The organism is Streptomyces sp. TOM-9 (assembly GCF_056858595.1).
In genome coordinates this window covers 9,517,089-9,573,583 of the sequence record NZ_JBXEQB010000001.1, presented here as the reverse complement: position 1 = coordinate 9,573,583, position 56,495 = coordinate 9,517,089, and the positions used below count along the sequence as shown (strand labels likewise).

48 protein-coding genes and 9 pseudogenes (2 of these 57 cut by a window edge) are annotated in these 56,495 nt (G+C 68.9%); 23 read left to right on the top strand and 34 right to left on the bottom strand.

The genetic code is table 11. The annotated features are described in order from the left end of the window. Positions 1-743 (top strand): IS630 family transposase gene (locus tag AC1VWI_RS43695; RefSeq protein ID WP_499516577.1). Its coding sequence is split into 2 segments (ribosomal slippage): positions 1-114 and positions 117-743, totalling 1,074 coding nucleotides (it extends 333 nt beyond the left edge of the window); the frame shifts between segments, so codons are not numbered across the junction. Positions 744-1,500: 757 nt separating this feature from the next. Here AC1VWI_RS43695 and AC1VWI_RS43690 read toward each other — a convergent pair. The 8 genes from AC1VWI_RS43690 to AC1VWI_RS43655 all read right to left on the bottom strand — a co-directional run bounded on the left by AC1VWI_RS43690 (position 1,501) and on the right by AC1VWI_RS43655 (position 8,475). Further along, on the bottom strand, positions 1,501-1,941 hold the full coding sequence (locus tag AC1VWI_RS43690) for a GFA family protein (RefSeq protein WP_499516576.1): 441 nt from the start codon (positions 1,939-1,941) through the stop codon (positions 1,501-1,503). 151 nt (positions 1,942-2,092) lie between these two features. Beyond that, positions 2,093-2,260 carry a hypothetical protein gene (locus AC1VWI_RS43685; RefSeq protein WP_499516575.1) on the bottom strand — a complete coding sequence of 56 codons (168 nt, stop codon included), beginning with the start codon at positions 2,258-2,260 and terminating at the stop codon, positions 2,093-2,095. A 26-nt stretch (positions 2,261-2,286) separates the two neighbouring features. Continuing rightward, positions 2,287-2,679 carry a hypothetical protein gene (locus AC1VWI_RS43680; RefSeq protein ID WP_499516574.1) on the bottom strand — a complete coding sequence of 131 codons (393 nt, stop codon included), beginning with the start codon at positions 2,677-2,679 and terminating at the stop codon, positions 2,287-2,289. A 275-nt stretch (positions 2,680-2,954) separates the two neighbouring features. Next, entirely contained in the window at positions 2,955-3,689 is a 735-nt protein-coding gene (locus tag AC1VWI_RS43675) for a response regulator transcription factor (protein WP_499516573.1), read from the bottom strand. A 53-nt stretch (positions 3,690-3,742) separates the two neighbouring features. Continuing rightward, positions 3,743-6,394, bottom strand: a complete 2,652-nt coding sequence (locus tag AC1VWI_RS43670) for an FtsX-like permease family protein (RefSeq protein WP_499516572.1) — start codon at positions 6,392-6,394, stop codon at positions 3,743-3,745. Further along, positions 6,391-7,074 (bottom strand): ABC transporter ATP-binding protein, encoded by a 684-nt coding sequence (locus AC1VWI_RS43665; protein WP_499516571.1) that lies wholly within the window; start codon positions 7,072-7,074, stop codon positions 6,391-6,393. Before AC1VWI_RS43665 ends, AC1VWI_RS43670 begins: the two co-directional genes overlap by 4 nt. Further along, positions 7,061-7,822 carry an ABC transporter ATP-binding protein gene (locus tag AC1VWI_RS43660; RefSeq protein WP_499516570.1) on the bottom strand — a complete coding sequence of 254 codons (762 nt, stop codon included), beginning with the start codon at positions 7,820-7,822 and terminating at the stop codon, positions 7,061-7,063. The genes AC1VWI_RS43665 and AC1VWI_RS43660 overlap by 14 nt, the downstream gene beginning before the upstream one ends. 5 nt (positions 7,823-7,827) lie before the next feature. Beyond that, the gene (locus tag AC1VWI_RS43655; RefSeq protein WP_499516569.1) at positions 7,828-8,475 is read right to left on the bottom strand and encodes a hypothetical protein; all 648 of its coding nucleotides are present in this window, start codon (positions 8,473-8,475) and stop codon (positions 7,828-7,830) included. Positions 8,476-8,668: 193 nt separating this feature from the next. Between AC1VWI_RS43655 and AC1VWI_RS43650 the strand changes: the two genes are divergently transcribed. Then, entirely contained in the window at positions 8,669-9,988 is a 1,320-nt protein-coding gene (locus tag AC1VWI_RS43650) for a sensor histidine kinase (protein WP_499516568.1), read from the top strand. A gap of 557 nt (positions 9,989-10,545) precedes the next feature. On the opposite strand, the gene AC1VWI_RS43645 is transcribed toward AC1VWI_RS43650, so the two are convergent. The 3 genes from AC1VWI_RS43645 to AC1VWI_RS43635 all read right to left on the bottom strand — a co-directional run bounded on the left by AC1VWI_RS43645 (position 10,546) and on the right by AC1VWI_RS43635 (position 13,344). Next, positions 10,546-10,857, bottom strand: a complete 312-nt coding sequence (locus tag AC1VWI_RS43645; protein WP_499516567.1) for a hypothetical protein — start codon at positions 10,855-10,857, stop codon at positions 10,546-10,548. A 342-nt stretch (positions 10,858-11,199) separates the two neighbouring features. Continuing rightward, positions 11,200-12,648 carry a sensor histidine kinase gene (locus AC1VWI_RS43640; protein WP_499516566.1) on the bottom strand — a complete coding sequence of 483 codons (1,449 nt, stop codon included), beginning with the start codon at positions 12,646-12,648 and terminating at the stop codon, positions 11,200-11,202. A 6-nt stretch (positions 12,649-12,654) separates the two neighbouring features. Continuing rightward, on the bottom strand, positions 12,655-13,344 hold the full coding sequence (locus AC1VWI_RS43635) for a response regulator transcription factor (protein ID WP_499516565.1): 690 nt from the start codon (positions 13,342-13,344) through the stop codon (positions 12,655-12,657). A gap of 462 nt (positions 13,345-13,806) precedes the next feature. Here AC1VWI_RS43635 and AC1VWI_RS43630 point away from each other — a divergent pair, with 462 nt between their 5' ends. Further along, on the top strand, positions 13,807-13,986 hold the full coding sequence (locus AC1VWI_RS43630) for a hypothetical protein (RefSeq protein WP_499516564.1): 180 nt from the start codon (positions 13,807-13,809) through the stop codon (positions 13,984-13,986). A 67-nt stretch (positions 13,987-14,053) separates the two neighbouring features. Here the strand turns inward: AC1VWI_RS43630 and AC1VWI_RS43625 are convergent, their stop codons facing one another. From AC1VWI_RS43625 to AC1VWI_RS43595, 7 genes are all read right to left on the bottom strand, one after another. Continuing rightward, a complete protein-coding gene (locus AC1VWI_RS43625; protein WP_499516563.1) occupies positions 14,054-14,284 on the bottom strand; it encodes a hypothetical protein in 231 nt (76 codons plus the stop codon). Between the two features lie 178 nt (positions 14,285-14,462). Beyond that, positions 14,463-15,746 (bottom strand): COG4705 family protein, encoded by a 1,284-nt coding sequence (locus tag AC1VWI_RS43620; protein ID WP_499516562.1) that lies wholly within the window; start codon positions 15,744-15,746, stop codon positions 14,463-14,465. Between the two features lie 38 nt (positions 15,747-15,784). Beyond that, positions 15,785-17,053: a sensor histidine kinase gene (locus AC1VWI_RS43615; RefSeq protein ID WP_499516561.1), complete on the bottom strand. Its 1,269-nt coding sequence runs from the start codon at positions 17,051-17,053 to the stop codon at positions 15,785-15,787. Further along, positions 17,044-17,697: a response regulator transcription factor gene (locus AC1VWI_RS43610; RefSeq protein WP_499516560.1), complete on the bottom strand. Its 654-nt coding sequence runs from the start codon at positions 17,695-17,697 to the stop codon at positions 17,044-17,046. Before AC1VWI_RS43610 ends, AC1VWI_RS43615 begins: the two co-directional genes overlap by 10 nt. Positions 17,698-18,002: 305 nt before the next feature. Continuing rightward, the gene (locus AC1VWI_RS43605; RefSeq protein WP_499516559.1) at positions 18,003-18,566 is read right to left on the bottom strand and encodes a GNAT family N-acetyltransferase; all 564 of its coding nucleotides are present in this window, start codon (positions 18,564-18,566) and stop codon (positions 18,003-18,005) included. A 4-nt stretch (positions 18,567-18,570) separates the two neighbouring features. Next, positions 18,571-19,179: a superoxide dismutase gene (locus AC1VWI_RS43600; RefSeq protein ID WP_499516558.1), complete on the bottom strand. Its 609-nt coding sequence runs from the start codon at positions 19,177-19,179 to the stop codon at positions 18,571-18,573. A gap of 222 nt (positions 19,180-19,401) precedes the next feature. Then, complete coding sequence (locus tag AC1VWI_RS43595; protein ID WP_499516557.1) at positions 19,402-19,827, bottom strand: Fur family transcriptional regulator; 426 nt, start codon at positions 19,825-19,827, stop codon at positions 19,402-19,404. A 184-nt stretch (positions 19,828-20,011) separates the two neighbouring features. On the opposite strand from AC1VWI_RS43595, the gene nicT reads away from it, so the two are divergent. Next, the gene (nicT, locus tag AC1VWI_RS43590; RefSeq protein ID WP_499516556.1) at positions 20,012-21,085 is read left to right on the top strand and encodes a Nickel transporter NicT; all 1,074 of its coding nucleotides are present in this window, start codon (positions 20,012-20,014) and stop codon (positions 21,083-21,085) included. Positions 21,086-21,731: 646 nt separating this feature from the next. Here the strand turns inward: nicT and AC1VWI_RS43585 are convergent. The 4 genes from AC1VWI_RS43585 to AC1VWI_RS43570 are packed head-to-tail and all read right to left on the bottom strand — an operon-like array spanning position 21,732 to position 27,557. Further along, positions 21,732-22,142, bottom strand: a complete 411-nt coding sequence (locus AC1VWI_RS43585) for a hypothetical protein (protein WP_499516555.1) — start codon at positions 22,140-22,142, stop codon at positions 21,732-21,734. Then, positions 22,139-24,280 carry a site-specific integrase gene (locus tag AC1VWI_RS43580; protein WP_499516554.1) on the bottom strand — a complete coding sequence of 714 codons (2,142 nt, stop codon included), beginning with the start codon at positions 24,278-24,280 and terminating at the stop codon, positions 22,139-22,141. The genes AC1VWI_RS43585 and AC1VWI_RS43580 overlap by 4 nt, the downstream gene beginning before the upstream one ends. After that, positions 24,277-26,010, bottom strand: a complete 1,734-nt coding sequence (locus tag AC1VWI_RS43575) for a hypothetical protein (RefSeq protein ID WP_499516553.1) — start codon at positions 26,008-26,010, stop codon at positions 24,277-24,279. Before AC1VWI_RS43575 ends, AC1VWI_RS43580 begins: the two co-directional genes overlap by 4 nt. After that, a complete protein-coding gene (locus AC1VWI_RS43570) occupies positions 26,007-27,557 on the bottom strand; it encodes a site-specific integrase (protein WP_499516552.1) in 1,551 nt (516 codons plus the stop codon). Before AC1VWI_RS43570 ends, AC1VWI_RS43575 begins: the two co-directional genes overlap by 4 nt. Before the next feature lie 562 nt (positions 27,558-28,119). Between AC1VWI_RS43570 and AC1VWI_RS43565 the strand changes: the two are divergent. Further along, positions 28,120-28,236 (top strand): annotated as a pseudogene (locus AC1VWI_RS43565) (Hsp20/alpha crystallin family protein); the annotation flags it as partial. 46 nt (positions 28,237-28,282) lie between these two features. Here AC1VWI_RS43565 and AC1VWI_RS43560 read toward each other — a convergent pair. Further along, positions 28,283-29,367, bottom strand: a protein-coding gene (locus tag AC1VWI_RS43560; protein ID WP_499516551.1) for an IS630 family transposase whose coding sequence is annotated in 2 segments (ribosomal slippage) — positions 28,283-28,906 and positions 28,909-29,367 — 1,083 coding nt in all. Because the reading frame shifts where the segments join, the coding sequence is not laid out codon by codon here. A 125-nt stretch (positions 29,368-29,492) separates the two neighbouring features. Here AC1VWI_RS43560 and AC1VWI_RS43555 point away from each other — a divergent pair. The 8 genes and pseudogenes from AC1VWI_RS43555 to ku all read left to right on the top strand — a co-directional run bounded on the left by AC1VWI_RS43555 (position 29,493) and on the right by ku (position 36,975). Then, positions 29,493-29,882 carry a DUF2267 domain-containing protein gene (locus tag AC1VWI_RS43555; protein ID WP_499517047.1) on the top strand — a complete coding sequence of 130 codons (390 nt, stop codon included), beginning with the start codon at positions 29,493-29,495 and terminating at the stop codon, positions 29,880-29,882. Between the two features lie 109 nt (positions 29,883-29,991). Next, positions 29,992-30,387 carry a DUF2267 domain-containing protein gene (locus tag AC1VWI_RS43550; protein ID WP_499516340.1) on the top strand — a complete coding sequence of 132 codons (396 nt, stop codon included), beginning with the start codon at positions 29,992-29,994 and terminating at the stop codon, positions 30,385-30,387. 1,086 nt (positions 30,388-31,473) lie between these two features. Further along, positions 31,474-33,204: an aa3-type cytochrome oxidase subunit I gene (gene ctaD, locus AC1VWI_RS43545; RefSeq protein ID WP_499516550.1), complete on the top strand. Its 1,731-nt coding sequence runs from the start codon at positions 31,474-31,476 to the stop codon at positions 33,202-33,204. Further along, the gene (locus AC1VWI_RS43540; protein WP_499516549.1) at positions 33,201-33,578 is read left to right on the top strand and encodes a hypothetical protein; all 378 of its coding nucleotides are present in this window, start codon (positions 33,201-33,203) and stop codon (positions 33,576-33,578) included. The genes ctaD and AC1VWI_RS43540 overlap by 4 nt, the downstream gene beginning before the upstream one ends. 464 nt (positions 33,579-34,042) lie before the next feature. Beyond that, positions 34,043-34,492, top strand: a pseudogene (locus tag AC1VWI_RS43535) (HAD family hydrolase); the annotation flags it as partial. Continuing rightward, positions 34,455-35,055 (top strand): annotated as a pseudogene (locus AC1VWI_RS43530) (transposase family protein); the annotation flags it as partial. The pseudogenes AC1VWI_RS43535 and AC1VWI_RS43530, both read left to right, overlap by 38 nt. A gap of 362 nt (positions 35,056-35,417) precedes the next feature. After that, entirely contained in the window at positions 35,418-36,023 is a 606-nt protein-coding gene (locus AC1VWI_RS43525; RefSeq protein WP_499516548.1) for a flavodoxin family protein, read from the top strand. Between the two features lie 193 nt (positions 36,024-36,216). Further along, complete coding sequence (gene ku / locus AC1VWI_RS43520) at positions 36,217-36,975, top strand: non-homologous end joining protein Ku (protein WP_499516547.1); 759 nt, start codon at positions 36,217-36,219, stop codon at positions 36,973-36,975. Between the two features lie 903 nt (positions 36,976-37,878). Here ku and AC1VWI_RS43515 read toward each other — a convergent pair. Together AC1VWI_RS43515 and AC1VWI_RS43510 are read right to left on the bottom strand one after the other, a co-directional pair. After that, on the bottom strand, positions 37,879-38,082 hold the full coding sequence (locus tag AC1VWI_RS43515) for a hypothetical protein (protein WP_499516546.1): 204 nt from the start codon (positions 38,080-38,082) through the stop codon (positions 37,879-37,881). A gap of 101 nt (positions 38,083-38,183) precedes the next feature. After that, entirely contained in the window at positions 38,184-38,624 is a 441-nt protein-coding gene (locus AC1VWI_RS43510; protein WP_499516545.1) for a CBS domain-containing protein, read from the bottom strand. Between the two features lie 486 nt (positions 38,625-39,110). Between AC1VWI_RS43510 and AC1VWI_RS43505 the strand changes: the two genes are divergently transcribed. Both AC1VWI_RS43505 and AC1VWI_RS43500 read left to right on the top strand, forming a co-directional pair. After that, the gene (locus AC1VWI_RS43505; protein WP_499508795.1) at positions 39,111-39,410 is read left to right on the top strand and encodes a transposase; all 300 of its coding nucleotides are present in this window, start codon (positions 39,111-39,113) and stop codon (positions 39,408-39,410) included. Then, complete coding sequence (locus tag AC1VWI_RS43500) at positions 39,407-40,294, top strand: IS3 family transposase (protein ID WP_499508794.1); 888 nt, start codon at positions 39,407-39,409, stop codon at positions 40,292-40,294. The genes AC1VWI_RS43505 and AC1VWI_RS43500 overlap by 4 nt, the downstream gene beginning before the upstream one ends. Before the next feature lie 30 nt (positions 40,295-40,324). Here the strand turns inward: AC1VWI_RS43500 and AC1VWI_RS43495 are convergent. Further along, positions 40,325-40,516 (bottom strand): annotated as a pseudogene (locus AC1VWI_RS43495) (hypothetical protein); the annotation flags it as partial. A 72-nt stretch (positions 40,517-40,588) separates the two neighbouring features. Here AC1VWI_RS43495 and AC1VWI_RS43490 point away from each other — a divergent pair. Together AC1VWI_RS43490 and AC1VWI_RS43485 are read left to right on the top strand one after the other, a co-directional pair. After that, positions 40,589-40,888, top strand: coding sequence for a transposase (locus tag AC1VWI_RS43490; protein WP_499508795.1), 300 nt, complete (start codon positions 40,589-40,591; stop codon positions 40,886-40,888). Next, positions 40,885-41,772, top strand: a complete 888-nt coding sequence (locus AC1VWI_RS43485; protein WP_499508794.1) for an IS3 family transposase — start codon at positions 40,885-40,887, stop codon at positions 41,770-41,772. The genes AC1VWI_RS43490 and AC1VWI_RS43485 overlap by 4 nt, the downstream gene beginning before the upstream one ends. A gap of 41 nt (positions 41,773-41,813) precedes the next feature. Here the strand turns inward: AC1VWI_RS43485 and AC1VWI_RS43480 are convergent. Both AC1VWI_RS43480 and AC1VWI_RS43475 read right to left on the bottom strand, forming a co-directional pair. Next, positions 41,814-42,173: pseudogene (locus AC1VWI_RS43480) on the bottom strand (hypothetical protein); the annotation flags it as partial. A gap of 188 nt (positions 42,174-42,361) precedes the next feature. Beyond that, a pseudogene (locus tag AC1VWI_RS43475) lies at positions 42,362-42,826 on the bottom strand (IS5 family transposase); the annotation flags it as partial. Positions 42,827-43,241: 415 nt separating this feature from the next. On the opposite strand from AC1VWI_RS43475, the gene AC1VWI_RS43470 reads away from it, so the two are divergent. Beyond that, positions 43,242-44,498: an IS110 family RNA-guided transposase gene (locus AC1VWI_RS43470; protein ID WP_499517060.1), complete on the top strand. Its 1,257-nt coding sequence runs from the start codon at positions 43,242-43,244 to the stop codon at positions 44,496-44,498. Positions 44,499-44,520: 22 nt separating this feature from the next. Here the strand turns inward: AC1VWI_RS43470 and AC1VWI_RS43465 are convergent. Continuing rightward, positions 44,521-44,862, bottom strand: a pseudogene (locus tag AC1VWI_RS43465) (transposase); the annotation flags it as partial. A 147-nt stretch (positions 44,863-45,009) separates the two neighbouring features. On the opposite strand from AC1VWI_RS43465, the gene AC1VWI_RS43460 reads away from it, so the two are divergent. Together AC1VWI_RS43460 and AC1VWI_RS43455 are read left to right on the top strand one after the other, a co-directional pair. Further along, positions 45,010-45,393 carry a Ku protein gene (locus tag AC1VWI_RS43460; protein WP_499516544.1) on the top strand — a complete coding sequence of 128 codons (384 nt, stop codon included), beginning with the start codon at positions 45,010-45,012 and terminating at the stop codon, positions 45,391-45,393. A 273-nt stretch (positions 45,394-45,666) separates the two neighbouring features. After that, the gene (locus AC1VWI_RS43455; protein WP_499516543.1) at positions 45,667-46,638 is read left to right on the top strand and encodes a TIGR03557 family F420-dependent LLM class oxidoreductase; all 972 of its coding nucleotides are present in this window, start codon (positions 45,667-45,669) and stop codon (positions 46,636-46,638) included. Positions 46,639-46,754: 116 nt separating this feature from the next. Here the strand turns inward: AC1VWI_RS43455 and AC1VWI_RS43450 are convergent. Together AC1VWI_RS43450 and AC1VWI_RS43445 are read right to left on the bottom strand one after the other, a co-directional pair. Beyond that, positions 46,755-46,934 (bottom strand): annotated as a pseudogene (locus tag AC1VWI_RS43450) (IS256 family transposase); the annotation flags it as partial. A gap of 63 nt (positions 46,935-46,997) precedes the next feature. Next, on the bottom strand, positions 46,998-47,453 hold the full coding sequence (locus AC1VWI_RS43445) for an HD domain-containing protein (protein ID WP_499516542.1): 456 nt from the start codon (positions 47,451-47,453) through the stop codon (positions 46,998-47,000). Positions 47,454-47,788: 335 nt separating this feature from the next. Between AC1VWI_RS43445 and AC1VWI_RS43440 the strand changes: the two genes are divergently transcribed. Further along, a complete protein-coding gene (locus AC1VWI_RS43440) occupies positions 47,789-48,349 on the top strand; it encodes a hemerythrin domain-containing protein (protein WP_499516541.1) in 561 nt (186 codons plus the stop codon). Positions 48,350-48,615: 266 nt separating this feature from the next. Here the strand turns inward: AC1VWI_RS43440 and AC1VWI_RS43435 are convergent, their stop codons facing one another. After that, the gene (locus AC1VWI_RS43435) at positions 48,616-49,713 is read right to left on the bottom strand and encodes a hypothetical protein (protein ID WP_499517059.1); all 1,098 of its coding nucleotides are present in this window, start codon (positions 49,711-49,713) and stop codon (positions 48,616-48,618) included. Positions 49,714-50,123: 410 nt separating this feature from the next. Between AC1VWI_RS43435 and AC1VWI_RS43430 the strand changes: the two genes are divergently transcribed. Both AC1VWI_RS43430 and AC1VWI_RS43425 read left to right on the top strand, forming a co-directional pair. Beyond that, positions 50,124-52,373, top strand: a complete 2,250-nt coding sequence (locus tag AC1VWI_RS43430) for a catalase (protein WP_499517058.1) — start codon at positions 50,124-50,126, stop codon at positions 52,371-52,373. 1,345 nt (positions 52,374-53,718) lie between these two features. After that, a pseudogene (locus AC1VWI_RS43425) lies at positions 53,719-54,042 on the top strand (hypothetical protein); the annotation flags it as partial. A 38-nt stretch (positions 54,043-54,080) separates the two neighbouring features. Here the strand turns inward: AC1VWI_RS43425 and AC1VWI_RS43420 are convergent. Together AC1VWI_RS43420 and AC1VWI_RS43415 are read right to left on the bottom strand one after the other, a co-directional pair. Continuing rightward, positions 54,081-55,880, bottom strand: a complete 1,800-nt coding sequence (locus AC1VWI_RS43420; RefSeq protein WP_499516540.1) for an SPFH domain-containing protein — start codon at positions 55,878-55,880, stop codon at positions 54,081-54,083. Further along, positions 55,868-56,495, bottom strand: the 3' end of a protein-coding gene (locus AC1VWI_RS43415) for a TIR domain-containing protein (protein ID WP_499517057.1). 797 nt of this gene lie beyond the right edge of the window; only the last 628 of its 1,425 coding nucleotides appear in the window; its start codon lies beyond the right edge, outside the window; it ends in the stop codon at positions 55,868-55,870. Before AC1VWI_RS43415 ends, AC1VWI_RS43420 begins: the two co-directional genes overlap by 13 nt.

Here is a 56,495-nt window from a genome sequence, read left to right as displayed (position 1 = left end):
ATGTTCCACAAGAGCTACACCGTGCCCGGGGTGTGTCTGTTGCTGCACCGGCACGGCTGGTCGCCCCAGGTCCCGGCTCGCAGGGCGGTGCAGCGCGACGATGAGGCGGTTGCGACGTGGGTGAAGGAGACCTGGCCGGCCGTGGAACTACCGCGGCGGCGCTCGGGGCCTGGACCGTCTTCGCCGACGAGGCCGGGTTCTCGATGACGCCGCACATCGCCCGCACATGGTCCCCCACAGGTGTTACCCCGGTGATCCGGGTCAACGGCGGCAGCAGGCGGCACCTGTCAGTGGCCGCTCTGTGCTGCTACAAGCCCGGCGAGCGGCCGCGGTTGGTCTTCCGGCACACCGGTGACCGGCGGGTCGACGGCCGCAAGGGCTTCTCCTGGAAGGACTTACGAGACCTGCTCACCGCCGCCCACACCAAGCTCGGCGGGCCGATCGTGCTGGTCTGGGACAACGTCGGCCTGCACCTCAGTCGCGCGATGCGCGCCTGGGCCACGGCCCGGGAGTGGCTCACGGTGTTCCAGTTGCCGGCCTATGCACCGGACCTCAACCCCGTGGAGGGGATCTGGTCCAGCCTGCGGCGCACCAGCCTGGCCAACATCGCCTTCACCGACTACACGCACCTGGTCAGCGCAGTCCGCCGGGGCCTACGCCAGATCCAGTACCGGCCCACCATCATCACCGGCTGCCTCATCGGCACCGGCCTCGCCACAAACCCCGGCGACATCACGCATTAATCCTCAGTAGCGCGCGCCAGTGCGACCTCGGACCCTCCCGGGGTAGAGCTGCCGCCGGTCTCCGACGGCAAGCACCGCGGGAGGCTGCTGGCCGGGGCCCCACCGCACCCCGGCGGTGGGGTCTCACCCATATTCAGAGCCCGCCCGGCTGGGGCCCGGGCCTCGTGGAGTACTCACACGACCAGTCTTCCCTGTCAAGTCCTTGTGTTCACGTCTTGTGCCTCCTCTGCGTGGGGCGCGCGGTGGTGGTTGTGGAAGGGATGGGACGGGCCACCCAACGGTTCGGACGAGCAGTTCCTGTCAGGTCGACTGTGCCTTGTTCACCGGCATGATGTAGGCCGCTTCGATGAAATTGATGAATCTGTTCGCGCCCCCCCTCGCAGCACGTTCCCGATACAGGGGAACTTGCGGCGGGCGGCTCGCAATTCACCACTGATGGGCCAGTGCTGCACTCACCCGGATTCTTCGTAGCCGCCCGGAATCTTCAAAGCCCTGGGGTGTGGTCTCACGCTTTCGTCTCGGCAGACGTCGACGGCCAGAATTCGTTCGAGGAAGTAGCCCAGCACCTTTCTTGAGTCGCTCCGGTTGAGCACCCCTGGACTGCCGCACGACTCTCGCAGAGTTCTCCGTCGTCCTAGCTGAACTTGTCCCGCTGCGGGCCCCGGCCCGGGAGTTCGAGCACTGCTCGCGGGCGAGGATGGGATGCCGGCCGGGGCCATCGGGGGGCAGGTGACCTTGCCGACCAGTGGACGGGCGGTCAACCGGCCGTGCTGTGCTCGGTCTCCGGCACCGGGGGCAGCCAGTGCACGGTGTTGTCGCGGAAGGACGCATGGATCGGCACGAGGTCTGGGCCGCTGGTGTCGTCGAGGGCGGTGACGTTGATGCCGATCTCGGGAATGTCGCTGTCGATCGCCGCGAGGCGGCTGCCGCAGGTCGGGCAGAAGCCGCGTTTCGCCTCGCCTTCGAAGGTCTCGTACCAGGTTGGCTCGCCGCCCTCACCGGTCCAGGTGACCGTCTCGAATCCCACCCACCACATCACTGGTGTGCCGCCGAGCTTTTGACAGTGGCGGCAGACACAGGTGTGGGGGAAGACGGCCGGACCTCGGGTGGTGAAACGGATGCGGCCGCACAGGCAGCCGCCGGTACGTTCCGGGGCTGTTTCGGCTCCGTGGGCGTCGGCGGCGGGGGTGACGTTCATCAGGTGATCTCCCAGGCGCGATAGGCAAGTTGGGCAGATCAGTGTGCCATCGCTTCCGTGATCGCCATGACGCTGTTGGCGGCTCTGGCGTGACCCCGGCCGCGTGCGCCGATTGCGGAGGCGTCACGGGGCCGGGCGACAAAACCGCCGCTCAGGGGCGCCCGAGGACGCGGACGGTCCATCCGGCGTCGCGCCAGGTGTCGACGTTCAGGGTGCCGCCTCCGTCGATGACGCGCGGGGTGGAGGTGCGGGCGGCGAGGGCGGGTGAGTCCCGGATGTCGTCGGTGTTCGGCTTGGAGGCGGCGCGTGCGGACAACATCTGCGACTGCCGGGATGGGGCTGGCGTCAGGTCGGGGTTCCCGGCATAACACGGGCCAGCGGTTCGAGGTGTCCGTAGAGGGCCGCGTGGAGTGCAGTGGCGAGTTCGCGGGCCCTGTGTTCGGTCTCTACGTCGTACATCACGAAGTAGACCGGCCCGGCGGAGGAGTCGGGGCGGATCTCGCGGGAGCGGATCAGATGGATCACCGCGGTGCGGATGGCGTCGTACACCGTGGCGTCGATGGCGTGCTGCGGGGCGGTGAGCGCGTCGGCCTTGACCGTCCAATGCGAGCCCAGGCGCTCGATGGCGATGAACACGGCACGCTGTTGCTTTGCCGCCTTGTACGCGGCGTTGAATGCCTCCAGCCCTGTGACGTCCGGGATCAGACCAGCGGGGCAGGGGGCTGGCAGGGGTTGCATGAGGCGCATAGTCCCAGCACGGGTGGGCCTTGGTGACCCCGACACGGTTACGTTCGGGGTCGGTGCACCAGCACAGCGGAATCGTTCACCCACTGCCTTCCACGCCTGCCCGTTCAGCCCGCTGCCCGAGCAGGTTCTGACCACCGTCGGCCTCGGCCAAGCTGCCTGAGTGCCGAAGGGGTGCCCGGCAGGGGCCAGCACGAGAACGCCGACAGCGCCGCCGACGTCGACACCCTTGTCCCCGTCTGCCCCGTGCTGGGCCCTCCCTCGGCGTGCTAGGAGCGGCTTTCCAGGCGGTAGCCGTGTCCTCTCAGGGTGGTGATGCGGGGCAGTCGGCAGGGACGGTCGGATGCTTCGGCTGCTGCGGCGAGGCGGTGGCGCAGGCTGGCCATGGTGACGTCGAGGGTTTTGGTGGATCCGAACCAGTTCTCGTCCCAGACCTCAGCCATGAGGGTTTCGCGGGATACGGCCTCGCCGATGTGCCGGCCGAGGAGGACGAGGAGTTCGAACTCCTTGGGGCGCAGTTGGACCTCTGCGCCGTGGAGGCTGCAGTGCCGCGCCGTGGTGTCGACCACGAGGTCGCCGAGCCGGAGTACCTCCTGGGGGGCAGGGGTGATGGTGTGGCGGCGCAGGTGGGCGCGCAGGCGGGCCAGCAGGACGGTGAGGCTGAAGGGCTTGACGAGGTAGTCGTCGGCTCCGGCGTCGAGGCCGGCGATCACGTCGATGTCGTCGGTACGGGCGGTGAGGATGATGATGAGCAGGTCGGGGCAGCGGGTGCGCAGGGTGCGGGCCACGTCGAGGCCGTCCATGTCGGGCAGGCCGAGGTCCAGGAGGAGGGCGTCGTAGGAGCTGCGGGCGGCTTCGGCCAGGGCGGTTGCGCCGGTGCGGCTCCAGGTGGGCGCGTAGCCGTTGCTGTGCAGGCCGGTTTCCAGGTGGCGGCCGATGGTGTCGTCGTCCTCGACGACGAGGACGCGGATGCGGTTGCGGTCCGGGACGGCGGGGGTGCGCATGGTCGACAGCGTAGGAGGGCGCGCGGGGATCGGCTTGGTCGGCGGAGGACTGCTCACAGGTCACGCAGCTCCTGCACGGGCGGGCGCTTCGCGCGCCGGATGCCGTTCAGCGCGGCTGCCATGACGGCGATCAGTGCGGCGAGCGCGGTGAGCACCAGATAGGAGCCGGGCACGGAGAGGCTTGCGGGGGGTGGGTCGAAGACGCCCGTCAGTACCTTGACCAGCATTTCGGACAGGGCCCAGCCGATGAGGGCGCCTCCGGCCAGGCCACCGACGGCCAGGAGGAGGGCTTCAGTGAGGACCATGCCGCGCAGCTGGCGTGTCTTGGCGCCCAGGACGGTGGCGATGGCGAAGGTGCGGCGGCGTTCGGCGAGTCCGAGGGCGAGGACCAGTCCCCCGGCTCCGGCGGCCAGCAGGACAGCGAAGACGAGTTCGATGCGGGTGAGTCCGGCCAGGTCGACGGAGGTAAGGCTGGTGCCGACGGTGCCGCGGGTCTGGGTGAGGTCGGTGACAGTGGCGGCGGTGCCGAGCTGATGGCGCAGGTGTGCGGCGACCTGCTTCTGGTGAGTGCCGCCGGTGTCGAGGAGGAAGGCGCCGACCGCGTCGCTGCCGGTGGCCTTGGCAATGTAGGAGGCGTTGGCGACGAAGAAGCTGTCCTTGGGAGCGGTGGGGAACTCCTTGGCGATGCCGGCGTAGTGGAAGGGGACCGTGCGCAGGGCCTTGGTGCGTGCATCCTGGATGCGCAGATTGACGGTGTCACCGGGTGAGAGCTGGAAGTCGTTGACGGTCTCCACGCTGACCAGCAGATTGTCCGGGCGCTGGGCCAACTTGCGCATGAGCTGCTGGGCGGTGCCTCCGGCGAAGTAGGCGTCCTGGAGCGAGGTGGCCTGGGCGATGGTGTCCGGGCGGACGCCATAGAGGTCCTGCAGATCGGAGCCGACGTAGGCGAAGCGGTGCTCGAGGGGCTCGACGTGCCGGACACCGGAGACCTTCAGCGTGCCTGCGACGCTGGGCGAAACGCGGGCGCCCGGGGGTTCGGTGACGGTGACATCGGCGCCGTTGGTCAGCCGGGCGTCGACCTCGGCCTGCTGCCTGTAGGTGGCGTTGAAGACGGCGGTGGAGAGGGCGAAGGAGACGGCGAGGGCGAGCAGGACCACGGAGCGGGCGAGTGGGCGCCGGCGCCGGGCGAGGACGGCGGCGGTGGTGCCGGCGAGGGTTGCGGTCAGCGGGCGGGCCAGCCGGGTCAGGGCGGGGCGGCCGTGGGTAAGGGCAAGAAGGGTGAGCCGCCACAGCAGCAGGGCGGCGCCGATCCACAGCAGGGCAGGGCCGAGGAACGCCCAGTACGACACGGAGATGCTGGGCACGCCTTCCGGCGCCAGGACGAGGGCGTACTGGTTGCCGGAGGAGGCGCGGAAGATCAACCAGGAGCAGAGCAGCAGGAGGAAGTCCAGGCCGTAGCGCATCCACCAGGGGGTGCGAGTGCTGCGTGCGCCGGCCTCCTTGCGGGTGTCGGCGACAGTGACGGTGCGCAGGTCCCGCAGGGCGGGTATCAGGACGGCGCCCATGGCGACGGCGGCGCCCAGGACAAAGGCGATGCCGTACCAGACGGCCAAGGTGCTCTTGCTCGCCCCGAAGGAGGCGGCGCCGAAGGCGAGGCGGCCGGTCAGAGCCGCGATGGCCAGCCCGGCCAGGCCGCCGGCGAGGCCGATCAGGGCGGCTTCCAGGCCCGCGAGGGCGGTGATCTGGGTGGGGCGCAGGCCGCGCAGGCGCAGTAGCCCCTGTTCCTGACGGCGGCGCTCGCCACCGGCAGAGGCGACCGCGGCGGTGAGCGCGGCGGCCAGGACAGCTCCGGGAACGCCGAGGAAGAGGAAGAGGATCTGCGCGTACAGAGCGTCCTGGCGGGCGGAGTCGAGGGCGGCACCCACGTTGTTGCCGACGAGCGCGGCGCCGGAGGAGCGGGCCTCCAGGTGGTGGGCGGCGCCGGTGACCGCGGTGAAGGCGGCGGCCGGGTCGGAGGGCAGCCCGGCGTTGTCGCGGGCGACGTGGATCTGGGTGGTGACGCCGGTGGCACCGTGGGTGAGGGAGGCGAACTGCGCGGCGGGCAGGAGGACGACGTTGTCCGGAGGCGCCGTCGGCTGGGACTGGGCGGGGGCGCCGACCGTCTGGAAGAGGGAGTCGGCCTGGGGCAGGTCGACGACACCGTCCACCCTCACCTGCCGCACTCCGATGCCGGGGAACTGGACGCCGATGGTGTCGCCGGGCGCGGCGTGCAGGTTGGATGCGGTCTGCTGGGCCAGCAGGACACCGGTGGATGAGCCGGAAAGCGTGCGGATGGCGTCGGGGAACCGGCTGCGGTAGCCGTCGGGCAGGCCGAGCGCCATGCCGGGGCCAGTGGTCTGGGTGCTGCCCTGGACGCGGGCCATGAAGCCGGAGGTGTGGGCGAAGCCGACCGGCAGGGCGGCGCCGGTTCCGGGTGTCGTGCGGACTAGGGAGAGGACCGTGTTCGGGTCGGTTGCGGGCTGGACTTGGACCTGCCAGTCGACAGCGACCGAGCGCACGGCGCGCTGCGTCATGGTCGCCTTCGACGCGGTCAGGAAGGAGCCGAGAGCGGCGATGAGGGCGACCGCGAGGGCGATCCCGGCCAGTGCGGCCAGCAGCCGTCCTGCCCGGTGCCGGGTCAGCCCGCGCGCCCAAGCAGTGATCATGACGTCTCCTCGGGTTCGAGCAGGCGGCCGTCGCGCATGCTGCGCTGGACAGTGAGCCGGGCGGCGACGGCAGGGTCGTGGGTGGTGACCACGAGGGCGGCACCTGTGCGGTAGGCCGCCGTCAGCAGCGCGTCCAGGACGCGTGTGCCGGTGGCGTGGTCGAGGCGCCCGGTGGGCTCGTCGGCGAGAATCAGCCGCGGGCCCTGGGCTAGCACCCGGGCGGCTGCCGCACGCTGGGCCTGTCCGCCGGAGATCTCCTCGGGCAGCCGCTCGGCAAGGTCGGCGGCGCCCACCCGGTCCAGTGCCGCGAGGGCGGCCTCCTGTGCCTCGGTCTCACTCCGGCCGGCGAGGACAAGCGGCAGGGCGGCATTCTCCAGCACGCTCAGGGCGGGAATGAGGCTGTCGCCCTGGAAGACCAGGCCGATGTCGTACGTGCCCAGCGACGCGGGCCGGGTCACTTCCCCGCTGGTGGGCTGTTCCAGCCCGGCCAGCAGATGCAGCAGCGAACTCTTGCCTGATCCCGAGGGGCCGACGACGGCGAGCCGGTCACCGGCCCGGATCTCCAGGTTCGCCCCGTGCACGGCCACCACGGCCTGCGCACCCCGGCCGAAGGTGAGGGCCGCGTCCCGGCAGGCCAGGAGGGTCTCGGAATGCTTCACGAGCGTCTCATCCGGTGACATGCCGCTCCTCCTGCTGCTGCGGATGGACATCCGCCATGCCGGTGCTGCCGGTTCTGCCGTCCGTCAGCGTGATCACCCGGTCGGCGATCCGCACCGCCTCGGCGCTGTGCGTGACGACCAGCACCGCGCAGCCGTCCGCCGCTCTGTCCCGCAGCATCGCGAGAACCAACTGCTCTGTGCCGCTATCCAATTCACCGGTCGGCTCGTCCGCGAGCAGCACCTGTGGCGAGTTGGCGACGGCGACGGCGAGGCCGGCCCGCGCCACCTCACCACCGGACAGTTGCCGGGGCAGGGCGTGCGCCCGCTCGGCGAGCCCGACCTGTCCCAGAAGGTCCCGCCAGGAGACGGCGGAGCGGCGCCCTGCTGCGCGCTGAGCCAGGAGGATGTTGTCGCGCACGCTCAGGTGCGGCAGCAGGTTGCGGGTCTGCAGCAGGACGCCGATGTGCCTAGCGCGCAGCCGGGCCCGCTCGGTCTCCGGTCGGTGGCTGATGCGGACGCCGTTCACGCGGACCTCGCCGCCCGAGGGCTCGTCCAGCCCCGCCAGGCAGGACAGCAGGGTCGACTTGCCCGACCCGGACGGCCCGACGACCGCGACCGTCTCCCCTCTCCGGACGTTCAGGGACACCCCGCGCAGGGCGAGCGTCTCCTCCTCCCCGGCCCGGTAGAAGCGGTACAGCTCGCGCGCGGTCAGGACGTCCTTGGCCGGAAGGTCGGCGGGGATGCCGTCGCGGGAGGAGTCGGAGGACATCCTTCTCACCGCCAGGCGAAGGAGTCGCTGATGATCCGCCAGGGGTCGACGTTGTCGGCGTTGACCGGGCCGGACAGGGTCACGTCCACCTCATGACCGGACCGGTAGTAGGCGTAACGCTCGAAGGCGTCCCGCACGACCTTCCCGGTGACCGGATCCTTCGCGGAGTCGCCCTGGTAGGTCAGCAGGACGATCCGGCCGGCGTGCCGGTTGACCTCGGACACCTTGGGAGAGGCGAACTTCGGCACCTGGCTGCGCAGCTGCGGGACCACCGTGTTGGTGACCGAGCCCACCGTGGGAGCGGCGGACGCGGTGGCGGCCGTGATCCGGACGGTGTTCAGCTTGTCCGTGAACACCGTGGTGTCCTTCTGGACGGTACGGGCCCAGCCCTCGGGCACCTTGACGGTGAAGCCCGTGAAGGTGCCACCGGCGGGGCGGTAGGGGACGTATGCCTGGTTGTCGGGGATGTCTCCGGGCGGATTGGACTCGGTGGGCGCGGGCGCCGGGTTGTTCTGCCCGCTACCTGCAGTAGAACCCGCGGCGCGTGACGTCGAGGCGGAGCCCGCGTGCGACCCCGAACCGGAACAGCCGGCGCTCACCGCCGCGACCAGCGCGAGTCCGACGGCGGCGGTTGCCCGTGCGCGTACTGCCATGGCCACTGCCTTCCCAGGAGCGTGCCTGCCGGTCTTTCAGCGCGTCCTTCAGCCGGACGGCCGCAGACCGGACGGTCATGGCACCCACGCTAGGAACCGGCCGGTTAGCGCCCGGCTCGGCGACGGTTAGACGACGGCAAAAGCGTGTGCCGCATCCGCCCGCCCCAGGCGGGAGGCCCGCATGATGAACGACATGAGACAGCGCGTGGTGAAAGTCGCCCTGACCGCCGCCCTGGTCGCCGTCGTCCTCCTCGCCGTCCCCCTGGCCTGGGCCATCAGGTCGGTGCTTTATGCCGACCAGCGGGACACGCTGGAACGGGCGGCCCTTGCCGGAGCCGTCCACGTCAGCCCCGACTACCGGGCTGGCGACCTGGTGGAACTGCCTGCGCCTCCGGCCGGCGCGCGCCTTGGACTGTACGACCCGCAGCTCAGGCTGCGGGCCGGCAGCGGCCCCCGCCCGGGTGACGCGCCGGTCCGCCGGGCCTTGCTCGGCGAGGCCGCCCGGAGCCGGTCGGGCGGCGACCTGGTCGTCACCGTGCCCGTCTCCCACGCCGAGCAGGTGATCGGGGTCATCCGCGCGTCCTCTCCCGTCAGCGCGGTACGCGAGCGGGTCCTCGCCATATGGGGTGTTCTGCTGGGCGTAGCCGCGCTCGCGCTGGCCGTCGCCGTCCTCGTCGCTCGCCGCCAGGCACGGGCACTGGCGGCACCGCTGGAGGACCTCTCGCGGCACTGCCGCGCGGTCACCGCCGGCGACCTGACCGCCCGCGCGGCCGTCGCAGGCATCGCCGAGATCGATCAGGTCGCCTCCACCCACAACGAGATGCTGCACAGCCTCTCCGAGCTCCTGCGCCGCGAGCGGGACTTCGCCTCCAACGCATCCCACCAGCTGCGTACACCCCTGACCGGCCTGCAGCTCACCCTGGAGGCGGGCCTGGAACAACGCGACGACGTCCGGCTGCGGCCTGTCGTCGAGGAGGCACTGGCGACCACTCGCCGCCTGCACGACACCGTGGAAGAGGTGCTGCGCCTGTCCGGCTCCCATGGCCTGCTCCGGCCGCATCCCGCCGACCGTCCCCTGGAAGACCTGCTGACGGCGTCGGAGGAGCGATGGCACGGTGCTTTCGCCATCGACGGCAGGCGTCTGGAGTACGCCGGCGGTGACGTACCGGGAGACGTCGCAGTCCCCGGCGGTCCCGTGACCGAGATCCTCGACGTCCTGCTGGACAACGCCCGCACCCACGGACGCGGCACGGTACGCGTCACGGTGCGCGACCTCGACTACGCCCTGGCATTCGATGTCACCGACGAGGGTGAAGTGCGCGGTAGCACCGCGCGGTTGTTCGACCGGGGGCACACCGGAAGCGGGGCGGGTACGGGCATCGGCCTTGCCCTCGCCCGTGACATGGCCATCTCGCTCGGAGGACGGCTCTCCCTGACCGGCCAGGCCCCGACCACCTTCACACTGCTCGTGCCGGTGCCCCAGCAGGAGGCCGAAACCGACGGACCTAAGTGAGACCTCAGCCGCCCGTTCCTGCCATAGTGATGCCGAGGACGAACGCCCAACCGACACTGTGACGCCCTCCTGTGACGCTACCGCGCACTTCTCGCACCGGGAGGCCGGGATGACGAAGCTTCGGGAGCAGAGGGGAGCGGCTGCAGAGAGCGCCCCTCTGCTCGCTGCCGTCGGCCGAGACCGGGTGTCAGCCGAAGATGACGACCGCGACCAGGATCGCCAGACCGGCAAGGTTCCGCGGATCTGGTTCACACGACGGTTTCGAGCGGTCGTTGCAACACGGAGTCGTGTTTATCAGACCGTGAGCAGGGCGGTTGCTTGCTCCTGCGGCGCGGGCCTGGTCAGTTGTGACGCTTCGTCAAGGCGGTGCCTGCGGACTGGTTACCGCCAGCCCCTCATGGCTGGATCGTCCGTGCTCGGCGAGTCGGTCACGTATCTGCCGGGTAGCGATGGCAGCGGTCGTCTGTGCACGGCGGCGCCATCAGATGAGGCGCGAAGAAGGAGGCGCCGGCCGCGTGATGAGGTCGCCGCCGACGCCCTGGTTGTCACTTGTTCTCTCACTTCTCGGCGCTGCCCGCTTCGTGCTGGGCACCTGCGGACGCGTCGGCGTGCCCGCCGGGGCCGTCAGCGCCCTCCGGGGTCTCCGCCTGACCGTGTTCGCCCGGCCGCTCGTTGTCGGGGGCGTTCTGGTCGCCGTGCTGGATGTTGTCGGTGTCCGGTCCGGCCGGCTCCGGCGGCGTGTCCTGTCGCACGACGGACGCGGCCGGAGCCGTACTCGCGCTGGACCCGGCGACGGCAGTGCCGATCCCTGCCCCGCCGAGGGTCAGGGCAACGACCGCCGTGGACGCGATCTTCCGGTGGAACTTCATGATGTCCGCCCTCCGAACGGATCGGTGTACTGATGCCCTCAGTGTGCGAAGCGGCTCGTGAAGCGACCGTGTGCGGCTGATGTGAACGTAGACATGCTGGGATTCGGAGTTCGGCACGGGCGCGACCACGGCCGGCACGGCACCGTCGGGGATGTCTGCCGCGGTGAACACCGCCATGGGCAAGGTCTTGCCGCGCTTTCCGCAGGACGGCCTGCCGAACGCCCGGACCAGAGGTCGACTGGATCACCTACGGGATCTTCCGCGCCTGCAAGACAGTCTCCCACCAGCTCCACGCCCGTACGGCAGCGCAGTGCCGTCGGGTCCGGGCGGGCGTATGACGTCTCACCGCCGAGCCGGTCCCTGCTCAGGGGCTGGGGCGAGCGGGAGCTCCAGGCGGATTCGGGCGCCTCCTCCCTCTGGATTGTCCGCCACCACGCTGCCGCCGTGGGCCTCGGCGATGGACCGCACGATCGCCAGGCCCAGCCCGGCGCCGCCGCCTGCCCTGGCCCGTGCGGCATCGGCGCGCCTAAACCGCTCGAAGGCCAGGGGGAGGAATGCGGGCGGGAACCCGGGCCCGTGGTCACGTACCTCGATCACGGCGACGTCGGCTCCGGGCGTGTGACGGGTGCTGAGCGTGACGTCGATGACGGCGCCGTCCGGGCTGTGGCGCAGGGCGTTGTCGAGGAGGTTGTCCACCGCCTGGCGCAGCCGGTCGGGATCGGCCACGATGCGCACCTGCGGTTCGGCGCGCAGGGTCAGGCGGACACCGCGGGTCTCGGCGCGTGCCGAAGCCGCGTGGACCCCTCGGGTGAGGACATCGTCCGGGGCTATCGGTTCGGTTCGCAGGAAGGCGTGGCCTTCGTCCGCGCGGGCGAGTACCAGCAGGTCCTCGGTCAGCCTGATCAGCCGGTCGGTGTCGGCCGCCGCCGCGGTGATCGCGTCCGCCAGTGCCTCGTGGGAGCGGCCCGGCCGGCGCGCCAGTTCCAGCTCGGCCTTCAGCGTGGTCAGCGGGGTGCGCAGTTCGTGGCCGGCGTCGGCGGCGAAGCCGCGTTCCCGGTCCAGGGCCCGGGCCAGGCGGTCCAGTACGGCGTTCATGGTGGTCGCCAGCGTCGCGATCTCATCGCGGGTCCCGGGCACCGGGAGGCGGGCGGCGGTGTCGTGCTCGGAGATGTCTGCCAGGCGTCGTCGCATGCGTTCCACCGGGCGCAGTGCGGCTCCGGTCAGGGCGTAGGCGCCGAGGCCGGCGAGGACGACGGCCGACGGTCCGGCGATCCACAGCGCGGTGCTGGTGCGTGCTGTCGCATCTTCGGCCAGGTGGGAGGCGGTGCCCACCACGACGAGGACGGGCCGGGCGCGATGATGGGCCGGCACGGCCAGCATCCGGTACTTTTCGCCCTCCACTGTGGTGGTGAACCTCACCGGGGCGTGCGCGGCGGCCCGCCGTTGCGTGGCGTTGGCCAGAGGTTGCCGGACGGCCGGGTCGGTGGTCGCCAGCACCGCGCCCTCGCGGGCGAGGACCTGCGTGATGTCGTCCGATACCGGGTTCTGGCCGTGCTGGTCACTCTGCTGGCCGCTGTCCCGGCTCTCGGAAGGCGGGGGCGCAGGGAGCGGCGGCAGCGGCCCGGCGGAGGCGAGGCGCGCGACTTCCGCGTCGGCCCGCACGCGCAGCGTGGAGGCCAGGGAGTTGTTCAGACCTGCCGTCAGCTGCTGAAGGAACAGCAGCCCGGCGGTGGCGATGACGACCGCGGTGCCCACTGCGAACAGCAGCGCCAGCCGCCATCTCAGGGTCATGACGGCTCATCCGCCCTTCGCACAAGCCGGCACCCGCAGCCGGTATCCAGCTCCGCGCACGGTCTCCAGATGGGATTCTCCGCCCGGCTCGTCGATCTTGCGGCGCAGGTAGGCCACGTACTGGTCGACGACGTTGGACACGCCGTCGTAGGCGAAGTCCCACACGTGCTCCAGGATCCGGGTGCGGGTCAGTACGTCGCCGGGATACCGCAGGAACAGCTCCAGCACGGCGAACTCCTTGGGCGACAGCTGAAGCTCCGACTGCCCCCGCCACACCCGCCGACTGGACGGGTCCAACTGCAGATCACCCACGGCAAGGAGCGCGGGCCGCTCCCTGGCCCCCCGCCGTACCAGGGCCCGCAGTCGCGCGAACAGCTCGGCGAAGCTGAAGGGCTTGGTCAGGTAGTCGTCCGCGCCCGCATCCAGCCCCCGCACCCGGTCGGTGACCGCGTCCCGGGCCGTCAGCAAGAGCACCGGCGACCAGCATCCCCCGGCCCGCAGCCTGCGGCACACCTCGAAACCGTCGAAACCCGGCAGCATCACATCCAGCACGATCACGTCGTAGGGGCTCTCCTGCGCCCGCCACACCGCCTCCGGACCGTCCACGGCGACATCGACGGCATACCCCTCCTCACACAGCCCGCGCTGCAGCAGCGCCGCCGTGCGGACCTCGTCCTCGACCACCAGCACCCGCACACCACCAGCGTAGAAGCCCCTGCATGTGAGCAGCATGTGAGGACAGCCCGTGGCCATGCCGCACTCTGGCCATCGCGGTGTGGGCTGGGCAGCGCCTGGAGGCACCCGCCGAGGTTGCGCCAACGCTTCAGAGCTGCTCGGCTGTCGCACGCTTCCAGGCGCTTTGGACAGGGCCGGCGCACGATGACAGAACGGCCGTTCCCCCGGCCATCGCCCGGTCGAAATGCTTGGTGGCCAGGACTCTCGGGTGCGGTCATGATCACGGGTCCGTCCCCGTAAGGGGTCTGCGGGTCGGGAAGCCCGTCACCCGTCCTCGCGACCCGGCATACTCGCCAAACGGTCAAATGACCGATTTTGCCATCGGTCCGCACACAACGCCCGCCTGCATGGCCGGGGCATGGTCCGCGTGACGGTGCGCGACCTTGACGACGCGCTCGCCTCGACGTCACCGACGAGGGCGAGGTGAGCGGTGACACGGCACGGCTGTTCGACCGGCGTCACACGGGCAGCGGGGCGGGGACGGGTATCGGCCTCGCCTTCGCCCGCGACCTGGCAGTCTCCCTCGGCGGCCGCCTCTCCCTGACCCGCGGCACCCCGGCCACTTTCACCCTGCTCCTGCCGGTTCACCGGGACAAACCATAAAAAGCGCCGAGGGCGAAGTCATCGCTTGCACGAGAAGTGCCTTGACCGCATAGGTTGACCGAGTTGGTCAGGCTGCTGCAGGGAGAGGGCGTCCGCCCCAGCGGATGCGCTTCCCGCTGCGGATGCGGACGCGTTCGCGTCGTTGGGCGACGAGGACGTCGAAGTGGCGGCCCTTGGTGGTGCGCCGACACAGGCAGACGTGCAGGACCCGGGTCTGAGTGGTCACCCGCGCCTGCTTCTGGTATCCGGCGCCACTGTGACCGACCAGCCCCGGCGACAGCGGGGCGGTCGAAGCCATTGACGCCAGCTTCGACCGCCCGACGGGAGCCTGAGATATCACCGGGCTGCCACAGGCCGCCCCGGCCGTTTGAGCTGTCCGCGGCTCGCCGGCGGGTGCAGAGGCGGCGCGGTTCTCTGAGCAGCCCGGCACACTGAGCCCATCGGCCGGGCGGGCCGGCCGGGCGCTGTGTGGTCTGTCAGCCCATGTCCGTCAGAAGGGCGTTCAGTTCCTTCTCCTGCTGCGCAGGCGACATCGGCGGGTTCGAGTGATCGATACCGAAGGTCCCCAGCACCTTGTCCATCTGAGCGTCGATGGAGGTCCAGCCGGTCTGGTCCAGCGGCTGCAACGACGCCTGGTCGGCATCCCACAGGTCACGCAGCGACTGGGCGGCCGCGTGCGCGCCCTTCGCGTTCCCCGAGCGTGCGTCCTTGAGCGAGGTGGAAGCGAGGGTCTTCAGCGCGGCGACCTTGGCGGGCGGGAACTTCTTCACCGCGACGCCGGGAGCCATCTGAACGGCGGAGGTGTTGTCGGCCTCCGGCGCCGGGCCGACGTGCGGCTGGCCGTGGGCCCAGAGCAGCAGGCCCGTGGTGGCGACGGCCAGCAGGCCGAAGCCGGCCAGCGCGACGCGCTCCTTGCGCGGGTCGCCGGTGGCGTGTGCGGCGTGGGCAGCGTGGGTGGCCTCGTAGGTCTCGGTCACGTCCGAGCGCGTCACCGTCAGGTAGACCACCGTCGCGAGGATCAGGCCGAGGAAGATCAGGCTGGTGGTGAACGTGCCCAGCGCGAGACCGGTCGGGTCACCCGGGTTCTGGGCGACCTTGGGGGAGGCCAGCCAGTCGCCGATGTTCGCGCCCAGCGGGCGGGTCAGGATGTAGGCGAGCCAGAAGGACAGCACCGGGTTCGCGCCGAACTTCCACAGCGCGGTGATCGCCGCGATGAGGCCGAGCGGCAGCAGCACCGAGGCACCCGGGCTCCAGCCGGTCAGCTCCAGGGTCCAGTCGCCGGTCGCGGTACCGAGTGCGAAGGTGACGAGAACAGCGAGCCAGTAGAACGACTCCCGCGGCAGCGTGGTGACGGAGTGGATCGAGAGGGTGCGCTCGCGCAGCCACCACACGCCGAAGACCACCGCGAGCAACACCGAGAAGACTGCGGAACTGATCCACAGCGGCACGTTCAGCTGGTCGGTCAGGATGTCCGTGTACAGGGTGCCCGTGACGCTGACAACGACGACGGTCAGCCAGTATGGGAACGGGACGTACCGCTTCAGCCGCAGCTGGACGGCCAGGACCAGCACGAACACCGCGGTGAAGATCCAGGCCGTGTCCACCAGGCCGACGCCCAGCTTCATGTTGATCCAGTCGGCGAAGCTCTCACCCACGGTGGTGCACAGGACCTTGATCACCCAGAACCAGATGGTGACCTCGGGGACCTTGTTGAGCATGAGGCGCCCGCTGCGCGTGCGTGCTTCCGTTGTCGTTGTCATGCAGGGAGGTTTACGCGGGGAACCTGCAAGCAACCTGACTACGTGATCGCACGCGCGGCGGGGAGTGTCACCTCGACGTGGCCGCGGCCGTCCGCGATCGCGCGGACCTCCACACCGGCCGAGGCGGCGATGCGCCGGACCACCGGCAGCCCCAGCCCGTACCCGTCGCCGCCGGTCACACCCGCCTCGAAGACCCGGTCGATCTCGGCGGGATCGAATCCGGGGCCGTCGTCCAGGACATCGACGACGATGGCCTCGCCCTGGTGGCGCGCGGTGATCCACACCCGGGACTTCGCGTGCCGCAGGCCGTTGTCCAGCAGGGGGGACAGCAGCGACACGGCGACGTCGGCCGCCACGGCCACCTCGACCTTCGCCGGGAAGGCGACGTCGACCGCCCGGTTGCCAATCGCCTGCCGCGCGGCGGAGCGCAGATCGCAGCGGGTCCCCTTGTCCGTCCGTGCGCGCGCGGCGCGCAGAATCGTCGTGATCGCCGTATCGAGGCGGTCGACCTCGCTCAGTACCGCCTCCGGCGGCACCGGCTCGTCGGACAGCTGCGCCAGCTGCGCCTCGGCCCGCAGGACCGTGAGCGGTGTCCGCAGCTCGTGGGCGATCTCGTCGGTGAGCCGGCGCTCGTCCGCCAGCGCGTTGTCGACGCGCTCCAGGAGGCGGTCCAGGGTCTGTCCCAGTTCGCCGAACTCGTCGCGGGGGACGCCGAGGTTGAAGCGGCGCCCGGGTTCGTGATGGCCCCAGTCGTCGGCGAGGGCGGCCATCTCGTGCACGACCCGCAGCGCGCGGTGCACCACGAGGTGTGCGACACCGGCGGCGAGGAGGATCGTGAGGCCGCCCAGTATCAGGGACAAGGTCAGGCTGCGCTGCTCAGATGTCTCGTAAGGGGTGAGGTCCACCCGGACGATCACCATGACGTGGTGGCCGTCGATCGGGACCTGCCGCGCGTACAGGAGGTACTTGCCGACGGTGGCGGTCTGCGATCGCCCCGAGTCCGCCATCTCCTCGACGTGATCGACCACGTTCGGCGGCACGTTCCCGTCGATCAGGCGGCCGTCGGCATACACCCAGGCGACCTCGTCCAGCGCCTCGCTGCTGTTCTCCGTGAGCACGACACGGCCGCCCTTGACGCTGACGTTGGCCGCGAGGGCGTCGGCGCGGGCATGGGCCAGATCCTGCGCGTCGGCGTCCGTCACCCCGCTCAGCAGCACGTGCGAGACCACGACCAGCACCGCGACCACGGCGGTGGCGATCAGCACGGTCAGCGCGACGACCCTGCTGCGGAATCCCGTCACTGCCATCGGTAGCCCACGCCGCGGACGGTCGCCAGACGCTCGGCCACACCCAGCGCAGTGAGCTTGGTCCGCAGCCGGCGCACATAGGAGTCGAGGGTGTTGTCGCTCACCTGCGCTCCGTGCGGCCAGCCGGCGGCGATGAGGGCGTGGCGGCGTACCGCGTCGCCCTGCGAGGCGATCAGGCGGCCCAGCAGCCGGAACTCGGTCGGGGTCAGACTCATGCTCTCCGAATCGTAGGTCACCACGTGCTTTGCCGGATCGAGGACGACCTCGTGCGGTGCGGCCGTCACGCTGGCCCGGCGCAGCAGCGCCCGGACGCGGACCAGCAGTTCCGGGATGTCGAAGGGTTTGGTCATGTAGTCGTCGGCGCCGGCCTCGAAGCCGCCCACCTTGTGATGCAGGCCGTCCAAGGCGGTGAGCATCAACACCGGCACGTCGACGCCGCGAGCCCGCAGGGCCAGGCAGACGTCGCGGCCGTCGGCGTCCGGGAGCCCGAGATCCAGGACGACCAGCTGGGGCGCCGGTGTGAGCTGCCGCAGCAGGCTGTCGGCGGTGGCGGCGACGGATACAGTGTGGCCGTCGTGCTCCAGGGCGCGCTTGAGGACGCTGCGGACCGCCGCGTCGTCTTCGCACACCATGATGAAAGCCACGTGCTGACCCTAGATACTCGCGTCCCAGTTCTCCATCTGCCCTGATCAGCCGCCTGACGGTAGGGAGCGGGCCGCTGGTGCCGCACGCCCCTGCCCTGCCCTGTGTGCCGTTGACGAGCGGCGAACGAGGAGACAAGTAGCCCGTGACTGGCCTCGGATCCTCCCCAACGTAGTACGAAGCGTGTTTCCGTCGGGCTGGGAAGTGGCAGCGACCCAGACCTGCCATCTTGAAGACCTGGGCGCCTGCGCCTCGCCACTCGTTTCGTCTGGTGGTGCGGTTGATATGGCTGCTGCCGCGGTCCGGTCTATGCGGGGCGGTGCATTAGGACGCGGGTTGTGCCGTTGGGCAGCGTCAGAAGTTTGGTGGTCTGCCAGCCGCGTGCGCGATACAGAGCGAGGGCGGGTGCGGCGTGGGGGTGGGTGATCAGCCAGCGGGGTCCGGGTGGGGCGGTGGCGGTGAGTGTGTCGTGGAGGGCGGCGCCGATGCCGTGGCCGCAGGCGGTGGGGGCGACGGCGAGTTCGCGCACCTCGAAGGGAAGGGTGGTGCTCGGTGGTGGCCGGTCGGCCAGGGCGGCGAGGTGGCAGGCGGGGCGGCCGTAGGCGAAGCCGACCGGGCGGCCAGCGGGGTCGTCGGCCATGACCAGGGTGAAACCGAGATGTTGGGCGTCGTGGGTGAGGCGGTCCAGCAGGCGGGTGATCTCGGCCGGTGTCGCGTGCCAGGGGCGGGGCGTGTAGGCGGCGTGTGCGAGCTGGGCGAGGGTTTCGAGGTGGTGCCCGAGGCAGGTCGGCGCGACCTGGCGGAGGCGTATGGCGCCGGGCGGGCCGGGAATCTGGCTTGCTTCCCGGCCCGCCGGTGGCGGCGTGGTCAATGCGTCAGGCGCCGACGGCCGCGGTGTAGCGGGCGGCGACGTCTTCCCAGTTGACCAGGTCCCACAGCTTGGTGACGTAGTCGGGGCGGACGTTCTTGTACTGCAGGTAGTAGGCGTGCTCCCAGGCGTCGAAGACCAGCAGCGGGGTGGTGCCCTGGCCGACGTTGCCGTGGTGGTCGTAGACCTGCTCGACAACCAGGCGGCGTCCGAGCGGCTCCCAGGCCAGCACGCCCCAGCCGGAGCCCTGGACGGAGGAGGTGGCGACGGTGAGCTGCTTCTTGAACTGCTCGAAACCGCCGAGGTGTTCGTCGATGGCGTCGGCCAGCGCCCCGTCGGGGCGGTCGCCGCCGTCCGGGGAGAGGTTCTGCCAGAAGATCGAGTGCAGGACGTGGCCGGAGAGGTTGAAGGCGTAGGTCTTCTCCAGGCCGACCAGGCTCGTGGGGGTGATCTGGTCCTTGTCGCGGGCCTCGGCGATCTGCTCGAGGGTGTCGTTGGCGCCCTTGACATAGGCGGCGTGGTGCTTGGCGTGGTGCAGCTCGAGGATCTGCCCGGTGATGGCCGGCTCGAGCGCGGCGTAGTCGTAGGGCAGGTCAGGAAGCGTGTAGGTGCCCATCAGGCACGTCCCCTTTCCACGTGGGTGATCGTCGGGGACAGCCTACGCACTTATTGCGAAGAGCTTGCAACAACTAAAGGAATGCATGAGCATGAGTCGTGACGGGGTCGGCCCGTCAACTTTCGGCAGCGTGGCAACCTCAGTGCCGCTTCCTTCCCGAAAGGTGATCGTCTTCTCACCCGGCACCCGCCGGACCCCGGCCGGCCCCGCACATCGCTTCGGTCATGCCTGGCAGGCGGGGCACAGCCCGTTCAGGACCACACTCTGCAGACGGAAGGCGGTCGCCTGCATCGCGGAGTCCAGCGCGTTCGCCACCGGGAGGGCTGGAATCTCGTCGATGGCGCCGCAACTGGTGCACACCGCGTGGTGGTGGGGTTCACCTACCAGCCCGTAGCTGGCCTGCCCCGCGGCCGGCAACTGGTGCACCAGGCCCAGCTCGGTCAGCCGCTCCAGGGTCCGGTACACCGTGGACACATCCAGGCTCCCGCCGGCTGCGCTGATCGACCGGTGGATGTCCGTCGCGCTGAGGTGGCCGCTGCCGGCAGCAAGGGTGCACATCACGGCCAGCCGGGCGGACGTGCACCGCACGCCCCTGGCCCGCAGTTCCTGACGGCAACGGACGCGCACGGCATCGGCGTGCGGATTCACGAGGGGCGCCTCCTTGGGCGGCGGGCTCCGGATGACACCAGGGTCTTACTGCGCACAGCTTGCAGCTGCGATTATGGCGCGTCTAGGTTGTCTGGCGCCCTCAAGCGAAGGAAGAACGCCCATGACCGCCGCATCCGCGACCACCGACCCATCCCGAACCCGCTGGCAGCGTATATCGGGCTCGATGAGCCGCGCCGAGTGGGGCCGCGCCGCCGGCATGGCCGCCTTCATCATCGCCCTGCACGTCATCGGCTGGTTCACGCTGGTCGCGATCGTCGCCCCGGAGCACTACAGCCTGGGCACCAAGACCTTCGGCATCGGCATCGGGGTGACCGCCTACACCCTGGGGATGCGGCACGCCTTCGACGCCGACCACATCGCCGCGATCGACAACACCACCCGCAAGCTGATGCACGAGGGCCAGCGCCCGCTGTCGGTCGGCTTCTGGTTCTCCCTGGGCCATTCCACCATCGTCTTCGGCCTGGCGTTCCTGCTGTCCCTGGGCATCAAGACCCTCGCCGGGCCGGTGGAGAACGACAACTCCCAGCTGCACAACGTCACCGGCCTGATCGGCACGACCGTCTCCGGCACGTTCCTCTACATCATCGCGATCATCAACATCGTCATCCTGGCCGGCATCTGGAAGGTCTTCTGCCAGATGCGCTCCGGCCACTTCGACGAGGCCGCCCTGGAGGAACAGCTCAACAACCGCGGCTTCATGAACCGCCTCCTCGGCCGCGTCATGAAGTCGATCACCAAGCCATGGCAGATGTACCCGCTCGGCGTGCTCTTCGGCCTCGGCTTCGACACCGCCACCGAGATCGCGCTGCTCGTCCTTGCCGGGTCCGGCGCCGCCTCCGGACTGCCCTGGTACGCGATCCTGTGCCTGCCCGTCCTGTTCGCCGCCGGCATGTCCCTGCTGGACACCATCGACGGCTCGTTCATGAACTTCGCCTACGGCTGGGCCTTCTCCAAGCCGGTCCGCAAGGTCTACTACAACCTCACCATCACCGGCCTGTCCGTCGCCGTCGCCCTCATCATCGGCACCGTCGAACTCCTCGGCCTGCTCGCCGAGAAGCTCGACCTGCACGGCCCGTTCTGGGACTGGATCTCCAGCCTGGACCTGAACATCATCGGCTTCGTCATCGTCGGGCTCTTCTTCGCCACCTGGATCATCGCCCTGGCGGTATGGAAGTTCGGCCGCATCGAGGAGAAGTGGACCGCGGGACTGCGCCCGGCCGAGCAGCAGGCCGACTGACAGCAACATCGTCAGCCGTTCTCGACGCAGCCGCTGATCTCCAACAGGACTGGGCCCCCGGCGGCTGGAACCGGTGGCCCACTCCTGCGCCCGTGACACCTGCGTCTGCACCGCCGCCTGTGATGATCAGGCAGTCGGCGCCGTTGGGTTGCCCTCGGCGAGGATGAGTCCGTGGCCTCCCCCGTGCCACCGATGGCTTTCCCGTACGTCAGGGTTCAGGCGGTGTCGTCGGCCGTGTCGGCTTCGTTCGCTGCGGCGGACGATCGGTCAGTGCTCGGCGGTGCAGATCTCGCGAATCTCGCGGATCGTGTAGAGCACGAAGTCCGCTGCGGGATCGGCCCGCCAAGGCCGACGTCGGACTTGAGGGCCAGGCCCGCGAGGACAGCGGCGGCCAGCCGCTGAATCCGCAAGCCGTCCAACACGGGGATGAACAGGGGGCTGTCGCCCCGCTGCCCCGGAGGGCGGCACAGGTACTGCTCAGGAGGCCCGGATTCTGGCATCCTCGCCCCCGCTCAGTCGAGCCGGGCCAAGGACTACATCCGCGACTTCAACCCGCCCTCGCCCCCTGGCGGCGCGAGCCGGCCGTCCGCGAGTTCATCCACCGGCCCCGCAGGGAATTCGGCATTGCCGCGTGACGGCCTGCTCGCTATTGATCGCCGGACGGGCGGAGCGGGATGACGTTGCCGGGGACAGGCTGGTCTTGGCCATCGGGTTGCCGGAGGATGAGAACGGCTGCCGCGAGGGCCATCTGCTCCGCTCGATGCCGGGACTCGGCCTCGGCGGCCCGGGAGTCCTTGAGAGCTCCCTTCAGGCGGGCTACCTCCTTACGAAGCCGCCTTTCGACCTCCGGCGTCTGGTGCGTTTCCGTACGCACCCGCGCGTAGAACTCCTCCTTGAGGTCGGCGTGGCGCTTTTGCAGCGCCATGCGGTGGACCCCGGCCTCGGCGGCGAGCGCGACCACCGTGAGGCTGCCGTTGGAGCAGGTGGGCTGGCCGGCCAGGAGGCGGTCCATGGCCGAGCGGATGCGGGAACGCTCGTCCTCGTCCTGCTGGTTCATGCGATGGCCTCCTCGGCGGACTGGGCGCCGGAGTCGTGGGCGTCTGCGAGAGCGCGGAACCGGGCGGCGGTCAGGCGAAGCCGGTCGCCCAAGGGCTGGGGCATCAGGGCTGCCCTCGCATCGAGACGATCAGCGTGCTCTCGCGCCGCCTGCGCGTGACTGTCGGTGCGGACCGCGTTGCCGCAGCCGAGCTGGCAGGCGAACTGGTTGGGTGCCGTCGCCCCGGGCTCCGGGTCGCACAGGGCGGTGTCGCGCTTGAAGGCGCAGATGAGGAACGCGTCCGGGTTGTCGAAGAGTACGAGGCCATCGCGCGCGAGGAACTTGGCGGCTGCCTTCGGGGTCGTCAGGGCGCCTTCGAAGCCGGGGATCGAGGTTGCTCCGATGAGAGCCCGCCGAGCGGCGGGACCGGAGATCTTCTCCCCGGCCGCCGCGGCATCGCGCAGCCGCGCTGCGGTCTGCGCGGCGGCGAGCGCGGTCTCCACGTCGAGCTCCCCGTGGAACCCCCGGCGACCGCGGTTGCCGTAGCCGGTGGAGGTGCGGGCATCCAGGGCGGTGCGCATGTGTCCGTACTGGATGGCGAGGGCGACCAGACCGCCGGGGCGGCGGGCGATATGCCAAGCCAAAGTTCTGCGCAGACGGCTCAGCCCAAGGTTGCCGTGCGGGTCCTCCGGCACCATCTGGGCGGGCAGGCCCTGGGCGGTGGCCTCCTGGTTGATCCACGACACGAGATTCTCGACGCGGCGGCCCAGGCTGGCGCGCTTCAGCGCACCGTGGTGCTTGCGCTGGGAGACAACATCGTGGTGGGTGGAGCTGAACAGGAGCTCGCCCTTGGGGACGATGCGTTCCAGGACCCGGATGGCGTTGACGACCGGGGTGATCGCGACCCAGGGGACAGCCCGCTCCTCACCAGCGGAGACGTGGTGGCCGTCGGAGTCGCGGACGTTCTTGTAGTGGTGGGCTCGGATCAGATGCCGCGGCATGGAGCCGTCCTCGTTGGGTTCCGGATCGGGGCAGCAGCCGGACCGCAGCGATTGAGCCTCCTGGGGGCGCATCCCGGTCAAATACAGGATCACGATGGCGGCGGCCGTGGCCAGGTGACGCACCAGGATCGGCGTCTCCTCATAGTCCATGAACTCGCGCCAGGGCCGCCCCTCAATCCGGCCCGTCACCGGCACCTGCATCGGGCTGGGGCCGGGCCGCCGGGCGGCGAGCGCACGGAGCCCGCACCGAGTAACGAATGCGTGGACCTGGTTCCAGCTGGCTCCCGTGACCGCCGCGACGTAGTGATGGGCCAGGGTGATGCCGTGCTTTCGGCTCACGGTGGCGGGCAGGAGAGCCCCGGAATCGACCAGCGGCTGCAGATAGTTCTTGAGGGCCGCCAGACCTCCTCGGGTGGTCGGAGTGGCCTTCACACGGGCGTGCATGCGGCGGCGCTCGGCCCAGGCGGCCAGGATGTCGTCGGAAAAGACCTCGACCAGGCGGATCGACCACGTCAGCAAGGGACCGATCACCGTCGGGTCCAGTGGCTCCGTTTTGTTCTCCCCGCCCGCCTCCCCCTTCGCGGCCGGCAGGTAGTCGTCGATGCCCTCGCTCTCCCAGGGCGGCTGCGTAATACCGCAGGGGCTGACGGACAGCTGGTCGAAGGCCCACAGGTCCGAGAGCCAGCGCAGAACCGTCAGTGCATGATCGCGCGTGCAGCCGCTGGTGCGCGCGGCGGCGTACGCCTTCCAGTGCTCCACGGTGCAGTCGCTGAGCTGGGACACGCCGTGCCGGTCGAGCCAGCGCGCGAACTTCATCCACTGCAGGATGTTGTCGCGCATGCTGATCACGCCGTCGCGTCCCCGGTTCTGAAAGCCCCGTTCCTGTACGTAGGTGGGACGCAGCTCGCCGTTGATCAGGACCCAGATGAGGCGCCTGAACTCGCTCCGCAGGGTGGCGGGGCACCTCTTCATATTGATCTTGTGGATGCTGTCCCCGGGGTTGTCGGTCAGCGGTCCCATCGACCAGATGTCGTCGCTGTAGCGGGAGTTGGGGTGGGTGTTGCCGGCGCTGATCCACCGGTCCAGAACCACCAGGCTCTCCGGCCCCGGGAGCGGAAGGATAAAGGGATCGGCCTCGAGGGTCAGAGCTGTCGTCACGGGGCGAGGTCTCCCTTGAGCAGGTGGTCGACGATCATTTGGTCGCGGTCGGTGATCCGAGCCAGAGCGGCGTCCCAGGTGCTCTCGTTGACCTTTATCCGCAGGTCATCGAGTCGCTGGAGATGTTCGTCCCATCGCTTGCGCCAGAGTTTCTCGGGCCAGCTGGAGCGGAGCGAAGTCAACTGGCGGCGTAGGAGCGCGAGGCGCGGGTGGTGGCCGGTGTGGACCCGGGAGTTCTCGCAGGACAGGCAGAGCAGGAAGTCGGCGCCGCAGCCGCCGCTCGGGGCAGGCCAGGGACTGGTCTCCTCGTCCGTGCAGTCCGCGGTCGCGGTCTCCTGGTGGGTCGCGTCGGCCGCGTCCGAGAGACGCCCATTGAAGGTGTAGTCGCGGGCCTGTTCGAGGGCTTCCTCGGCGCCGGCCGCAATCACGTCCACGGCGGCTTGCTGGACGTTCTCGTCGGGCAGGACGTAGACGCTCTCGTGGGTGCCACGTTTGTGCTGCAGCGGCTTGTCCGTCGTGGTGACGGTGGTCCTGCGGGCGCGTTGAAAGGGCGAGCCGATCTTGTGAGAGCTCGCCCATACTCGTGCATCGGCCTTGGACACCCCGAAGCAAAGCGGGCCGACGTTCCGGGGCCGGTCCAGATTGGAGTCCACATCAGTACGACGCCGGTTGCGGGCGACCATCAGCAGGTCGTGTCCCGGTGACAGCGCGGCGGCCAAAGTTCGCCCGGGCCCCGTGGCTTCCAGGGCCTGGGTGATGAGCCGGCCCGGCGAGTCCGCACCGGAGTCGGTGTAGTTCTCCGTGTCGAACCAGCGCCCCTCGCCCGAACGGCGCTTCTCCACCAGGACCTCGTAGGTGACCGTGGCGGTCTCTCCCGCGGACGGGGTCGTGACGGGCACGTGCAGACGGTCGAAGACCGACAGATTCCAGCCGTAGCGGTCCGTCATCATCACGGCCAGAGCCGTCAGTTCCGCCCGGCTCAGGAACAGCCGACCCGTCGTCTTCCCGCGGTTCTTTCCGCGCAGCAGCCCTTCGGCTCGGGTGTAGACCTTCCCGTCTTTGTTCGGGTAACCGGGCAGTTCGCCGGTGGCGGCGATGCACTCAAGGACCGTCCCGACCCTCCAGTCACGGCTGTCCGGGTCCAGTGCGCCCGCCCGGTAGCGGGCCAGCAGCGCGGTGTTCTCCCGGATCCGAAGCAGCGCGGCCCGGAACTGCCGTTCGGCGGCCAAGAGCACCTGGTCGCGCTCCGACGGCCGGTAGGACTGCTTGGACGGCTTGCCCTTCTTCGGAACGGGGCGGGCCAGTTCCTCCGCAGCCAGGCCCTGCGACAGCCGCGGTTCGCGCTTCAGCAGCGTACGTATCTTGCCCAGGGCCTCGCGCCCGCCGGGCGTGTCCTTGTGGTTGTTGCGCCAGAGCCGGAGCGTGGCGGAGGTGAGGTCGCCCAGGTCCTCGGCCGGCTGGCCCTGGTCCTTGAGGAACCGGGCGAAGACCTCGATGGATCGCCAATATGACTCACCGCTCGCGTGGCTGTTCCACCCCATGGACTGCGCGGCGAACGCTCGCGCAAGGGAGCAGCGCATCGGCTGCGGCACGGCGATCGCGGCGAAATCGAAGATGCGCTCGAAGCCTTCCTTGTTCACCACGGTGGCCTGCAGTCCGTCGGCGGCTATCCGCTCGGTTGCCTGGAAGTCCGGCGGCGGCAGGACGGCTTTGCGTCCCCGCCCGCTCACGATGCCGCCGCGATGGGCAGGGCGTCGACCAGCAGCTCGATGTCCTGGATCCCGGAGGTTTCCCGGGCCAGCTGAGCGAACAGGCCGTTTAGATCCTTCGTCCGGTCCGTCTCACCGTGCTCGTCCTCGGTGTCGAAGGCGAGGATCGACTCCAGCTGCATGTGCATGACCGGGTTGAGGTAGTGCTCCTTGGTCGTTTCGACGTCCCGGTGCCCCAACAGGGTCTTCACCAGCCACCACGGGTCGCCGTAGAGCTGAGCGAAGTCGCGTCGGTCCTTCACGGTCAGCCCGTACTTCTTGTCCATGAGCTCGTTCAGCACGATCAGCATGTAGAGCGCCATGGACTGGCGCGCGGCATGCGGGCTCGCGTACGGGGCCTTCCCCCGTACCGCAGCCGACCTCAGCGGGCGCGGGATCTCTCGCTCCTCCGGCGTCAACAGAGCTTCCTCGCACCGCTGATTGGCCTGCCAGAACACCGTGTTCCATCGGTCCGGCAACATCGGCATGCCCTGCTCGGTCAACCACAGCCACGCTGGCTCCGGACCGTGCGCCCCCTCGACGAACAGCCACTGCCGCTCGCGCCAGTCCATCAGGCTCGCCTCTCGCCGGCCTGCCACCCCGGCCCGGTCCACCCAGTGGACGACCAGAGCCCGGCCGTGCGTCACGTGCGTGACCAGCCGCATCAGCGACAGCTTCTCGTAACGGCCCTCCTGCTGGGCACGCTGGATAGCCCACGTCCGCTCGGACTCGCTGTAGGCACCGAGCTGGCGCACCGACTCGACCGAGGTGTAGTACGTGCGGTCACGCTTCGACCGCGACAGCGCGCTGGCCACCTGGCCATGGCAGTAACGTCCAGACCGAAGGCGCCGGGTCGGCACCTCGAACGTCAGCATCGCCCCGGCTTCCTGCCGCCGCAGGCCCGAGCTAAGCGCCAGCCCAACGAACGAGGTGTTCCGCAGTTCGGTTCGGCCGTCCCAACCGGGCAACGGTGCCCCGTCGCGGCCAAGTCCTCGCAGCCCCAGGTCCTGCCACAGACCCCAGGTCCGCGGCGTCAGCCACGACACCCGAGAGCTACGCGCACTTGCCTCACGGTCCGCGCGACGCCCCACGTCCAACGGGAGAGGACTCACCTTCGCCCATTTGTAGAGCTGGGTCAGCGCAGCTGCCTCCCGGTTCCACTTCGCACCGCCGACTCGCTGCGGATTCAACGGCGAATCGACGCGGAATTCCTTGTAAGCCCGCAAATCCACGTCGGTCGCCGCCCGCCAGTGAACTCCCCGCCGCCAAAGCCACGACAGCAGCAGCCGGATATCCGTCGCGTAATTCCGACGCGATTCTCTCTCCAGATCGCGGAAATCGGGCCAGAGAGCAAACTGCAGCAACTCCGCGTCCACGACGAAATCAGGCCGTACAAAGACCGGATCGCCCGGCCGAAGCCCCACCGCGTCCAAGGCGGTTGGCAGGTCGCGGACCCCCAGCACCCCCTCCTCCGGCAGCGGCCCCCACCGCTCCGGATCCGGCACGAACACCAGCCACCACTCGTCCATCTGCCACCCCTGCGAGCCCCTTGAACTTACTCAATCATCAGGGAAGCAGGTGGGCGGACACTTGGGCGGCCCCGCCGCGGACGGGGGGCGACCTGCGACGGGGCCGCATATCCGAGCCCGTCCGGCCAGCCGCGTGGACCACTCGCATGGCCGGGCGGGCACATGAGTGGCCCTGCCCTGGGGGGCAGCTTCTCGCAAGCGGTGGACAGGGCCGCACTCCCAGCATGCTCCTGTGCTCGGAGCATTGCGAGGCCCCCGCCGCGCAGCCCACAGGGGGTAGGGGTCTCTCCCGGGTGGTCAGCACACGGGGCGGGTGGGAGTGCCTCGGGCGGGACCGCCGTCCCCGGATGCGCGCCGCTCTTGGATGACGCACGCTGAAGCGGTGAGCCGGATGGTCGTCCAGGCCGCCTCCGACGAGCGGTCGCACCAAGAAGGGCCTCCGTCGCTTCGCCGCGTCAGGGGCCCTTCTCTTGTTCGGGACGTCGGGGGGCGACCTCAAGCGCGGGCTGCAGCTTTCAACCCGTATGCCGCCAGCGGGGCGGTGCACACGAGTGACAGCGCCATCCAGGCCGAGTACGACGCCGGCGTCCTGACCCTGCGCATCCCGATCGCGGAGCGGGCCAAGCCCCGCAAGATCGCCATCACGTCCACCGGCGACCGCAAGCAGATCAGCGGCTGAGCCCTGAGCCGGGCACCACCCGGCACATGCAGGCGGCGGAGGACGGCTACTGAGGTTGTAGGCGTGGTGTCGTCGGCGTGAGTCCGGTTTCGGTGAGGCATCCATCGATGAGGTCGCTGCGGTACTGGATCTTTCGGATGCCTCGGCGGAGTGCGCGGATGAGGTGCTCGGGGTCGGCGAAAGCGGTGTTGGCCTGGCAGCTGCGTCGCAGCAGTGACCAGATTCCCTCGACCGGGTTCAGGTCGGGTGCGTAGGGCGGCAGGTAGTGGGCGGTGAGCCAGTCCTGGCTGTCGATAAAGGCGCGCATCCGGGCGTCCTTGTGCACGTTGAGGTTGTCCCAGATGAGGACGATCGGGCCGCCGAGCTGCCGGTGTGCTGTGATCAGCAGGTCGCGGTAGTCGGTCCAGGTGAAGCTGCGCCGGCCGCCGCGTTTGTGGTCCTCGTGCCGCTTGGGCCGGTAGATCAGGCGGGAGCGTTCTCCAGGCTTGTAGCAGGCCAGCGCGGCGACGGAGAAGCGGCGCTGGGAGCGTCCGCGGACGCGGATGACGGGCGTGTGCCCTCGCCTGGACCAGGTGCGGCGGGTCGGCGGCGTCATCGAGAATCCGGCCTCGTCTTCGAAGACGAGCCAGGCCCCGAGCGCCGCCGCGGTGCTTCCACCTGCGGCCACGTCTCCTTGATCCACCCGGTCACCCGGTCCTCGTCACGTTCCAGCGCCCGCCGGGCCGGCACCTGATGGCTCCATCCATGGCGCCGCAACATCAAGGCGATGCCCGACAGGGTGAGGCTCTTGTGGAACCGGCGCCCGATCAGCGTCTTGATCCGCGACAGCGTCCACGTCTGGTCCGGCCAGCCATGCGCGACCGGCCCCTTGGCCAGTTCCTCCTCGAGCACCGCGAACAGCCTGTCACTCAGCTTCGGCAGCGACACCGGCCCGGACGACCGCAGCCCATCGCTACCGGTGTCCTGCCAGGCCCGGCGCCAGCGCTGCACCGAGCGCACACTGACCCGTAAGTCCTTGGCGACCTCCGCGTTGGAGGCGCCCGCGGCAAACCGCTCGGCGGCCTCCATCCGGATCCGCTCGCGAAACGCCTGCCGTTCAGGCGTCAGCCCACCACCCTGCGGATACCTCATGCAACCGGCATACCGCGACGATCAAGCTCCGTCAGCCCCCACGACATCACCACTCAAAAGTCAGTAACCGTTTCCCTCCCTCCTCGGTTCCGTCCTCCGCGCAACCCAAGGGGATTACCGTGCCCATGCGACCGGATGCGTTCCTCGCACGCGTGCAGGAACGCGGCGAATACTCCACACCACAGGAGGCGGACCAGGCCGCACGCGTCGTGCTAGCCCTGCTGGGCGCACACGTGGTCGGCGAGGAGCGCGCAGAACTCGCCGCTCGACTCCCGGAGACCTACGCACTCATCCTGCTCAATCCGCTGCAGGCCGCCGAGCCGCTGGACGCCGAGCGGTTTGTGCGGGCCACCGCCGCCTGGATCGAAGGCGCCACCGAACAGACCGCACGCTGGGACGTCGGCGCCGTCCTCAGCGTGGCCGCCGAGGAGGCCGGACCAGACCTCCTGCGCCGGCTCTTGCTTCAGCTGCCCCCGGGCTACGACCTGCTGTTCGGCCACCTCGAGCCGGCCTGACCCTCACGACCGTGGGGCGGGACACGCTGCCCCCGCCCCACACCACAACAAGAAGATGAAAGGCACACCGATGTCCCCGCAGCCCCCAGCGGACCTCCGTACAACGGCGATGACGTTCGACGCGATGGTCGAGCACGTACGCTACGAGGGTGCCTACCCAACCCGCGAACGGGCCGAGCAGGCCGTCCGTGATGTGCTGGCCGGACTCGGTCGGCAGCTGATCGGCGAAGAACGCGTCGCCCTGGCCGCCCGGCTTCCTGTCGAAGCCGCGCTCGAGCTCACCGCCCAACTCCCCCGCACCGAACCGCTCACCGGCTTCGACTTCGTCTGCGACCTGGCCACCCGCACCGGCGGCACGCCCGCCACCGCACGTTGGGACGCCGGGACCGTTTTCGCGATTCTCAGTCGCCTGGCCGGGGACGACCTCATCAACCGCGTTCTCGCACAACTGGCAACCGGGTACGCCCTGCTATTCGGTCGGGCCGAATTGGCGCCGACCGCATAGCGGTGGCCGCGGTCGGCTCTCGCCCAGCAGTTCACCCCTTCGGCACACAACCCACTCGGACTGAGCTCGTTGCCCACTGGTGAAAGACCGCCAGGAACCGCTTGCGGACAAGCGGCATCGCAAAGCAACAGACAGTACCTACGCCGAGTCGAGCATTCCGCGCTGAAGGCCTACGAAACAGCTTGCGGGAGCGAGCCGAGCAAGAACCCGCCCTGCGTCTCAGTACGTCGGTACTGCTTCCAGCACAGATGGATACCTCAGGGCGCGGCGAGCCAGTACCGCCCTGGGAGGTAGGAGGCGCGCACCCGGTCTAACACCAAGGGAGGACGCGCCGCCGCGAGCCCGAGCATGCCCGGCGATCATCCCGAGGGACACCCCCGGGAAGGGTTGGCCCCACCCTGCTCTTCGAAGGGCGGCCCCGCCGGCGAAAGCCTGGAAGAAGCGGCGGAGCCGCACTTCCAGGATGCACCCAGCCCGGGCCGACGGCACATCCGATGCTTCGAAGTGGAGCGGCAGATTCCTTCGAAACCCGCACATCCGGCGGTGCCCGGAGACAGCAATGGGCGAGCGCCGCGAGGGTTTCCCTCCGCGCAACCAGGCGCCCCAGGGCGTCTCGGCGGGCCCGACACGTGCGCAGTATCGGCGGGCGTGCAGCCAGAGAACGATGGCGTCCGGCGAGACCAATGAGGCCGCAATACTGAAGGGATCAGCCGCCCCGCGTCTCCGCCCAGCTAGCTGTGAGGTGGCCACCCAAGTGGGCCTGCCTGCATTGCGAGTAGCCACGGCCGGGCTCAGCTGCACGTAATCACCACCAGTGAAACCGGCTCGATCTTTGACCGACGCTTGGATGCGGCGGCGCACCCGGCTGAGCCGGCTGCGCCGCCAGCCGGCCACCACCGGACAAGGCCGCCCACATGGAATATCAGAAACCAGACCGGCGGATGAGTGACCGCCACACCCACTTACGGCCCATTTCGGGACGCCCAGAGGCCAGGGCCGCTATCAAAGTGAATTGCACAGCCGCAGACTTTCGCGCGAACTCGTATAAGGCTTCGAGCGAGCGCCGACAGCGAGGGTGGAGAATCCATGTCGTTGCAGGTGGCATCGATCGAGGAGCAGGCGGCGCTGGTGCGGCGCCGCCCCGGGTCGGTGATCGTCGACTGGCTCACCACGACGGACCACAAGAAGATCGGGTCGCTCTATCTGGCCAGCGGATTTGGGTTCTTCCTCATCGCCGGGGTGATGGCGTTGCTGATGCGGGCGGAGCTGGCCCGGCCAGGTATCCAGATCATGTCGAACGAGCAGTACAACCAGGCGTTCACCATGCACGGCACGATAATGCTGCTGATGTTCGCCACGCCGCTGTTCGCCGGGTTCGCCAACGCCATCATGCCGCTGCAGATCGGCTCCCCCGATGTGGCCTTCCCCCGACTGAACATGTTGTCGTACTGGCTGTTCCTGTTCGGGTCGTTGATCGCCGTGTCCGGCTTCTTCACCACTCAGGGTGCCGCGGACTTCGGCTGGACGGCCTACACCCCGCTGTCCGGCGGCGAACACACCCCGTATGCGGGGGGCAACATGTGGGTGCTGGGTCTGGCGATGTCCGGCTTCGGCACCATCCTCGGCGCGGTCAACTTCATCACCACGATCATCTGCATGCGCTGCCCTGGCATGACGATGTTCCGGATGCCGATCTTCACCTGGAACATCCTGCTGACCTCAGTGCTGGTGTTGTTCGCGTTCCCAGTACTGGCCGCCGCCCTGCTCGTTCTCTACGCGGACCGCAAGTTCGGCGCGCACGTCTACGACCCGGAAAACGGTGGGCCGCTGCTGTGGCAGCACCTGTTCTGGTTCTTCGGTCACCCGGAGGTGTACATCATCGCGCTGCCGTTCTTCGGCATCGTCACCGAGGTCATCCCGGTCTTCTCCCGCAAGCCCGTCTTCGGCTACGTGAGCCTGATCGCCGCAACCATCTCCATCGCCGGCCTGTCGGCGACCGTCTGGGCGCACCACATGTTCGCCACCGGCGCCGTCCTGCTGCCGTTCTTCGCGTTCATGACCTACTTGATCGCCGTGCCGACCGGAGTGAAGTTCTTCAACTGGATCGGCACCATGTGGAAGGGCAGCCTCAGCTTCGAAACCCCCATGCTGTGGGCGATCGGCTTCTTGGTCACTTTCCTCTTCGGCGGCCTGACCGGCGTCATCCTCGCCTCCCCGCCGCTGGACTTCCACGTCACCGACTCCTACTTCGTGGTCGCTCATTTTCACTACGTGGTCTTCGGCACCGTGGTCTTCGCCATGTTCGCCGGCTTCCACTTCTGGTGGCCCAAGTTCACGGGGAAAATGCTCGACGAACGCCTCGGGAAGATTCACTTCTGGACACTGTTCATCGGCTTCCACACGACCTTCCTCGTCCAGCACTGGCTCGGCGCAGAAGGCATGCCCCGCCGCTACGCCGACTACCTGGCCGCCGACGGCTTCACCACCCTGAACACCATCTCCTCCATCGGCGCCTTCCTGCTGGGCCTGTCGACCCTGCCGTTCCTGTACAACGTGTGGAAGTCCGCCCGCTACGGCCGCCCGGTCGAGGTAGACGACCCGTGGGGCTTCGGCAGGTCCCTGGAATGGGCCACCTCGTGCCCGCCACCACGCCATAACTTCCTCACTCTGCCGAAGATCCGCTCCGAATCCCCCGCCTTCGACCTGCATCACCCCGACGTCGCCGCTCTCGACCAGGAACAGAACGCCGGCCGCCGCGACGTCATCGAACCCGGCATGGGAGTGGCCAGGCCGCTCGGCGACAGCGATCAGACATGAAGTGGCGCGGCCTCTCTAGTGCGGGCAGCGGTCCGGCGGTCGTTGTGGGCATCGCCCAATGTGAGAATTTTCTGTCGTGGCACGCCGCGATCAGCGACGCCAAAGCCGCGGCCGAGACCTTCGCCGACCGCATGCCCTGGCTGACTACCGCGCAACGTAGAGAAGTGCTCCGGTTGTACGTCGCTGACCGCCTCGACCAGACCTGTGCGGCGGTGAAGCTCATCTCGGAGCGCGACCGCGAGCTAAGCAGCGATTACAACCGACGCTACAGTGCGTTGCGGAGGCGGCTCCTACGGAGGGTTGTGGCGGTCGCCTTGGTCGCTGCGGCAGTCTGCGTCCCGGTACCGCTCCTGCTGATCTTCGCCGGCCACTGACCGCTCTCACCGAACCCCGTGGTACTGATCTCGACGCCAACCCCGGGCGCCTGCGCCGCTACGCCCTCGCGCTCGCTCACGATTAACGAGCCCCGCATGCCCCCGGGGCATCAGCGACATCGGCGCGACGGGTGACTCCGTAGCCGGTGAGACGCGCTAGGTGCAGCCTGCGACGGCGAGAGCGCCGGGGCTCCCGCCTCGACGATCCCCGGCGCTTCATGGCCGGCTGATGACGGGGAGGCCGCTGAGTGCTTCGTCAACCGCATGGCCCTGACTGACGACCGCCCAGCGCCACGAGGTAATCCGGCTGGCTGTTGCAGCAGAGTGCTGACGCGCATCTCCATATGCAACTCGGCGGAGAGGGGTTGCGGCCGCAGGCAGACGGCGTGCGTCTATCCGCAGCGGTGACGGGTACCCGCCCTGGCGTGGACCACTCCAGTAGCCGAACGGAAGGAACGGTCATCATGGGGGACGGGGCAGAGCGCGCCGCGCTCTTCGACATGGACGGCACCCTCGTCGACACCAACTATCTCCACGCGGTCTCGTGGTGGGAGGCGTTCCGGCAGGCCGGACACACGGTGTCGATGGCGGACATCCACCGCTGCATCGGCATGGGATCCGACCATCTCCTGGAACGACTGTTGGGCAAGGAGCGCGACCGCAGCGAGGATGACCCGATCAGCGGCGCCCACAAGGCCCTGTACGGCGCCTACGGCCCCGCGCTCGCCCCTCTGGACGGTGCCGCGGACCTGCTGCGCGCGGTGGCGGCCCGGGGCTTCCGTGTCGTCCTGGCCACCTCGGCCGACGGCAAGGAGCTCGCTGTGATGCGGGCCGCCCTCGACGCCGACGACGTCATCGCGGACGCCACCAGCAAAGACGACGTCTCCGCGAGCAAACCGGCTCTCGACCATGTTGCGGAGCAAAGGTGCTGACGCGGTACGCCGGGGGCGGCCGTGGAGCCTGCCCTTGGAGGACCGGGCACTTCTGGTAACGGCCTACTGGCGGACGAATCTGACCATGCGCCAGCTGGCCCCGCTGTTCGGGGTCTCCAAATCCGCCGCGGACCGGATCATCGACCACCTCGGGCCGATGCTCGCCCTCCAGCCCCGCAAGCGGTTCGCGAAGGACGCTGTGCTGATCGTGGACGGCACCCTGGTTCCCACCCGTGATCAACTCCATTGCCGAGCAGTCGAAAAACTACCGGTACTCCACCAATCACCAGGTCGTCATCGACGCCGACACCCGTCTCATCGTGATGGTCGGCAGACCCCTGCCCGGCAACCGCAACGACTGCAAGGCTTGGGAGGAGTCCGGCGCGAAGGACGCTGTCGGCGCGACCATGACGATCGCCGACGGCGGCTATCCGGGCACCGGGCTCGTGACGCCCCACCGCCGCCGCACCGGCGAGGCACTGCCCGACTGGAAGCAAGCGCACAACAAGTCCCACAAACAGGTCCGTGCCCACGTCGAGCATGTCCCCTCCTCGAACACATCCATCCGGCTGAGGAACGCCTTCGATAACTGCCGGGCGTCACCCGGCGCGACTTTCGTCGCGTCTTCCAGCGCACGACTGCGTGCGTGGTCCGCCGTGACTCGCGGAGCTGTTCGGTCCGTCCGGTTTAACGTCGTCATGTGCCCCGCCCTCCCTGGTGTCCTGCCCCACAGACGCCCTTCGGCTACGCCGGGGCGGCTGCCCCAAGCCGACACTCAGCGGCGATGCCGCCGCGGTTCGGGGGCCGGTTCCATGGTGGCCCGTCGACCCGTTGCCGGCTCTGACCGGGAGGGTGACTCCGGCGCTTTTCCGGGACGCAGCATTTAACCGGAGGTAGGTAGAGCCGCATGAAAGCACTCGTGATCAACTGCACTCTCAAACGGTCGCCGCAGCCGTCCAATACCTACGCCCTGGCGAAGGTGGTGGCGGACCAGCTCGCTGCCTACGGCGTCAACATCGACTGCGTTCGCGCCGTGGACCTCGATATCAAGCCGGGCGTGACCAGCGACGAAGGCGCCGGAGACGCGTGGCCCGAGATCCACGAGAAGCTGCTGTCCTCGGAGATCCTCATCGTGGCCTCCCCCACATGGCTGGGCAGGCCCTCGTCGATCGCCCAGCGCGTGCTGGAGCGCATGGACGCCATGCTGTCCGAGACGGACGACCGTGGCCGCCCGGTCGCCTACAACCGGGTGGCCGGCGTGGTGGTGACCGGAAACGAGGACGGCGCACACCACGTCATCAGCGAGATCTCCGGGGCGCTGGCCGACCTGGGGTACACCATCCCGGGCCAGGCCTGGACGTACTGGCACCTCGGCCCCGGAGCCGGCCCCGACTACCTCGACGACGAACGCGGTCACGACTGGTCCCACGCGACGGGTCGCGCCATGGCCGCGAACCTGTACGGCGTGGCCCGGGCCCTGGCAGCCACGCCCCTCGACGCGCCGCCTGGGTGATCGCGGGCGTCACGGGTGCATGAGGACCTTGATGGGGCCGGTGACCCAGGTCCTCTAGTTGAGCGAGCAGATGCCGCGAGATCTCCGACCTGGGGTGATTTGATGCAGGGTTCGCAGTACAGCCAGCACTTGGGGTCACCAGGGCGGAGTAGCAGCCCGCGCGACGAACCGCCCCGGCTTGCATGGTGTCCGTATGAGGGCACTGTGGTCGGGCTATGTCTCGTTCGGCCTGGTCACGATCCCCGTCCAGCTTTTCGCCGCGACCGAGGAGCACGGCACCGGGTTCCACCAGGTCCACGCGAGCGACGGAGCCCGCATCAGGCACCGGAGAGTCTGTGAGCGCGAAGACGTGGAGGTCCCGCCGTCGGAAATCGCGCGCGGCTGGCAGCGCCCCGACGGCCGCACCATCGTGCTCCTCGATGAGGACCTGGCCGCGCTCCCCCTTCCCACGAAGCGCACCGTCGACGTCCTCGGCTTCGTTGATGAGCGCGACGTCGACCCGGTGCTCTACGCCAAGCCCTACTGGGTCGGGGCCGCCGGCGAACAGGGGCAGCGGCCATACGCGCTCCTTGTGGAGGCGCTGGCCCGGCACGGCACGGTTGCCGTCGCCAAGGTCACCTTGCGCACCCGGGAGCGCCTGGCGGTCCTGAGGCCGCGGCACGGCATGCTCGTGCTGCACACGCTGCTGTGGCCGGAGGAGATCCGTGAGCCGGACGACCTGTCCTCGAATGCCCCGGTGACGGACCGGGAGCTGGAGCTTGCCGAGCTATTGATGGACCAGCTTGCCGGGGTGGAAATCGCCGAGCTGCACGACGAATACGCGGCGGCGCTGGAGCAGCTGGTGGCCGCGAAGATGACCGGCGCGGGCCTGGAGGAGCCCGAGGAGCCGGTGACGGCGGTGGATCTGATGGCGGCGCTGGAGGCGAGCATCCGGGCGGCGAACAAGCACTAGCGGATGCCTGCGCAACACTATGAGCTCGGGGCCGACGGCTCCTGGCACTGTGACCGCCGGCTTGCCGTTCACCATGCCGTATGTTCGCCGGCGGGCGCTTTCGTCGCCTGCGTTGGCGATCAGGGCCTCCCAGGATCGTGGGCGCGAGCGCATGATGGATATGCGGCCTCGCCTCCGTCCTTCCCTGACCTGTGGCGGGGTCGCTCGTCACTCGGATGCGTCTTCCCGCTTGAAGATCACGCGACTGGGCGCGATGCTGTCCGGTGCGTCCGAGAGCTCGACCTGCGCCGCAAGCTTTCGGGCCTGAGGAGGCCCCCGCCGGACCCACCGGCAAGGGCTCTTCGCGCGAGGGCGACGGAGCACGATGCCCTGATCGGCCGCGTACCTCCGCGTAACGCACATTCCGCGCCGCTGGAAGCAGCGTCCGCCATGCAGCTTTTCCACTTCACCAAACCAGGGTCATGGCCGCTGATCTTGGCGGACGCGGAGATCCGGCCGACCTGGCCATTAGGTACGGCTGAGCTGCCGGAATGCCGCGGACCGTCCACCTAACCGCCATCCGGATCCGGCTGCGCTCCCCGATTCCCTCCGCGACTGCACAGTACGGATCACGGTGGTGGTGTCCGAGCCAGCGGCACACCGGTGGCACGCCTGGGCCGGGAGTATGCTGCCGAGTGCTGCCGTCGGCGTGCTGACGGCAACCGTATTCGGCGGCGGTCGGCCCGACGAATGGTTCGTGTCGGAGCGGGCGATCCCCGCAATCGAGTGGGTGTCGGTCATCGACCTGGCGGTGCGGCTTCCCCACTGGCCAGAGGCGGTGTAGCCGCCAGAGCGGGGGTAGCCGCCCTTTAGGGTCCCCTGCTCGGCCCCAAGTGATCCCATCAACCGGGTCAGGCAGGGGACTCACCATATTGTCGGGCCTGCGCTGTGCCAGTCGAACAGCTCGTCGTCCAGATAGTTCGAGTCGGGATCGAGGCCCGCTCGCCGCAGGAACTCCATCAGGTCCCGAAGGTCGTAGGCGATGCCGAGGTCCTGGCAGTCCAGGCACACGCGCCGACCGCCACCCTCAGAAGGCGGCGGGTACACGACCACCCGATGCCGCTCCATACGCTCAGGATGCCTCCGCCAGAGGAGACGGTGCATCTTGCATGTGCATCCATGTCCTCCCCGACGCGTGCACCGGGCAGGCGCTGCAGCCCGCCACCGGATCAGGCGTTGACGTACACCCGGGTCACGAATTCCGCGATCTGGGTGTCCGTCAGGTTGCGCGCAAGGTCGGCTTCGCTGATCATGCCGACCAGTTGGTGGCCCTGCTCCGTGTCGATGACTGGCAGGCGTTTGATCTGATGCTGTTCCATCATCTGCAATGCCTCGTCGGCGCCGGCGCTCGCGTCGATCCATTGCAGGTCACCGGCAAGGGTGCCTGCCTGGACCGTTGCGGGGTCGATGCCTTCTGCGTCGCACTGGATGACGATGTCGCGGTCGGTGATCAGGCCCGTGAGTTTGTTGTCGTCCCCGCAGATGGGAAGGCATCCGACGTTCAGGTCGCGCATCATCCTTGCCGCTTCCTGGAGCGACTGATGCGCGCCGACACACTGGACTCCGCCGGACATGATGTCCCTGGCCGTGAGCTGGTCGTTGCCCGTCATGCTTTTCTCCTTCGCCCGCGCAGGCGGCCTGTGTTCCAGGGCTGCACGTGCTGCGATTCTGGCTGTCGGGTGCGGTTGACAGCAGACGCTCGTGAGGCTGGTCAGAGCCATCTCGTCGATCGTTTTCGTGCTCCCTGCCGTGGTTCCAAGCCCCTGCTGCAACCTGCCGTTCAAACGGGAGGCGCGCTGTACGAAGGCACCCCTCTCTCCAGGATCGGCTTCGCCCCTACGGCGCGCATCTGCAGGGAGATCGCCAGGGATGGGACCGTCAGCGGCACCAGATGCATCAACCTGCTGGGCGACAGCTGATCGATGGCACGGGCCCGGGCCCGTACCGGCATCCCCTTGCGAGACGTGCGCAGGCCTACCTGGACGAGTGCATCAGGTGGTGCCAGTCCGGGGTGGCGGGCAATTGAGGTGAAGCTTCCCCTCGATCGTGGACACCTGGAGACTGGGATCTTGAGGTTCCAGAGGAAGTAGCACCAGGTGGGAAGTAAGTACACGAAGCGTTACACCGAGGAGTTCAAGCGGGATGCGATCGCGCTCGTTGATTCCTCGGGCAAGACGGTCACTGCCGTCGCTCGGGAACTCGGCATCAGCTCCGAGTCCCTGCGCGGCTGGTACCGCCGGGCGAAGGCAGACCAGGGCGAGGGCAAGTCCGGTGAGCTGACCAGCGCCGAGCGCGAGGAGCTCAAGCGGCTGCGCAAGGAGGTCCGCGAACAGCAGCAGACGATCGAGATCCTGAAAAAAGCGACGGCCTTCTTCGCGAAGGAGAACGACCGGTGAGCGAGCTGTACCGGTTTATCCACACGGAGAAGGCGAACTATCCGATCATTCTGCTGTGCCGGGTGCTGAAGGTCGCCCGGTCCTCCTACTACGCCTGGTGCGAGGGCGAGGCCGCCCGCCGTGCCAAGCGGGCCGCCGACGACGCACTCGCACACGAGATCACCGTGGTGCACATCGCTTCCCGGCACACCTACGGCGTCCCGCGCATCCACGCCGAACTGCGCCGCCTGGGCCGACGGGTGAACCGCAAGCGCGTCGCCCGCGTGATGCGTGAACGCGACATCCGCGGCGTCACCCGGCGCAGACGGCGTTCGCTGACCCGGCCGGACGCGAAAGCGAAGCCGGCCCCGGACCTGATCGGCCGCGACTTTCATGCCGAACGCCCCGGGACCAAGCTGGTCGGCGACATCACTTACCTGCCCACCGCCGAGGGCTGGCTCTACCTCGCCTGCTGGCTGGACCTGGCCACCCGCGAAGTCGTCGGCTACGCCATGGCCGACCACCACCGCGCCGAGCTGGTGGTCGACGCTCTCGACATGGCGCACGGCCGAGGCGGACTCGAGCCCGGCTGCGTGGTCCACAGCGATCGCGGCAGCGAATACACCTCGACCCAATTCCGTGAGCGCATAGGGAGGTTGGGGCTGCGGCAGAGCTGCGGACGCACCGGATCATGCTTCGACAACGCCGCCGCGGAGAGCTTCTGGGCCCTGCTCAAGGAAGAGATCGGCACCCGCACCTGGCCCGACCGGGCCACCGCCCGCGCCGAGGTCTTCTCCTTCATCGAGACCTTCTACAACCGCCGCCGCCTACGCAAGCACCGCACGTTCGGCTACCTCACCCCGGCCGAGACCAGGCAACGTCAGCAGCACACGCTCGCGGCATAACGATCACGTGTCCGAGATCACGGGGAAACTTCAAGGAGCGATCGATAGGGCCCTTTGCCACATGCCCTGGACCTGCTGAGAGGGGCGCTGCTGTTCGTTGTGGACTGCGTTGAGGATGAGCAGCCCTCCCGTCAGAGCCGGTACCGCCCACTGCATGACGGCCAGGTGTCGCTGTGCCTTGTCGGTTTCGATCGGGTGCTTGGCCGCCTTCTCCGCATCTTCGGAATGAAGCTTCCCCTCGATCGTGGACACCTGGAGACTGGGATCTTGAGGTTCCAGAGGAAGTAGCACCAGGTGGGAAGTAAGTACACGAAGCGTTACACCGAGGAGTTCAAGCGGGATGCGATCGCGCTCGTTGATTCCTCGGGCAAGACGGTCACTGCCGTCGCTCGGGAACTCGGCATCAGCTCCGAGTCCCTGCGCGGCTGGTACCGCCGGGCGAAGGCAGACCAGGGCGAGGGCAAGTCCGGTGAGCTGACCAGCGCCGAGCGCGAGGAGCTCAAGCGGCTGCGCAAGGAGGTCCGCGAACAGCAGCAGACGATCGAGATCCTGAAAAAAGCGACGGCCTTCTTCGCGAAGGAGAACGACCGGTGAGCGAGCTGTACCGGTTTATCCACACGGAGAAGGCGAACTATCCGATCATTCTGCTGTGCCGGGTGCTGAAGGTCGCCCGGTCCTCCTACTACGCCTGGTGCGAGGGCGAGGCCGCCCGCCGTGCCAAGCGGGCCGCCGACGACGCACTCGCACACGAGATCACCGTGGTGCACATCGCTTCCCGGCACACCTACGGCGTCCCGCGCATCCACGCCGAACTGCGCCGCCTGGGCCGACGGGTGAACCGCAAGCGCGTCGCCCGCGTGATGCGTGAACGCGACATCCGCGGCGTCACCCGGCGCAGACGGCGTTCGCTGACCCGGCCGGACGCGAAAGCGAAGCCGGCCCCGGACCTGATCGGCCGCGACTTTCATGCCGAACGCCCCGGGACCAAGCTGGTCGGCGACATCACTTACCTGCCCACCGCCGAGGGCTGGCTCTACCTCGCCTGCTGGCTGGACCTGGCCACCCGCGAAGTCGTCGGCTACGCCATGGCCGACCACCACCGCGCCGAGCTGGTGGTCGACGCTCTCGACATGGCGCACGGCCGAGGCGGACTCGAGCCCGGCTGCGTGGTCCACAGCGATCGCGGCAGCGAATACACCTCGACCCAATTCCGTGAGCGCATAGGGAGGTTGGGGCTGCGGCAGAGCTGCGGACGCACCGGATCATGCTTCGACAACGCCGCCGCGGAGAGCTTCTGGGCCCTGCTCAAGGAAGAGATCGGCACCCGCACCTGGCCCGACCGGGCCACCGCCCGCGCCGAGGTCTTCTCCTTCATCGAGACCTTCTACAACCGCCGCCGCCTACGCAAGCACCGCACGTTCGGCTACCTCACCCCGGCCGAGACCAGGCAACGTCAGCAGCACACGCTCGCGGCATAACGATCACGTGTCCGAGATCACGGGGAAACTTCAGAACGAGTGGAGGAGGCGAGCTCCAATTTCTTGCCCAGGACGCGGCTGTAGGCCGTGGCAGCCAGTGCCGCTCCGGTCAGAACGGTTTTGGCCAGGGTGGAGGCGGCGACGCCCTGCTGGGCTACGACCCGGGCGGCATTGACCGCAAGCAAACCACTGCTGCCTACGAGGTGGGCGCCGATCGCAGAGGCGTTCACCGGGGTCCACTTTGACCAGCCGGAGGCAGCGATCCGGGTGGTGGACTCCCATGTCCCACCCTCGGTCCTAGCTGCGCCGTTCAGCCCGACCGCGCCCATCAGCGAACCGCCGAACCATGCGGCCAGTCCTATGTCATGCAAGCTGCGCAGCACGGTATTGCGTTCGGACATCGCTCGCTCCCAGGTAGCAGGGCATCGACAGGCCTGCCGATGCCTCCCACCGTGGCCCCCAGCGATGTCGCTTGCCATTCCAGGTAGTACGAACGGGCCATCCAAGCGCGCTCGCCCCGCGTGTTGGTAGTTGCCTGCGAAACAGGACGACCTTCCGTGTATGGCCACCAATGCGCTTACTGATCGTTTCAGAATGACGTGCGGAGTCGTCGGAGGCAGATAATGCTGCAGGCGAGTTCCAAGAGGCCCTGGTGGAGGTCGGCGCGGCGTTCGTAGCGGATCCGCAGTCGTTTGAACTGGTGAAGCCAGGCGAAGGTGCGCTCGACGACCCAGCGGGTCTTGCCCAGGCCGGAGCCGTGGGCGACGCCGCGCCGCGCGATGAGCGGCTTTATGCCGCGCTGCCACAGCAGCCGGCGGTACTTGTCGTAGTCGTAGCCCCGGTCGGCGAACAGGCGCTTGGGCTTGCTCCGCGGACGTCCCCGCAGACCCCGTATTCGCGGGATCGCGTCGAGCAGCGGCATCAGCTGCGTGACGTCATGCCGGTTCCCGCCGGTCACGGACACGGCCAGCGGGGTGCCGCGGCGGTCGACGATCAAGTGGTGCTTGGAGCCGGGGCGTGCCCGGTCGACCGGCGAAGGCCCGACGTGATCCCCCCTAGTCCAGTGCGTAAGCAGACGGCCCAGGACCATGCAACGACCCGGGGCAGCTGCTCGCACAGGACAGCGAATGCCTGGATCCCCCTGGCCGTCAAGGCCTCCTCAAAGAGCGGCATCGCTGTCCGCGGTGATGACGCGGGCGCCGGGCTTGAGGCTTGCGCCAAGAGCGGCGAGCCCGGCGTCTCCGTGGTCACCGCGAAACTCGCATGGACTGCTCGGACGTTGATCGTCACGGCGCGAGCCCGCTCCAGGGTCGACCTCTTGTTCATCCGCGAGCCCACGAGCTCTGCAGAAGATCGAGCCCCTGGAGTGCGCTGGTGTCGCGAACGGCTACTGAGATGGCGGACCAACGAGTCCTTGGATTAGGGCGCCGCGTGACCCGCATGTGCTCGTGACCTGCATAAACGGACGGATCTTGGAGGACCGCTTGACCGTGTTCTGTGGCATCGACTGGGCAGAGCGCCACCACGACGTCGCCCTCGTCGACGAAGCCGGCACTCTGCTCGCCAAAGCCCGTATCACCGACGACGCGTCCGGCTACCACAAGCTCTTGGCGCTCCTCACCGAACACGGCGACAGCCCCGAAGACCCGATACCGGTGGCCATCGAGACCAGCCACGGCCTCCTGGTAGCGACCCTGCGCACCGGCAGCCGCCGTGTCTTCGCGATCAACCCGCTCGCCGCCGCTCGCTACCGCGACCGCCACGGCGTCAGCCGCAAAAAGTCCGACCCGGGCGACGCCTTGGTCTTGGCGAACATCCTGCGCACCGACATGCACGCCCACCGACCCCTGCCGGCCGACTCCGAACTCGCCCAGGTCATTACCGTCCTGGCCCGAGCCCAGCAGGACGCCGTCTGGACTCGGCAACAGGTCACCAACCAGGTCCGCTCGCTCCTGCGCGAGTATTACCCTGCTGCTCTGCTGGCCTTCCAGGTCAAGCAAGGCGGTCTGACCAGAGCTGACGCCCGCGTCATCCTCACTCTGGCGCCGACTCCGGCCAAGGCCGCGAAGCTCACCCTCGCCCAGCTGCGGGCTGCCCTCAAACGCAGTGGCCGCCTCCGCAGCGGCGACGCGGAGGCCGAGCGGCTCCGGGACGTCTTCCGCGCTGAGTATGCCCACCAGCTCCCCGGTGTCGAGGACGCCTTCGGCCACCAGCTCCTGGCCCTGCTCAAGCTGCTGGACGCCGCCTGCCAGGCCGCGGACGATCTCGCGGAGGCGGCCACAGCCGCCTTTCACCAGCACGCCGACAGCGAGATCCTGCTCAGCTTCCGCGGCCTGGGGCCCATGCTCGGGGCCCGCGTGCTCGCCGAGCTGGGCGACGACCGGGCACGGTTCCCCGACGCGAGGGCGCTGAAGTCGTACGCCGGATCCGCGCCCATCACTCGGGCCTCCGGCAAGAAGCGTTTCGTCGGCCGCCGGTTCGTCAAGAACAATCGCCTCATCAACGCCGGCTTCCTCTGGGCCTTCGCCGCCCTCACCGCCTCACCGGGAGCGAACGCGCACTACCGGCGCCGACGCGAGCATGGTGATTGGCATGCCGCCGCACAAAGGCACTTGCTGAACCGCTTCCTCGGCCAGCTCCATCACTGCCTCAAGACCCGACAGCAATTTGACGAACAGCACGCCTTCGCACCGCTCCTGTCACCCCCAACCGAGCAGGCGGCTTGACTTCATAGCCCCCTGAGATGTCTTTGAGGGCTCTGACATGGGAGCCATCAATCGCGCAGTCGTCCATCTCGAGCAAGCCGGTCTTGCGTAGTTCGGCAAGGAGCTCCGCGTGCAGTCGGGGCCAGACACCGGCTTCAGTCCAGTCCCGCAGTCGGCGCCAGGCGGTAACGCCCGAGCAGCCCACCACGCCGGCGGGCACGTCCCGCCAGGCCACCCCCTTGCGCAGCACGTACACAATGCCCGCCAGTGCAACACGGTCAGGCACCCGAAGCCGACCTGGGTGCCGGTGCCTTCGCTCGGGTTGCGGCGGCAGCAGCGGGGCTACGCGCTCCCACAGGTCATCCGGGACAAGATCATCAGACACCCCGCAGACCTTGCCGACGAAGATCATTAACATCCAGCCGACACGCCGACCTCATTCTGAAACGATCAGTTAGGGCTTCGCCTGCGACTCCAGCCAGTCGGCGCCCCGCCCACCGGGGCCGAGGAGCGTCCTGACGGCCGCGCCGTCGTGCTCCGCTATGAGGACCTGGCCGCGCTCGCCCTTCCGACCAAGCGCACGGTCGATGTCCTGGGGTTCGTCGATGAGCGCGGCGCCGACCCGGTGCTCTACTCGCGCCGGTACTGGGTTGGGGCCGCAGGCGAGCAGGACCAGCGGCCGTATGCGCTGCTGGTGGAGGCGCTGGCCCAGCGGGCGCGATCCATTGACCGAGAGCCTGTGCCAGCCTTCGCGCCGCCCAGTATCCGCCCGCGTGATCGCACCCCGAGCGGCTCCTTACCTCGGAACACTCGACGACGGTCGCCCCACTGCCAGAACCCGAGTCCCTTCCTGAGCGTCGCCATGACCACCGGACCTCGCTCACAGCGCGCGCCAGCACGCGAGAAACGCGCATGATGGGAATACGGACGTTGCCCGGAACGTGCCCAGCTTGGACCTGCGGGCCGTGCTGGAACCGCCCGCAGGTCGTTAGCGACGCCGGTTGAGATGTCCAGCCCGCCCAAAGTGCCGTGCCTCAGGCGCTCCGACGGAGCCCTTGCAGCCAGCAAGTCGTTGACGGCGATGTCTCAACGTGGCCCAGGGCCACGTTGTTGCTGCGCAGCATCGAGGCGACATCTTGCGCGCCGAATCGCTCGTCGCCTGATCATCAACCTGTAAGAAGGAAACGCTATGACCACCTACGGATACTTCCTGTCCTCGGAGGAGTTCGCCCCCGCGGAACTGCTCGACCAGGCACGCATGGCCGAGCAGGCCGGTTTCCAGGCGCTGGCCATCTCCGACCACTTCCATCCTTGGAACGACGAGCAGGGCGAGAGTTCGTTCGTCTGGTCCATGATCGGTGCGTTGTCACAGGTGACGTCGCTGCCGATCACCACTTTGGTTACCTGTCCCACGGTGCGTCTTCATCCGGCGATCAACGCCCAGGCCGCCGCGACAGCGGCCGTGCTTACCGAGGGCCGATTCCGTTTCGGTCTGGGAAGCGGTGAAGCACTCAACGAGCACATTCTCGGCGACGCTTGGCCCGAGGCTGCTGAGCGCCTGCAGATGCTCGAAGAGGCCGTGCAGATCATCAGGAAACTCTCCACAGGAGAACGCGTCACGCACCACGGCACCCACTACACCGTGCAGAACGCCCGCCTCTACACCATTCCCGCCGAACCGGCTCCGCTTTACATCTCAGGCTTCGGGCCCGAAGCCGCCGCGCTGGCCGGCCGCATCGGGGACGGCTTCGTCACAATGAAACCCGATACGACGCTGGTGGAGCAGTTCCGGCGGGCCGGAGGCGGAAACAAGCCGGTCATCGGCGGACTGAAGGTCTGCTGGGACACCGACCGAGCGCGCGCGGTGAAAACCGTGCACCGGCTGTGGCCCAACGAGCAGCTTCCGGGCGAGCTGGCCCAGATCCTCCCCACCCCGGAGCACTTCGAGCAGGCCGCCACCCTCGTCACCGAGGACATGATCGCCGACGCCATCGTCTGCGGCGACACCACCAACGACCATGTCGAAGCGATCAGCGCCTACCCTCAGGCCGGCTTCGACGAGGTCTACGTGAACCAGATCGGACCCGATCAAAAGCAGTTCTTCGACTTCTACCGCGCCGAGGTCCTTCCCAGGCTGCACGCTGGCACGTCCACCGGTTGAGTTCTCCGCAGGGCGCGTGCCCTACTTTGCATCGTCGCAGGCGCGATATGTTCGCGTCGCTGACCGATGGACGAGTTGGTGCACTTCGGAGCTCGACAGGGCGTTGTAGCTGGTCGGATCTGCCGCCACATCTCGCGGGTGGAAGGCAATGAAGGCAAGCAGACGGTGCTGGCCGCATCCGGTGCTCGGGTGCCTTGGAAAACTTCGTTCCAGGACACCAGGGGGTGCTGAATCTGGGCCTGGACGGCGTCGGCATGGGGCTGCTCGAAGACCGTCCGAAGTAGCGCGGCTACCCACCCAGTCGGCTACCCACCCAGTCATGCGGCATCATCAAACGGTTAGCGCAGGGCGACGTGCCGTTACACGTCGCCCGCTGTCAGGCCGAGCAGCCGCCTCAGCCTCGCGTACTTCTCCTCGAGCTGGCGCCGGGCGGGTTCGTCGATCAGGGCGAGCCGGGCGGGGTCAGCGTTATGCGCGAGGTCGGCTTCCTTGATGAGGCGAGCGCCCGGCACGGCAAGGATTCGCCGCACGTATGATTCGTCGCTTTCCCCCGGTCGCTTGGTCATGGCGTCGACCAAGTCCTTCACGTGCTGGGAAAGCTCCGCGAGGACAAGCCACTCTCTCGAGAGCTTCTCGTCTTCGATCGTGTCATGCAGCCAAGCGGCGGCAATCTGCTCGTCCGAGCCGCCCCGCTCCCTGACTCCGTCAACCACGGCCTGGACGTGCTCCAAATAGGGCCGTCCCGACTTGTCCACCTGGTGCGCGTGGGCTTCGCGGACAATCCCCTCGATTTGCACGAGCGTAAGGTCCGGCATAAGTACAACTCTACGAGCACCGGCCCAGGGGTGCCCGGAGGAGAACGCACGCGTCTGATCTACCGGCCCAACGGCCGGGTGGATCCGGCGCCAAGGAGCCGGGGGGACTGTCACCGTAGTTCGCCGCCGCAGCCAGCTCCCGGGGCCGGGAAGACGCTAGCCGCCGCCCAGGCACTGGGCTGCACCGCAGCCGACATATCCCGTGGTCTCCGCGGCGGCCTCGACAGAGCATCGTCGTCCGAATGGCTGACAAAGGGGGCGTGCCCGCCTAGGGACCGGGAAGCTGCCTCCAAGAGGAACGTCGACCGGACACCTACCTGGAAGGGAGTCACGTGATGGGTCACGGCGGAGATGTCATCGCAGAGCTCACGGCCGACCACCGCGAGGTGGAGGAGTACTTCGCCCGTCTGGGGGCCCTGCCCGCGGGCGACAAGGAACGCCGGAACGTGCTCGACGAGGTCACCATCGAGCTGGTACGGCACTCGGTGGCCGAGGAGATGTACCTGTACCCGGCCGTCCGCAAGCACCTGCCCGGCGGGGACGCCCTGGCCGACAAGGAGATCCAGGAACACGCCGAGGTCGAACAGGTCCTCAAGGACCTGGAGGACGTCGACATCGACGACCCCCGCTTCGACCGGATGGTGCAGAAGCTGGTCACCGACGTCACCGAGCACGTCCGGGAGGAGGAGCAGCAACTCTTCCCGAGTCTGGCGCAGGCCTGCACGCCCGAGCAGCTCAACGAACTCGGCGACCAGGTCCGGCGGGCCAAGAAGCTCGCCCCGACCCGCCCGCACCCCAGCGCCCCGGACACCCCGCCCGGCAACAAGCTCCTGGCACCGGGAACCGGGCTGGTGGACCGGGCACGCGACTTCATCACCGGCCGCGGCCGCTCCTGACATGCGTGGGCCGTTCCGGCGGTCGCCCGCCGGAACGGCCCACTGGTCTGTCGCTTCCCGCAGTCGTTCGGTGGCGGCCCGATGGCCCCTGCGATAACCACGGGGGAATCGGGAGCGGGGTGATCGCTAGCTCCCATGATTGGCGTCGTCCCGCGGAGGGTTGGCTTTGTTCACGAGAACGGTGAGAACGGACAGCAGATGTTCACCACTTCGGGAGGCACCGCTGTCCGGCGCTGTTCGATCGGTAACGGCACCCTGGCAGTCCGCTAGAGGAGGCCGGTGCGTATGTGCTGCGTGAGGTTCTCGGTGATCTCGTGTAGCCATGGGGTGCGGACGGCGGGCAGCCGGGTCAGGGTTCGCTGGAAGACTTCCCAGTCGATCTGGAACACGTCATGGACACTCGGCGTGGGCGGGTCGTCGCGAAGGACGCCGTCGGGTATTGGACCCGATGCGGGGACGGACAGCTGTGGCTCAGGGAAGACCAGCCGGAGCCACACCCCGAACGGCAACGGGACCAAGTATGGCGGAGCGTCCGGGGTCCATGTCATCCCGGTCTGCGGGTGGGACGGCACGAGGAGGATGTCCGCGTCAGCGTTGCGGGCCGGATGTCCCGGTCCGGCTAGGACGGCGCGCCGCGTCGGCCGGCCAGCTGGCAGCAGGGTGTCGAGGGCGCGTTGGAACATCTTTGCGGTCAGGCCGTCCTGAACGGCTATCGCCCGGCCTTCAGAGGCCACCAGGAGGTGGGCCAGCGCCTGTCCGGCTGCCGCCACCCACTGTGGGCTCCAGTGCCACCGGTCGCTCGCCCGGAACGGCTCTCCCCACGGGGCGATCGGCTCGGACGGGGGCACGCCCGCCCCCTCCGCGAGCAGGTCCGCCCAGGACAACAGCCCGGCGTCGGAGCCTGCCACGGGAAGGCGGCGCACGGCGTTCGGGGCGAGCCAAACAGCCTGCCAGAGCGAGCAGTCGTCGATCCTGCTCGCCACGAGAAGACCGCATGCAGCGCAGGCCATGTTGGGGCCGTCACCCCCGTCGAATCCGCAGCAGGCGCCGCCGCGCTTCTCCGGGATCAGCACAGTGCCACGGGCGTCTCCCGGTGCGATGACGACCGCGCCAGCCGCGCCTTCGGACAGGGCGTGGACCGGCGCGTAGATGCCGCGGGCAGCCGCCTCGTCCGGATCGATCCTCTCCCACCTTCGCCACAGCGGCCCCCAGGGCTCCAGTTCCACGGCGAACGTCCCCGATTCCATGAGCACCGGGAGCTGAAGTCCGTTCCCGTACTTCTGACGAGCGTGGGCCGGCAGGGCAACCTGGGACAACGGGGCGGTCAGTTCGGCGCCACACCGCACACAGACGAAAACGAACAAACGTCCTCCGCTCGGGAACAGGGGGGCATCGTCGCAGCTCCATGGCAGACCGACCAACGTATTTTCAATTCGCTGTGGGGCCGAGGGACAGCCACGATGCCGAGCATCACCGTTCGAATCCTCGGCGGGCTCTGATGCCTCCCTAAGTGGTGAACATCTGCTGCCCGTTCTCGTGGACAAAGCCAGAGGGCGCAAGGCCTTGCATCACGCCCACCCGCCGAACCCGCACCACCTGCGCAGCCTGCACCCGGGGGGACATCCGCCGCGAACGGCGGACATCCCACGCGGCGCCGTTTGTCCGCGAGCGGCACCGGTTACCCGCAGGCGACAGGGTTTCCGAGGACGAGCAGGAGAGCGCCGTGAGCAACGAGCCGGGCCCGATGAAGAAGATCGTCGACAAGGTCATGGACATGGGCGCGGAGCTCACCCCCGCGGGACGGGCGGACATCCCCGGCGTGCCCGCGAGCATGCCTCCCACGGTGGAGGAACCGGTCGAGCCGCACGCACCGCTGCCCGCCAAGCCTGACCAGGGCGTTCCCACCCCGCTCAGCGCGACGGGCCGCACGGACGGCCCGTCCAAGACGGTCCGGGCGCAGGACGGCCCCTTCCTCACCAACGCTCAGGGCGCACGTCTACCCGACACTGACCACTCGCTCAAAGCAGGCCCGCGCGGGCCGGTGCTGCTGCAGGACCACCACCTGCGCGAGAAGGTCATGCACTTCGACCACGAGCGGATCCCGGAGCGCGTGGTGCACGCCCGGGGCGCTGCGGCGCACGGCGTCTTCCGTGGCTACGGAACGGCCGCCGAGGTCTGCAAGGCGGCCTTCCTCGCCAAGGACGTCGACACGCCGGTCTTCGTGCGGTTCTCCACCGTCCTGGGCTCGCGCGGTTCGGCCGACACCGTCCGCGACACCCGCGGGTTCGCCACCAAGTTCTACACCTCCGAGGGCGTCTTCGACCTGGTCGGCAACAACATCCCGGTGTTCTTCATCCAGGACGCGATCAAGTTCCCGGACGTCATCCACGCCGGCAAACCGCACCCGGACCGGGAGATCCCGCAGGCGCAGAGCGCCCACGACACCTTCTGGGACTTCGTGTCCCTGCACACCGAGGCCACGCACCACACCATGTGGAACATGTCCGACCGCGGCATCCCGCGCTCCTTCCGCACCATGGAGGGATTCGGCGTCCACACCTTCCGCCTGGTCAGCCCCACCGGCGCCACCACCCTGGTGAAGTTCCACTGGAAACCCAAAGCCGGCGTGCACTCCCTGGTGTGGGAGGAGGCGCAGATGATCAGCGGCATGGACCCCGACTTCCACCGCCGCGACCTGGCCGACGCCATCGAGGCGGGTGCCCACCCCCAATGGGAGCTGGGCATCCAGACCTTCCCCGACACCCCGGAACAGACCTTCCAGGGGATCGACCTGCTGGACCCGACGAAGATCGTCCCCGAGGAGCTGGCGCCGGTGCAGCCCGTCGGGCTGCTCACCCTGAACGCCAACCCCACCAACTTCTTCGCCGAGACCGAACAGGTCGCCTTCCACGTTGGCCACCTCGTGCCCGGCATCGACATCACCGACGACGCCCTGCTGGCCGGGCGCCTCTTCTCATACCTCGACACCCAGATCACCCGGCTGGGCGGCCCCAACTTCCCGCAGATCCCGATCAACCGGCCCCACGCCCCGGTCAACGACATGCTGCGGGACGGCTTCCACCAGGACGCGGTGCACACCGGTGTGGCTCCGTACAAGCCCAACTCCCTGGACGGCGGCTGCCCGTTCTTCGCCGGCGCCGAGGACCACGCCTACATCGAGCACCCCACCCCGATCGCCGCCGCCGCGAAGGTGCGCGAGGCACCGGCCTCGTTCGACGACCACTTCAGCCAGCCCCGCCTGTTCTGGCTCAGCATGAGCCCGGCCGAACGGGAACACATCGTCGCCGCCTACACCTTCGAGCTCGGCAAGTGCTACGAGCAGGCCATCAAGGAACGCACCCTGATGGTCCTGGCGAACATCGACCCCTACCTGTGCCAGCAGGTCGCCCAGGGCCTGGGCCTGCCCGCCCCGCAGGCCTCCGAGCCGCTCGCCGACGTACAGCCCAGTCCCGCGCTGTCGCAGATCGGCAACACCTGGCCGACCGCCGGGCGCGTCATCGGCATCGTCACCGACGGCACCGGCGACCTGGGCGTCGTGGACGTCGTGCGACGCTCCGTGCTGGCAGGCGGCATGGTCCCGCTGCTCGTCGCGCCCACCGGCGGCACTCTCACAGGTGAGGGCGCCGATCCCGTGACCGTGCAGCGCAGCTTCGCCACCGCCCGTTCCGTGGAATTCGACGCCCTGCTGCTGGCCGGGGCCCCCGGACCGGCTGCCGACGCGCAAGGCGGCCGGGACGCCAAGGCAGGGGCCCCGGCTCTCGCCGCCGTACCCGTGGACCCGCGCATCGTGCTGATGCTCCAGGAGGCCTACCGCCACGCGAAGCCGATCGGCGGCTGGGACGACGCGGAGCCCGCATTGCAGGCGTCCGGCATCGCCGCCGATGCGCTCGGCGTCGTCACCGGCTCCGACGGCGAGACCGTGCTGCGCGACATCACCGCGCTACTGGGCGCCCACCGCGTATGGGACCGGTTCCCGGCCCCGTCCGAGAGCGGCGCCACCTGAGCGGCCACATGCGGCCCTGAAGACCCCCTCCCCCAGCCTGCTCCGTTCCGGCTGAGGGAGGCCCAGGGAGTACGTGTCGGTGACGACGCCGCCAAGGCGCTGCTTGACGTGACGGTGGATGTAGCCGACGCCCTGCATGAGCGCCAGGTCGTAGTCGCCGTAGCAGCATGATGCGCAGACCGAGGCGTGACCGCAGCCGCACACAACAATGAGCTGGCTCCCGCTACACCACCACGGACGGAAACCAGCTCATTGGGGCTGAGGGCCGCGAGGGATCACGGCCCTCGGGACGGCGCTGTTCACTTACTCCAGAATGCGCCCAGAGCGGGTAATCGGCATGCCGCTCGGCTCGGACGGACGGTACGCGGCAGCTCCGGCAACTCAACCTGACCTAACGACCAGGTCGGCCGGATCTCCGCGCGCGGGCGGGTTGACGATGACGGATGGCTCATTGGTGGCCATGGCCTCAGCGAGTCTCGCAGGGGATGCGGGTGCATCCTGGGAGTGCGGCCCCGCCACCCTCCTTCCTGGAACAGCATCCGGCGGGGTCGCCCATGGACGCGGTCCCGCCTGCCTTTCCTTGGCTCTGGTGGGGCGGGGCCGCTCAGGCGCCCGTCTGGTCGTGCGGGGTTCATGCTGCGGCTGGGCGGGCCCGAGCCCGCGGCCTCGTCGACCCTCACCGCACACTCGCGGCGAGGCCGCTCTCACCCGTATGCACACCCAGCTAGCGCCGACTCCCTGCCTGGCTCAACCTGGGCGCAGTGCATGAGGGATCGTCCACCTCCCCCCGACGCCCCTCGGGCATGCGCCGGGCCCCCGTTGTGCGAGCGGCGGGGGCCTCGCAATGCTCCGCGTCGGGGCGCATCCTGGATATCCGGCCCTGCCCACCGCTTGCGTGCCCCCGGGGCAGGGCTGCGTATCTGCCCGTCCGGCCACGCGAGTGGTCCACGCGGCTGGCCGGACGGGCTCGAAGACGCGGCCCGCCGAAGAACCTCCCCCTCAGTCCTCGACGGGACCGCCCGTCACTCGTGTGCGTCTTTCCGCTTCGAGCGCAGGTCGATTCCGGGCGTCAACTTCGAAACGGCGACCGTGCCATCCCGCGCCAGGCATCGGCGAGCAGCGCATGCGGCCGCTGCCCCTGCTCGCTGGCATGTGCCGAAGGCGCTGGCGTCCGTATCGCTTCGGGATGCGTGTGAGGCGAAACGGCGGGTCACCTTAGTGGTGGCCCGCCGTGCGCCTGTGGAATGCCGCTCTGTCACAACGCTTCGCCGCGGTGCAATTGGAGCGGCACAGCACAGGCGTATGAGGAAGGGCCGCCCCGTGTCGCCAGCGGGGCCCTTGGGCCGTGTCCGCAGAGGTGGCCACAGACAACGGTGCGAGCGTATGCCTGGTCGCGCTGTCTCGCAGTCGACGCGCCGCAGGACCACCGAGGGCCCCTCCCAGAGCCCTATCGCGGCCACCGCTCGTCGATAGCGGTACGACGACCACCCGGCTTGCGTTGTCGAGCGTGCTCCCACCAGGCATCCCCCGCATCCTGGGGCTGCGGCCCCGGCGTCACGGGAGCGGGTGGTGCCGGGTGCGGCACCACGCGCTGTGCCCCGCATCTCCAGTGGGCAACCGCAGCCCGTTGCTGGAGGGGATGTGCCGGGCCCTCGCGCTGAACTCCCACCGCCTGCAAGATGCGGGCCTCTTCACACCCCGGCTTGCTCAGGGTTCCAGGGGATCACCGTGGAAGGTGCTGTCGGTGTCCTTGGTGAGCCTGGGCCGTGAGGTGCCCGGGCCGATCTGCTGGTCCCCGCGCAGTTCCCGCAGCCGCGCCAGCAGGTCCTGCATGGCGGTCATCGGCAGCGCCTGGACATACGCGGAGATGTCACCACCGCCGATGTAGTCCGGAACGTCGAACTTCGCGAACTCGCGGACGATACGGATCATCGCGGCGTTCTCCGGCCCCAGCAACGCCACCTCGGCCTTCAGGTCCAGGGCTACACGCCGGAACTCCTTTTGCGCCTCGTATTCGTCGATCATGTCCTTGAGCTTGGCGTTCTCGACTTCCACCTCCAGCCTGTCGCCCTGCATCTCGGCGGCGAACTGCTCCTTGAACGCCGCATGCAACGAGGGGTCGTCCGGCATGAAGTTGCCCAGCCTGGTGTCGAGCACCTCCACGCCCCACTTCTCCAGGGCGTGCTTGACCTTGTCGGTGAGGTCCTTGCGGGTGTCGTGGTAGCGGTTGAGGAACTCGCGGACCGAGCTGGTCGTGGCGATCTCGGCGAAGTAGGCGGCCACGGTGACGCCGAGGACGTCGCGCACGAAACGCTGCATCGGTTTCGGGTCGTCGACCAGGCCGCCCAGCCCCTGGGTGCGGACGCCGCCGAACTGGCTGACGAGCTGGGGCGCGACGCTCCGCGGGATCCGCAGGTTCTGGGACATCTCCACGTGCAGGCTGTAGCCCTGCACGTTGACGGTGATCTGCCCGAGGTTGGCATCGTAGTTGGCGCCCTCGCCGGTCTGCTTCTTGTGCCATTTCAGGATCAGCACGCGGGTCGGGATCAGCATCACCCGTGCGAACCAGGGATTGAGCGCGTAGCTGGTGCCCTCGCCGAGGGTCTCCTCCTGTACTCCCCTGCAGCCGGCGTTGGCCAGGAACACCCAGGGCAGGCGGAAGCTGCGGTGCCCGTTGACCCAGGGGGCGACGGTGGTGGTTGCGTCCCGTGCGGGTTCGGCGCCGTCCAGGGTGACCACCACGCCTGTGTAGCCCTCTTCGATCGAGACCTCCTTCAGGTGGGCCTGGGTCAGCCCGTCCCGTGAGGCTGCGACGTTGTCGACGGTGATGACCTCGAACAGTTCCGGATTGATGTCGTAGTAGGCCCCGCCGCCCAGGACCGCCAGCTGTCTTCCCTGCTGGCCGCCGCCGAGCAGGAACGCCTGGCCGTCCTGGTAGTTGTCGCACTCCACGTGGCGGCCGAATCTCTGGTCCGCGGGCCTGACCTTGCCTTCTTTCGCCTGGACCGCACCGACGGTGCCCGGCGGCACATAGGTGCGCGGCATCATCCGGACGGTGAACAGCCGGGTGTTGATGTAGTACGACTGGCCGCCGGAAAGGACGGCCAACTGGACGCCCTGCTCGCCCCCCGCGAGGAGGAACGCCTGGCCGTCCTGGAAGCTGTCGCATTCCACATGGCGGGCCAGCGCGCGTCCGCCCGTGCGGGTGCGGCCTTCGGTGGCCGAGACCAGGCCGATCATGCCGACCGGAACGTGTACCCGGGGCACGTACTCCACCGAGTGGACGATCGGGGTCAGCCAATGGAATCCGCTGGGCAGCAGGGTGCGTGCGTGCACGCCCCGTGCGCCGGTCGGGTTGATCTGCTTGAACGCAGGGTCCGGGTGCGTCGGGCCGAATCGACGGGTGATGATGCCGACGTGGCCCGACGGCACCACGACACGCCCGGCCCAGCCCACCCAGGCGGCGGCTGCGGCCAGCACGACAAGAAGGGCTATCACGATCTCCATGGGGCGGCCTTCCCCTCTCGCAGCCGCGCGTGGACAGCCAGCACGGTCGCACTCCAACGGTCGTACCAGTCCGGGTGGTTGTGCTGATGCGGGTCGCGCAACGTCGGAAAGAAGCCGGACCGCCTGCCCGGACCGGCCTGCCGCACGAAGTCGCTGTACAGCCTGGGCACCGGGTCCTCAGGCGCGGCACGCCACCCCAGCGCCGCGCTCAGGTCGGCAAAGCGCGGACCGCGCCGCCCGGCGGCGGGTACCAAGGCCAGCTGCCGCCCAAATCCCTGCCGGCCGTGGCAGTGGCCGGCCCACACCGCGTCGATACCGGCCAGCAGCTCCAACGGCACAGCTGCGGCGTGGCGTTCGCTGAGCCAGCCCTGGGTGAGCCGACCCGCCTCCTCCATGACCAGCCGCGTGGTCAGCAGGTCGGCGTGCTCGTACTCGTCCTCGGCGAGATGAGCACGCAGCAGCTCCAGCGCGGCCGAAGCCGACACACGCACCACCGGGGGCGCCGGGCTGCCGGCACCCGCCGGGCGCGGGTCGGGCAGTCGGACCGGGCGGCCGGCGGCCACGTCCTTGCCGATGGTGCGCAGCACGCCGAGTTCCGCATCGTCCAGCAGCCCG

Coding starts and splice junctions, on each gene's coding strand:
- AC1VWI_RS43640 (WP_499516566.1), bottom strand. CDS start 12,648: ATGACCCTGAGATGGCGGCTGGCGCTGCTGTTCGCAGTGGGCACCGCG.
- AC1VWI_RS43680 (WP_499516574.1), bottom strand. CDS start 2,679: ATGCAACCCCTGCCAGCCCCCTGCCCCGCTGGTCTGATCCCGGACGTC.
- AC1VWI_RS43455 (WP_499516543.1), top strand. CDS start 45,667: ATGACCACCTACGGATACTTCCTGTCCTCGGAGGAGTTCGCCCCCGCG.
- AC1VWI_RS43440 (WP_499516541.1), top strand. CDS start 47,789: ATGGGTCACGGCGGAGATGTCATCGCAGAGCTCACGGCCGACCACCGC.
- AC1VWI_RS43515 (WP_499516546.1), bottom strand. CDS start 38,082: ATGGAGCGGCATCGGGTGGTCGTGTACCCGCCGCCTTCTGAGGGTGGC.
- AC1VWI_RS43675 (WP_499516573.1), bottom strand. CDS start 3,689: ATGCGCACCCCCGCCGTCCCGGACCGCAACCGCATCCGCGTCCTCGTC.
- ku (WP_499516547.1), top strand. CDS start 36,217: ATGAGGGCACTGTGGTCGGGCTATGTCTCGTTCGGCCTGGTCACGATC.
- AC1VWI_RS43420 (WP_499516540.1), bottom strand. CDS start 55,880: ATGGAGATCGTGATAGCCCTTCTTGTCGTGCTGGCCGCAGCCGCCGCC.
- AC1VWI_RS43670 (WP_499516572.1), bottom strand. CDS start 6,394: ATGATCACTGCTTGGGCGCGCGGGCTGACCCGGCACCGGGCAGGACGG.
- AC1VWI_RS43585 (WP_499516555.1), bottom strand. CDS start 22,142: ATGAACCAGCAGGACGAGGACGAGCGTTCCCGCATCCGCTCGGCCATG.
- AC1VWI_RS43685 (WP_499516575.1), bottom strand. CDS start 2,260: ATGTTGTCCGCACGCGCCGCCTCCAAGCCGAACACCGACGACATCCGG.
- AC1VWI_RS43665 (WP_499516571.1), bottom strand. CDS start 7,074: ATGTCACCGGATGAGACGCTCGTGAAGCATTCCGAGACCCTCCTGGCC.
- AC1VWI_RS43645 (WP_499516567.1), bottom strand. CDS start 10,857: ATGAAGTTCCACCGGAAGATCGCGTCCACGGCGGTCGTTGCCCTGACC.
- AC1VWI_RS43525 (WP_499516548.1), top strand. CDS start 35,418: ATGAAAGCACTCGTGATCAACTGCACTCTCAAACGGTCGCCGCAGCCG.
- AC1VWI_RS43510 (WP_499516545.1), bottom strand. CDS start 38,624: ATGACGGGCAACGACCAGCTCACGGCCAGGGACATCATGTCCGGCGGA.
- ctaD (WP_499516550.1), top strand. CDS start 31,474: ATGTCGTTGCAGGTGGCATCGATCGAGGAGCAGGCGGCGCTGGTGCGG.
- AC1VWI_RS43660 (WP_499516570.1), bottom strand. CDS start 7,822: ATGTCCTCCGACTCCTCCCGCGACGGCATCCCCGCCGACCTTCCGGCC.
- nicT (WP_499516556.1), top strand. CDS start 20,012: ATGAGCCGCGCCGAGTGGGGCCGCGCCGCCGGCATGGCCGCCTTCATC.
- AC1VWI_RS43650 (WP_499516568.1), top strand. CDS start 8,669: ATGAGACAGCGCGTGGTGAAAGTCGCCCTGACCGCCGCCCTGGTCGCC.
- AC1VWI_RS43570 (WP_499516552.1), bottom strand. CDS start 27,557: ATGGACGAGTGGTGGCTGGTGTTCGTGCCGGATCCGGAGCGGTGGGGG.
- AC1VWI_RS43655 (WP_499516569.1), bottom strand. CDS start 8,475: ATGGCAGTACGCGCACGGGCAACCGCCGCCGTCGGACTCGCGCTGGTC.
- AC1VWI_RS43550 (WP_499516340.1), top strand. CDS start 29,992: ATGACGTTCGACGCGATGGTCGAGCACGTACGCTACGAGGGTGCCTAC.
- AC1VWI_RS43600 (WP_499516558.1), bottom strand. CDS start 19,179: ATGGGCACCTACACGCTTCCTGACCTGCCCTACGACTACGCCGCGCTC.
- AC1VWI_RS43615 (WP_499516561.1), bottom strand. CDS start 17,053: ATGGCAGTGACGGGATTCCGCAGCAGGGTCGTCGCGCTGACCGTGCTG.
- AC1VWI_RS43540 (WP_499516549.1), top strand. CDS start 33,201: ATGAAGTGGCGCGGCCTCTCTAGTGCGGGCAGCGGTCCGGCGGTCGTT.
- AC1VWI_RS43620 (WP_499516562.1), bottom strand. CDS start 15,746: ATGACAACGACAACGGAAGCACGCACGCGCAGCGGGCGCCTCATGCTC.
- AC1VWI_RS43430 (WP_499517058.1), top strand. CDS start 50,124: ATGGGCGCGGAGCTCACCCCCGCGGGACGGGCGGACATCCCCGGCGTG.
- AC1VWI_RS43625 (WP_499516563.1), bottom strand. CDS start 14,284: ATGGCTTCGACCGCCCCGCTGTCGCCGGGGCTGGTCGGTCACAGTGGC.
- AC1VWI_RS43690 (WP_499516576.1), bottom strand. CDS start 1,941: ATGAACGTCACCCCCGCCGCCGACGCCCACGGAGCCGAAACAGCCCCG.
- AC1VWI_RS43555 (WP_499517047.1), top strand. CDS start 29,493: ATGCGACCGGATGCGTTCCTCGCACGCGTGCAGGAACGCGGCGAATAC.
- AC1VWI_RS43445 (WP_499516542.1), bottom strand. CDS start 47,453: ATGCCGGACCTTACGCTCGTGCAAATCGAGGGGATTGTCCGCGAAGCC.